Below are 57,671 nucleotides of genomic sequence, written 5' to 3'. Positions count from 1 at the left end.
GGTCTTAAAAAGAAGCCTAACAACGCAGGATTAGAACCTAAATGCGTCACAGAACTAAACACAGCTACATTACTAATGCCATCGTCGCTTTTTGTACCAATGAGATTCGCCGATTTATACCCAGAACAACTATTAATGAGATTAATTCGGTATAAATGGTCCATTTTTTCAAAGTCGTCACTGGTAAATTCTATCATCTATAGATTTTTGAAATTATTGATTTTAACGTTTTTAGATTTTAAATCGAACATTAAATTATACAAACCAAAGAAGGTTCTGTTGATGTAAATAAAGTGTTTAGAACCTCTATTACCATTCATGTTTCTAAGTTCAGTGCTTTTTGAATACCGTTGTCCCATTTCTGAAATTTGATTGAAAAAATCAGGATTTGAAAAATCGAATTCTTCAACATGAAATGGTTTTGTAAACAAGCTTAACAACTCATGAAACATTGCGCTAAAGAATTTTAGTTCTTCGGCTGAATCATCTGGTCTTAAAATTTCTAATTCGTACAGTTTTTCGGTAAACAACTTAGGATTGTCTATGCATTCCTTTTCGGCTAATTCAAAATACGGAATGTAAAAGTCTTCCGGAATGGTTTTCATACAGCCAAAATCGAGTGCAATTAAATCACCTTCTTTTGAAATTAAGAAGTTACCAGGATGTGGATCTGCGTGTACTTTCCTTAAATTATGAATTTGAAACATATAGAAATCCCAAAGGGCTTGACCTAACTGATTGGCTAAGACTTCATCTGTGTTGTGCATTACAAATTCCGAAAGGTGTTCGCCTTTCATATAATCCATTGTAATGATGCGTTCAGATGATAAATCTGAATAATATTTAGGAAATTTTAAGTTAGGAATATGTTGGCAAGCATCTACAACGGCTTTACTTTGTTCTATTTCTAAAATGTAATTGGTTTCTTCAGTAAGTTTATTTTCAACCTCTTTAAAATATTTATCAGAATCCTTTCCTTTAATGTTAAACATCTTAATAGCAATTGGTTTAACCAAAGCTAAGTCTGATGCAATACTCTCCGCAACTCCAGGATATTGGATTTTCACAGCAAATTTTTTCCCATTCTTCTCTGCAATATGGACTTGACCAATACTGGCAGCATTAACTGAAGTTGCGTTGAAAGTATCAAATAAATCTTCGGGATGTTTCCCAAAATATTTTTTAAACGTTTTTATAACTAAAGGTGGCGATAATGGGGGCACCGAAAATTGAGACAACGAAAATTTTTCTACATAAGCTTGTGGCAATATGCTTTTCTCCATGCTCAACATTTGTGCGACTTTTAAAGCACTTCCTTTTAGTGTTTTTAAGCTATCGTAAATATCTTCTGCGTTGTTCTGGTTAAGACGTTCTTTAGCTTCTGCTTCAGACTTCACCATTTTATCGCCATAATATTTTAAGTAATTAACACCCACTTTTGCACCAGTAGAAACTAATTTACTAGCTCTAGATATTTTTGAAATCGGTATGCTGTCTATAGTTTTCATAGGTCCATTTTAAATTTTTCCTTGTAAATAAATTTTCCGAAATCAAACAGGCTCTTAAATGGAGTCGTGTCAATTAAATCAAAACTAGTTTGCACTGATTTTTCAATAAATATATCTGTTTTTTCAAATGATGGAGACGTGTCGTCCATCCAAAACTTTAAGGTCATTAACAATTGAAACCAAGCAGATTCTGTAAGGCTTTTATTTTTAATCTTTTCAAGTTTTTCCTGCTTGAGATCAATGGTCTTAATGTCTAGTTCTGAGACGTAGGAAGTGAAGCTTTTTCTTAAAACGGATAATGTTTTTAAGGACTTAAGTTGATTTTTATCAGACTTAAGCGCATGAATTACATAACTTCTATTTGCCGTTAATATTTCGAAAAACGTAAAATAGAAACTTAATAACTTGTTTCGTGAATCAAAAGAATGATAATCTTCACTTTTATGAAGCACGTTTATAGTATTATCAAAAAATACTTTAAATATGGATTGTTCTAATAATTCAAAAGAATTAAAAAATTCATAGAATTTCTGTTCTTCAAAATTGTTATCTTTTGCAAAAGCATATACCGATTTTGGTTTTTTATCATGGGTTAACACGTAATCCATGTAGAATTTAATCAGATCTATTTGTTTGATTACTTTTTTCTTAGCCATCTTTTATTATTTTACTATAAAGGTACGTAATGTTTAACTAATAAATTTAAAAGTTAAACAAAATTAACAGTAATTTATTGCTTGTACTGATTTAAATTCTAGAAAAAGTTGTCATTTTCTATAAAAGAATTAAGTCGAGAAGAGCCTAGCGATAGTTTTCTTTTTAAGGAATTATTAACACACATAGCATGCCCTATGTTGTAAATTTACAGCAGTTTAAAAAAAAATAAAACATAGAATATTATGAAAAGACTAGTACTATTTACATTTGCATTAACCTTAATGTTTTCGGTAAATGCGCAAATTGAAACACCAGCACCAAGTCCTGCAGCGAAAATTGAGCAAGTTGTAGGTTTAACAGATGTCACAATTGACTATTCACGTCCATCAATGCGAGATAGAGCCATTTTTGGGAACCTTGTACCTTACGGAAAAGTTTGGAGAACTGGTGCAAACGCAAGAACTAAAGTAACATTTAGTAATGACGTTACTGTTGATGGTAAAGAATTAAAAGCAGGAACTTACGCTATTTTTACAATTCCTGAAGCTAAATCTTGGGATGTTATATTTTATACAGATTATCAAGGAGGTGGAGCTCCAGCCGAATTAGATGACTCCAAAATAGCGGCTCGTTTAAAGGCGGATGTATATCCTATTGAAATGGATATTCAAACGTTTACAATATCTATCGACGATATCACTAATAATTCTGCTGTAATAGGTATGATGTGGGAGAAAACTTATGTAGGTGTAGAATTTAAGGTGCCAACTGATAAAACCGTGTCTGCATCTATAGAAAGTGCAATGGCAGGACCATCGGCTAACGATTATTATGCTGCTGCTGTTTATCATTTTCAAGAAGGAAAAGATATAAATCAAGCAAAAGAGTGGATGGATAAAGCTATGTCTATGTCTAAAGAACCACGTTTTTGGCAACTACGTCAACAATCTTTAATTTATGCAAAAGCTGGAGATAAGAAAGAGGCTATTAAAATTGCAAAAAAATCTTTAGCAGCTGCAAAAGAAGCTAACAATGCAGACTATATTAAAATGAATGAAGACTCGTTAAAGGAATGGGGAGCGAAGTAATTATAAATTTCTAAGGCTATTTAGCTTATAGATAAAATAATCATTATGAAAAACGCAACTCATTTGAGTTGCGTTTTTTATTATTTTTGATACTGTAAACCAATCAAGTTTCTAATTGTGTCTAAGGTTTTAATTAATTGCCGACTTTTTTCAAAAGTCATAATATCACTTTCAGTTTTATTGATTCTAATGAGTTGATTGAAATGTTCAATTTCATAACTGTATCCTATAGTTTTATAATTAAAGGACTTTAGTTCGGAATTGCCATTCTTATCAATTAAGGTAACTGTTGAAGGTTCATGGAAACGTCCATTAATTTTTATGGTGCCCTCTTCACAGTAAAATATAGCTTCGGTGTTGGTTTCTTCTAAAAGGGTGCTTTTTAAATGCGCCTCTGCATTTTTATATTGAAACAGAATTTCACATTCTGAATCCGCACCAGTATCGAAAAATTTCGCTGTAGCAGAGATGTTTTCCGGATGACCTAAAGAGGAAAGTGCAGCGAAAACAGGATAGATTCCAATGTCTAATAAACTGCCACCACCTACAGATTTATCGAAAACTCTTGATGATTCATCATAGTTTGGGTGAAATCCGAAATCAGCTTCTAGTTTTACAATACTCCCAAAATACTTCTTTTCTAGCAATTCTAAAACATAACGGAAATGTGGCAGGAAAATCGTCCACATCGCTTCCATTAGTAGTGTATTATTTTCTTTTGAACGTTGAATCATATCATCAACTTCTAATAAATTTATGGCGAATGGCTTTTCACACAGTACCGGTTTTTTATGGTTAAGACATAAAATGGTATGTGATTTATGAAAACTATGAGGTGTAGCGATATATATGGCATCTATTTTAGGATCGGATGCTAAATCTTCATAATGTCCATAAGCTGAATCAGCGTTAAATTTTTGTGCAAAATTTTTAGCTTTATCTATACTTCGAGAAGCAATACCTTGAAGATTGCAATTAGGGACCGTAATTAAATCACTAGCAAATTTGGAGGCTATTTTACCTGCACCAATTATGCCCCAGTTAATATTTTTAGAATTCATTACACTAGTTTTTTAGGCAATATGGCTTGTAAAATATTAGCAATGCCAATAACTAAGATACAACCGAAAAGGTTTAACCATAGATAAGGCATCCACTCTAACCACCAGCCAATGACAACAATGGCTTGTGTAATTAATGCCCCTACAAATACCGCATTTCCTTTTATGTATTTAAAGAAGAAAGCGAGTAGAAATATGCCTAGAACATTACCATAAAATATAGATCCTATAATATTGACAAGCTGAATTAAGTTTTCTGCTAGGTCGGCGAAACAGGCTATTATAATCGCTATTATTCCCCAGCCTAAGGTGAACCATTTGGTCATAGTTACCATATGTTCTTCGCCTTTATCTTCCTTCAGGTTTCTTCCATATAAATCAATTGAAGTAATGGTGGCTAATGCATTAATTTCTGAGGCTGTAGAAGACATGGCTGCAGATAAAATTACTGCTAATAATAATCCGATTAATCCAGTTGGCAGATGATTTAAAATAAACCGAATAAACATATAATCCCTGTCATTGGTCTGTGTATCTTTTGCAGCATCATTATATAAGGCATCGAGCGCGGCAGATTTTTCTTTGTAAGTTGAACTTTCGGTGTTTACTTCTAAGTTTTTTACTTCCTCTTGAAGTCTATCATAGGCGACTCCATATTCTGGATCAACAGCCTTTTTAATTAAAAATTTTGAACGTAAACGATAGGATTTTTCTAATATGTTTAAATCAGCCAATTGTTTTCTCGAGTTGGCCTCATTACCATTAGATTGCGCTAATTGCAATGATAGCTTATTTTTCTTTTCAAAAAGTTCAGCTTGCTGATCTTGAAGTGTTCTATAATCATCACCATATTCTGAGGCTAAAACCGTCTCTGTCGATTTATCTATAAAATTTAAAGGTGAAGGATTAAATTGATAAAACACAAATACCATTACACCAACGAGTAAAATGAAAAATTGCATCGGTACTTTAAGCATACCGTTAAACATTAATCCCATTTGCATTTCTTTCATAGATTTTCCAGAGAGATAACGTTGTACCTGGCTTTGATCGGTTCCAAAATATGAGAGCATTAGGAAGGTACCTCCAATTAAACCGGTCCAAACCGTATATCTATTTTCTAAATCAAACGAAAAATCTAAAACTTGCATTTTCCCTGATGCACCTGCAATATCGATGGCATCTAAGAAAGTAACTTCGTCTGGAATTAAGTTGATGATGATAACCAATGCCGCTACCATTCCTGCGAAAATCACAAACATTTGTTGTTTTTGTGTAACGGTAACAGCTTTAGTTCCACCCGAAACGGTATAAATAATGACTAAAACGCCAATAATTATATTTAAGGTAACGATATTCCAACCTAAAACGACAGATAAAATTATGGCAGGAGCAAAAATGGTTATTCCAGCCGCCAAACCCCGTTGAATTAGAAAGAGAATAGCTGTTAGACTTCGGGTTTTGAGATCGAATCTGTTTTCGAGAAACTCGTAAGCCGTATAAACTTTAAGCCGATGGTATAGCGGGATAAATACTAAACATATTATAACCATCGCAATAGGAAGTCCGAAATAAAACTGAACAAATCCCATGCCATCAGAAAATGCTTGTCCGGTGGTAGATAAAAATGTAATGGCACTTGCCTGTGTAGCCATTACGGATAGACCAATTGTCCACCATTGTGTGGTATTGCCACCTTTAATATAATCCTGTGCGTTTTTTCGACCTCTGGTTTTCCATGTACCGTAACCCACAATTGTGGCTAAAGTAGCGATTAAAACGGTCCAATCAATCCAATCTAAAGTTTGTGGCATTGTAAATTTTTAAGCGAATGAGGCCGTTATAAAGTAAAATAGTATAATGTAAAGTGCATTGGCAATTAAAACAGCCGTATACATTTTATTCCATTTTTGTTTTGGTTGAATGTTGTTTTGGTTGTGCATTGTGATGGTTATTAGTTAGTTCTTTGTGGTTGGTTTATTAGTAGTTGTCGCAAAATTTTAATTTTTAAAAGACCGTTCATCGGCTTTTTCTGCGGATAGTAAGTTAGTGAAAATTCTGAAAGCTCCAGTCACTCCAGCAGGAAATTCTCTAAAAAAGCTCAATCCCGTATATATATAATTGCCTTTTCCGTATTTAGCGACCAATAAAGCTCCCTTTTTTAAACTTTCTCCTTTATCTTTTGAAGCTAGTAATGGCGTGAATTCTTTAGACCATTCATCTGGGAAATACAAACCACGTTCTTGCACCCAGCCTTCAAAATCTGCGCTAGTAATTTTATTAGGAAAATTTAACAACGGATGATTTGGTTCTAAAATCACTACATCGGCATTTTCATCAGTAACTCTATCTCTGGACAATTGTAAACCGTAAGGTGCTAAATTATCTACTTTTATACCTCTGTTGGTATTGTATTGAATGATTAAATTTCCACCGTCTTTTACGTAATCTAATAAAAATCTTTGTTTAAATTTTAAGTCATCCACAATATTATACGCTCTTATGCCAACAACAATGGCATCAAAATTAGATAAGTTATCTGGCGAAATTTGTTCAGGTGCAATAATGGTAACGTTATAACCGATTTGTCTTAAGCTTTCTGAAACCACATCTCCTGCACCTTCGACGTAGCCAATATTAGTGCCACGTTTTTCAATATTCAATCGTACGACTTTGCTTTTACTAGGCATTAAAACTGTCTGAAAAGGAATATGTGTATAATCGATTTCTATAAGTTCGTCAGAATAATTCTCACCATCAATATTTACAATGGGTGTTATTAATCCCTCACTTTGATTTTTTGGAGGAATAATTGTAAAAACTACCTTTTGAACATCTCCTTTATTAACAATTTGAACTTTTTGTTTTTCAGGATAAACTTCCCAATCTTTTGGATATGCCATTTTCACATAGCCTTCTATAATATCTTTACCCGCTTTTATAGTGACTTCAATTTCTTTTTGTTGTTCATTTTCAAAAATATAGACATCGCTGCTCAAACTCGCCGATACCATAGGAATGATTTCAAAGGGTCTATACAATTCGCCTTTTTCTGGTTTGGAATACCGATAGATGACCGGTTTACTGAAACTTATTGGTGTTCCTTCAATCCTTAAATTAAAATCTACAAAAACGGCTCGTGGAGTTTCTGGTAAGCCAATTAATTCTTGGTCTTTTACATCGTACATGCCTAAAGTACTTTGTGTGTTTAACCAATATGGAGTCGTGTAATTTTTAGTATTTGGAATTGTAATTCCTTCTTCAAAATTCAATCTTTGATTAGAAGGTAAGGTTATATTTTTAGAAATTCCGCTTTCAATTCCCGACAACTCATAAGATACCAAATCAATGTTAGCTGAACTTCTGTTTAGAACTTCCATATCTAAAGTCACCTCAGAATTAGGTGTAGCATTTGGACTTTTTGCAGAAACTTCGAGATATAAACCAGCACAGGCTTCAATGATTGTTTTTATTTCACGCGTTTTAACAGTCTTCCAATGGTTGTTTTTTAGATTTTGAATTAATTTATAAGCCTCTAAAAGTTGTGGTAAATGTGACGACGGATTTTTAAAATTGAAATTCGTTTCAACCGATTTCAGAATCGTTTCTATGGCTTTTCCGCCATCAACTCTGTTCCAAGATGTATCAATTCCTGAGAAAATATTATTACTTTCATTAAGCGGTTCGCCTTTTAAAAATTCAATATATTCTTGCTGAGATCCACGTTGCGATAAACGCCCAAATCCTTGACTTAAATGCTGGCTACTAGCCAAAGAGGCCACTTCGTTATTAGATAATCCCTTGTTTGAATAATACTGACCAATATCAAAATTGAGCATGTTGCTTTTATCTAATTTGTCGAATTCTTCTTGACTTCCATATCTCCACCAAGAGGTGTTATAGAACAAACGTTTAGGTTGCCAAGTTTCAGTGAAATTTAATTGTGAGGGATATTTTGATACATCATTGGCCAAATCAAAAGCTTCTATGCTCAACGTGGCAGAAGCGGTATGATGGCCATGGGTTTCTCCAGCTCTTCTGTGGTCAAAACGGTTGATGATCACGTCGGGCTTAAACTCACGAATCGCCCAAACCACATCTGATAACACGGCATCTTTATTCCAGATTTCTAAAGTTTCATCGGGATGTTTTGAATAGCCGAAATCATTGGCTCTTGTAAAACGTTGTTCGCCACCATCGATACGTCTTGCGGCTAATAATTCTTGTGTTCTAATCACACCTAAAAGCTCTCTAATTTCAGGACCGATAAGGTTCTGTCCGCCATCGCCTCGTGTTAAGGATAAATAGGCCGTGCGTGCCTTGACTTCGTTAGACATGTATGAAATAAGTCGTGTGTTTTCATCATCTGGATGCGCAGCGATATATAGAACGGATCCTAAAACATTAAGTTTTTGAACGGTTTCGTAAATTTCTGATGCGTTGTAAGTTTTTGGTTTTTGGGCTTGAAGTGAAAATATAGTGCCTAAGAGAAGCAAAAGACAGAGTCTAATTTTGTACATGTTATAGCAGAGTTAATTCCTCATCAAATATAGAAAAGTTGGTAGGTAATAGCGGTGCTTTTGGATTTTTTTAACATTGGATAAGACTTTATACGGATTCGAGAATTTTTTAAAGATTCCGAATAGCATCAAAGCATATCGGTGACTAAAATTAATTATGGCTACAACCACTTCTTACGCTTAAAATAATACAGCAAGCCCAAAAACATTAAAAACATCACTCCCAAAAGCACAAAATAACCGTAACGATATCTTAGCTCTGGGATGTACTCAAAATTCATTCCGTAGATACCTGCAAGAAAGGTTAGCGGAATAAAAATTGAAGACATTATGGTAAGGACTTTCATTACTTCATTCATCTTATTGCTAATGGTAGTCATGTACATGTCCATTAAACTCCAAATCATTTCACGGTAGATATCTATGTTTTCAGATACCTGAATTAAATGGTCGTAAACATCCCTGTAATAGGTGAGTGTGCGTTTGTAGATAAGTGGATGTTCGCCTTTTTCAACGCGGTTGATGATTTCACGAAGCGGAAATATAGCACGACGGACTTTTAAGATTTCACGCTTTAATTGTTGGACTTCAATATTAATATCCTCTTTGGCTGTGCCAGAAAATAAATCGGTTTCTAAATCTTCAATTTTGTTGCCTAAGGTTTCAATGATGCTAAAATAATTATCTACAACGGCATCAATTAAAGCGTATAATAAATAATCTGATTTTAACCCTCTAATACGACCATTCCCTGAGCGGATGCGTTCTCGAACGTTATCAAACACATCACCTTCAGATTCTTGAAAAGACAATACATAATTCTTACCTAAAACAAAACTTACTTGTTCAATAACTATATTTTCGTCACTATCGTAATACAACATTTTAAGAACCACAAAAAGATAATCATCATATTCGTCAATTTTAGGACGTTGTGTGGTATTTACAATATCTTCGAGAACAAGCGGATGCAAATCATATTGTTTACCAATATGTTCTATTTCTTTTATTGAGTTTAAGCCATCTATGTTTATCCAAGAAATTGAATCCGTATCTTTAAAAGAAATGGCATCTTCGATATTGGTTAATTCGCTTTCTTTTATACTATCCTTGTTATAATCGAAGGATTCTATACGCAGTTGCTTGTCGGTTTTAGTTCCCGTATAGACTAAGGTACCTGGGGCTTTACCAGTATGCTTTTTATGATTCTGTGTGCGTTTTTTAGCGGTTCTTTTCTTCATAGGTTATAAAATACTTGTATCGTCCAAAGCATCTTTTTGCATTAAAGTTACAGCTTTTTGAAGAATGAGATTATTAGGATAAGTTGTAATGTTGCCATTATCTTCTCTTAAAATAAGCTGAAACGCCCTAATATCTTCTATAATAGCTTCGATGGGGGCGTCTTTATCATGAATTTTAATTTTATCACCCACTTTATAGGGAAAGGAAAAGAACATAATAACGCCAGAGGTTATATTACTTAGAATGGACCAAATAGCAAATAAACCAATGCCAATCACCGCAAATACCGAAGAGAAAATTAATGAAATTTGTTGAGGCTCCACTCCTAAAATAATGGACTCAATTAATATTGCAATTAGTACAATTACCACGGTGACATTTCGACCTATCAATGTGGCACGCGCTTCTGTAGTCCCACTTTTATGTCCTATTTTTTTTACAGTTAAGACAATTATTTTTCGAGTTGTAAATAATATTACAAACAGTATGGTTGTATATATAATTTCGGTTTGATATAACTGAAAATAGTTTGGCATTCTTATTATTTTTATCACTATTAATTACCGAATTCTCGGAACTAAATTTAGTTCTTTTTACATGTAGTCTTGATACTTGCGAGTTATGTTTATAAAAAAACAGCGTGTCCGAAGTCGTGCAATGATTACATGAATTTACTAACAAATATAATCTAGATTCCTTTAATTTGATTATTGCAATTTTAAAGTTTTTCTAAGGTTTAGGTCGGAATTATTATTCTTAGTCCAATAGTCCGATTTTAAAGTTTCTAATTTTGAAGCCTTAGTTGTTAATACCGAAGCCGTATCTCCATAACCACTTAAAAACCGTTCTTCCCACCCCATTATATCGAAAGGAAAATTAGGATTAAAATTAATTTTTAGTGTCCTGTTTAAATCACTATATGTCAACGTGTATGTATCTTTGTCGAGACGTGCTGTGGCGTCGTAAGTTTTGAAGTTTTCGTGTTTTAATCTTAAATATTCAAGGGATGGTATCATTTTAATGTTTCCCGTGGGTAAGGACTTTGGATCTAGTCTCAATTTAGTCCAAATTTCATTTTCTGTCCACGTCTTTTCGAGTTGAAATTTTTCATCTGCTTCGCCTTGAAAATAAGAGTGTGATTGTATTTCAAATTTATCTCGATTATTCAGTTGTGTATAAACTTGTCCGCACCATTCTTGCACAGATGCCGAAATTTTTAGCGCGTGTTGATTATTGACTACAGGGTAGAATGTACTCTGCATTATGGAATAAGGATAAAGGCCTGTATTGAAATTTTTAGTAGCATTTAGCTTTAATATCGGAATATTGTTGTCGCTATAATTATCCGCTTTTACTTGCGCTTTGGGCAGGAAATCTTCAGTTACAAAAATTAAAACAGCCGTTCCTTTTCGTATTTCGCCATATCGCGCTTGCTCTAATTTATACGATGTGATTTCTGCTTCACCATTATACCAATAATCTTTAAATTCTGAAGTTAATTTGGTAACTGGTCTTAAAGAGTCGGATTTAGGTTGCGATATTGAGCGTTTCGGGTTCTCGGAGGCTTCATTAGGGGGTTCTTTGCAAGAAGTGACGATTATTAATGGTCCTATTAATAAAAGGAGTATTGTATTAGGGTTTATTAGCTTTATCATGATTATTTGAATGTAGTAATGTTAACAAAGCACTTCGATTTACGTCTTAATCTACTATGAAAAAAATGGTATTCATTTGAGTAATGCTCAGTGTACTAAATCCTAATAAAGATAAGGCTCTAAAAATCGTCTGCAATGGTATTTAACGTTTCGTAAAGTAAATGCGTAGGCAAGCCAACAACATTATTGTATGAGCCTTTTATACTTGTGATTGCAATGGCACCAATCCATTCTTGAATGCCGTACGCACCAGCTTTGTCCATAGGTTTAAAATTGTGAATGTAGTAGCGAATTTCGTCATCAGTCAACGCTTTAAATGTTACTTCGGTTACCGTGTTTACGATACGCTGTTCAGATTTTAAAGTGAAACAAACTGAGGTTACTACTTCATGAACTTTGTTGCTCAAGGATTTTATCATGTGGAACGCGTCGTCTTCATCTTTTGGTTTACCAATGGCATTGCCGCCTAACCAAACTATGGTATCGCTTGTAATAAGAATATCTTTACTTCTTAATGATTCAGTAAAAGGTTCAGCTTTTAATTTTGCTAAAAAATCGGTTATTTCTTCACGCTTTAGATGTTCCGGATAAATTTCATCAACTGGTTTTAATTGTATGTCAAAATCGAGATGCATGGCTTTTAGAAATGCATGACGACGAGGTGATGCCGAGGCTAGAATAATGTTGAAATCTTTTAGTTTATCCTTTAACATATTATTTCAAGATGAAGTTATAAAGCAATAAAGATAGCATTCCGGTAAGCATTACCAATTTTAAGATAAGACTTATGTGTTGGTATTGTGTTTTTCGTTCGGCATTAAAAAGTTTAATGCAAATGTAAATAAGCGGAGCTATAACAAAAATTAAAAAATAACCGACAACAACTTGCTGCTTAAATAAATAAGTAATAACGTAATAGATTATTGAAAATATGGAAATTAATGCGACAACGAATGTTATTTTAGTCGCGCGATCTCTTCCTATTAATACAGGTAACGTTTGGATGCCAACATTATGATCGCCATCAATATCTTCTATATCTTTCACCATTTCTCTGACCAAATTTATCATAAATGCGAAGATGGCATAATCTTTAATAATATTAATAAAGGTGGTTTGAACTGTTTTATTGTCTGCGTTCATAGCAGGGATGAGTTCAAAAATACCCACCAATAAAATACTTAGTGCCACCACTACTGAAACTACAACATTGCCGACAATTGCAATTTGTTTTAACGAAGAGGAATAGATGTAGAGTAGAGCTGAGGCGACAAAAAATATGGCAAAAAATCCAGATTTTCCAATGCCGTTTGCTAAATAAAAACCGATACCAACACCAACAATATTCAGTAGCATAAAAAGTGTTGTAGCCGTTTTTTCAGAAATGTAAGTATTGATGAGTAATTTATTAGGCTTGTTGATTTTATCGGTGTGAACATCATAAATATCATTAATGATATAACCACCTGCTGCTATACAGAGCGTAGACAAAACTAATAAGAAAAAGTTGAAATCGCTCAGCGTTATTAAAACACCATGACTTTCTCTAAACGGTAATAATAGCGCATACTTTATTAAATATTGCATGAGCGCAATCATCAATAAATTTTTCCAACGAATTAAATTAAGAAAGTGAATCATTTGAGGGTTAATGGGATAATATTTGTTTGATTAAGTAGTAGGCGCCAAACGCAACGATAAGAAAAACAATTACACTAATAATAGAGGTTTGCTTTAAAAGTTTGCGTTCTTGTCGCCTTATGTTGTCTTTTATTTTTTGTTTATCGTCTTTTGTTAAGTCTTTGTGTAAAAAATGTATTTTATAATGCAAATGTGCTTCAAGGTCTAATTTTTCCTTATAAATTGAAAAGGGTTTAGTTGCTTTTAGATTATATGATTGTTGACTGTTACCAAAACCGATATATCCAAACCCTGTGCTATGTCGTCGTCTATTGGACATGTATTTGTTTACTTATTTTATAGATAGTTTCACCTATTATTTTATGCAGTGACGCAACAGTTGTGAACGGAGCTGAATTCTCTTGTTCTAATCATACTTAGCATTAAAATTACCAGTCCATTTATTTTGAACTTTCAACACCTGTTCTATAACATCTCTTACGGCTCCTTTTCCACCACTTCTATGAGAAACATATTTTGAAATCGCTTTTATCTCAGGGACCGCATCCTGAGGACAACAAGGTAAACCGACCAGTTTCATAACAGGATAATCTGGGATATCATCTCCCATATACAACACTTGCGATTTAGAAAGATTGTGCTTATTTAAATAGTCAGTAAGTTGTTCGATCTTATTATGCGCACCTAAAAAAATGTCTTTTATACCCAAACCAGCTAAACGCTTTCGAACACCTTCATTAGAACCACCTGAAATAATACAGAGATTAAATCCGGCATCGATAGCTGTTTTTAGTGCGAAACCGTCCTTAATATTCATGGTTCTTAGCATTTCGCCGTCCGTAGTAACGGATATTGTGCCATCGGTAAGAACACCATCTACATCAAAAATAAATGTGGTTATGTCTGCTAGATATTCTTTGTAGCTTTTATCGTCGTTCATTGGTTGTTTTATTTTTAATTGGCTTTTCCTTTTCTTGGTCGGTAGTTTTTAACACCATGCGTTTTTTTAATAGAGGATGTTAGCATTTTATAAATGGCTTCATGCTCTTCTTTCTCAATTAACTTTAATTGTCGCTTTATGGTTTTTTTGTCATTACGCTTAGCAGGACCTGTCTGTGCCATAAAAGGGGACATATTTTGAATTTTTTTTGCGGTTTCTTCAATTAAAGGATGCAAGATTTCAAATTCTATATTTTTTGTTTCACAAATTTCGTGACCAATTCTATACAATTGATTCGTGAAATTATTAACAAAAACAGCGGCTAAATGTAGTGTTTGACGTTGTTCGGTTGTGATTTTATGAGGTTTACAACCCGTAGCTTTTGCTAAATCTTTTAAAATTTTTAAATTCTCTTTTTCATAAACTTCAATACAAATTGGAACTTCTGTAAAATCGATTTCTGCATCTTTAGAAAATGTCTGCAAAGGATAAAAAACACCAATCTTGTTTTTCTTATCTATATCGTGCATCGCAACACTTCCGGAAGTATGAACAACAAGACGATTTGTAAATGGTAAATCAGAAGAAAATTGGGCAATATCGTCATCACTAATCGCCATAATATAAACGTCAGCGTTCTTTATTTCTGTCAACGAATCTGTTATTTCCACTTCATTGGCATAAGAAGAAATTGAAGTTCGATTACGATTATACCATTGCGTAACGGTCACGGCATCCGAACTTGAAAATGCTTTATATAAATGTGTGCCAACATTACCGGCACCGAGTAATATAACTGAAATCATGCTGTAAAAGTACTAAGATTTCTTATCTTAGAATGATAAGAATGGGATTAAAAGAATAACTTTGAAATAATGAATAAAAAAGACATTAAAACAAGAGAAGATATATTTCAATTGGTATCCAAATTTTATGAAAAGGTCAGAAAAGATGAAAAATTAGGGCCATTTTTCGACGAAACAATAAAGGATTGGGAAGCTCACTTAGAACATTTAACGACATTTTGGGAATCGAGCTTATTTCTAAAAACTAAATTTTATGGTAATCCATTAGAGGCGCATACTAACGTAGATAAAGCATTTAACCATAGTATTACCGAATTACATTTTGGCTTATGGTTAAATTTATGGTTTCAAACTATCGATGAATTATTTGAGGGTGATTATGCCGAAAATGCAAAACGACGTGCACGGAAGATGGGTACATTTATGTATATGAATATTTTTGCTGCAAGAAATTCCTAATTTTCTATAAGCTTCTACTTAAATTTGCGATCTAAATTTTAATATGTATATATGGGTTTGCTAAAAGAGTTCAAAGAGTTCGCTGTTAAAGGTAATATGATGGATATGGCTGTAGGAATTATTATTGGTGCAGCATTTAATAAAGTTATCGATGTTTTGGCTAAGCAAGTTATATTGCCTCCAATATCCTTATTAACTGATGGAGTTACATTTGGGGATAAAAAATGGGTTTTAAGAGAGGCTAGTGTAGATGCATCTGGCACCACCATTACAGAAGAAGTTGCGGTAGCCTATGGACAATTATCCGAAGTCTTTTTAGATTTTATTATTATTGGTTTTACAGTGTTTATCATCGTAAAATTTATGAATAGGTTACGAGCAAGATCACAAGATACCAAGGATAAAACCGTAGTGACGCCGAAAGATATTCAATTGCTATCCGATTTGAAAGAGTTAATGCAAGAGCAAAACAATATGCTAAAGACGAAACCTAGAAATTAATAGAATTTTAACAACTTTTGAAGCGATAAACGGCCTATCTAAATCGTTAAAATACCATATCTTTGCGCGAGCTTATAAAAGCCATAGTTATGCAAAAAAAAATCGCTAATTTCCTATTTTCTACAAAACTTACCGCGTTCTTATTTATTGCTTTTGCCGTCGCCATGGCAGTTGGTACTATTTTAGATAGGAACATGGACACTTCACCGACTCCATACACGAGAACATTAATTTATAATGCTTGGTGGTTTGAAGCGATAATGGTTTTCTTCATTATTAACTTTATGGGTAATCTCTTTAGATACCGCTTATATAAAAAAGAAAAGTGGGCTACATTAATTTTACATGTCTCTTTTATTTTTATTCTCTTCGGTGCGTTTATTACGCGTTATGTTGGTTTTGAAGGGATGATGCCAATTAGAGAAGGTGAAACAGAAAGCGAATTCTTCTCAAGAAAAACGTACATAAGCGGACGAATTATTGGTGATTTTGAAATTAACGGTCAATTACAGCAAAGAAAAATAGAAGAAGAAGTTGATTTTTCGCCTAGATTAGATAATACTTTTAATAAGACTTTTGATTATGGTAAAACGGAAGTTACTGTTAAGCTTAAAGAATTAATTCAAGGAGCAGAAAAAGATATTATTTCGAGTGAATCTGGCAAACGTTATTTAAAAATAGTAGAAGCAGGGCAAGGTGCTCCTCACAATCATTTTTTAGAAGAAGGCAAAGTTGCGAATTTGCATAATGTTTTAATATCATTAAACAAGTATCAAGATGGTGCTATAAATATTTCTGAAACTGATAAAGGCCTCTTTATTCAGTCTCCTTATGATGGCGAATATATGACCATGGCAACTGGTGCTACAGGTAAATTGGTTAAGGATAGTTTACAACCTTTAATACTTAGGTCGCGCTATATTATAGGTAATATGCAATTTGTATTGCCTAAACCTATTGTGAAAGGTGATTTTGGTATTGTTAAGAAATCACAACTATTAAAAGGCGATGAAGATGGCCTAATTTTCGAAGTTTCTGCAAATGGCGAGACCAAAGAAATCGGTGTTTTAGGTGGTCCGAGCATAAATAGTAGTTATGAAGAGTTTGAAATAGGTGGCTTAGAGATGGCATTGAAATACGGGCCTAAAATGCTGCAATTGCCTTATGAAATAAAATTGAATGATTTTATTGCTGAAAAATACCCAGGAACGGAAAAAGCGTATTCATCTTACGAAAGTAAGGTGACAGTTTTGGATAAAGAAGCTGGTGATTTTGATTATCATATATATATGAATCATGTTTTAGATCACAAAGGCTATCGCTTCTTTCAAGCTAGTTTTGATCCCGATGAAAAAGGGACTGTACTTTCTGTAAATCATGACTTTTGGGGAACGTATATTACTTACGCAGGTTATATGCTTTTGTACTTTGGATTAATGGCTATTCTATTTGCTAAAAATACACGTTTTGATGAAATCCGTAAAAGGTTGAATAAACTGAAAGAAAAGAAAGCAAAAATGATGACTATGATTTTGCTTTTTCTAAGTTTTTCTGGTTTTGCTCAGATGCACTCAGAAGACGAAGGTCACAATACTGCTAAGAAACCCGTCAAAGAACAAATAGATTCTATTCTAAGAGTTCATATTACTCCTAAAGAGCACGCTCAGAAATTTTCTGAAATGGTGATCCAAGACTATAGTGGGCGTATGATGCCAATGCATACTTATGCTTCAGAAATGTTACGTAAAATTAGTAAAAGTGATGTTTATGAAGAGTTTAATGCCGATCAAATTTTTCTGTCTATACAAGAAAGTCCAATGCTTTGGTACAACGTTCCGATTATATACTTAACCCCTAGGAAGGCAGATTCTATAAGAAATATTATTGGTGTCGATTCAGATCAGAAACATGTAAGTTTACTTGATTTTTTCACAGCAAATGGTCGCAATAAATTAGGGCCATATATAGAAGATGCATTTAATGCACAAATACCAAGTGGACATCAAAAGGAAATTAAAGAAACCTATAACCGTTTAAGTATTTTATCAGATGCTATTGAAGGACGCAGTATAAAAATATTCCCTGTTCCTAATGATGAAAACAATAAGTGGATTTCATCAAAAGAGTTTAGAGATGAAGGGTATAGAGATAAAATTGAAGATACGCTGTATGGTAATTTTATAAATAACGGTTTTGTGGCTTATTTAGTGACCTTAAATAATGCAAAGGAAACTGGAGATTATTCTAAAGCCGAAGAACTATTAACAGGTATTAAAAAGACTCAGCACAAATTTGGTAGTGAGGTAATGTTATCAGATGAAAAGATAAAGTATGAAATTTTGTACAATGACTACGATATTTTTAAACGTCTTTTTAGTTGGTATATGTATGCAGGGACATTATTATTTGTGCTTATCATCGCTCAGATTTTTAAATACAAAAATCGTGCTTTAAAAATAGCAATCAATCTCATGTTAGGCGTAGTAGCGCTGCTTTTTGTATTACATACCTTAGGATTAATCTGGAGATGGTATTTGTCTGGACATGCACCATGGAGTGATGCTTATGAATCTATGATTTATGTCGCTTGGTCCACTATGCTGTTTGGTTTTATTGTAGGAGTTACCAAAAGAAAAGATAGGAGCCCAGAACTGAATAAAGTTAAAGATAAGAAGCAATCATTTACGAGTAAAATTACTACGTCGAGTATAACAGTGGCAGCAGGTGCCTTTGTAACCTCAATGATTCTTATGATAGCACATTGGAATTGGATGGATCCTGCAATTGGGAATTTAGAGCCTGTATTGCAAGGTTATTGGTTAATGATTCATGTTTCGGTTATCGTGGCGAGTTATGGACCATTCACATTAGGTATGATTTTAGGAGTAGTATCATTATTGTTAATGATTTTTACGACTAAAGAGAACAAAGAACGCATGCTCATTAATATTAAAGAGCTCACCATAATTAATGAAATGGCGTTAACGGTTGGTCTTGTAATGTTAACTATTGGTAACTTCCTTGGTGGCATGTGGGCAAATGAAAGTTGGGGGCGATATTGGGGATGGGATCCAAAAGAAACTTGGGCTCTAATAAGTATTATGATATATGCTTTTGTAATCCATATGCGCTTAGTACCGGGCTTAAGAAGTCGATGGTTATACAACTTAATGTCTATCCTCGCTTTTGCTAGTATTTTAATGACCTATTTTGGGGTTAATTTTTATCTCGCAGGACTACATTCGTACGCGAGTGGAGATCAAATATTGAGCGTGAAATTTATTGCAATTACATTGGGAATTGTCGCGGTTCTTGGTTTTTTCTCATACAGACAATTTAGGAAGCATTATAAAAAATAATGAAATTTAGTACAGGATTTATATTAATTGGTTGATAGATGTAATTTTTATCAATCAATTTTTGTTTAGAGTCTGAAGTATTACCATCATTTTTTTTAAATTTAGGGTTTATAAGAATTAAATTATGTCAAAGAAAACACCAGGGTTAAATACGATTTGTACACATATAGGAGAAATTAAAGACGAGCAATACAAAGGGGCAGTATCTCCTATGTATTTAAGCACATCTTACGAATTTATGGATGTAGACGTTAAACGCTATCCGAGATATTTCAACACCCCGAACCAAGTACACTTAGCAAAGAAAATAGCTGCTTTAGAACACGCGGAATCGGCCATGATTTTTGGCTCGGGAATGGCTGCAATAAGTACGATGTTTTTAGCCTTTTTAAGACAGGGAGATCATTTAGTGGTTCAGAATACTTTATATGGAGGAACATTGAATTTTATTAAAGAAGAGTTTCCAAAATATGGCATAGAATATACTTTCACTAATGGTTATAAAGTTGACGATTTTGAGGCTGCAATTCAACCTAATACTAAATTGATTCATATTGAGACTCCTTCAAATCCATTGATGACCATTACAGATATCAGAGCTATTGCTGAACTCGGAAAGTCTAAAGATATTTTTACCTCAATTGATAATACCTTTGCATCGCCTGTAAATCAAAACCCAATGGATTTAGGTATAGATATGGTGATGCATTCTGCTACAAAGTATTTTGGAGGTCATAGTGATATTTTGGCAGGAGCTGTAGCGAGTTCTGACGAAAATATTGAACGTATTTGGAATGTGGGAAAAAATTTAGGAGGAAGCTTAAGTGATATGACCGTTTGGATGTTAGAACGAAGTATGAAAACCTTAGGATTGCGAGTAAAAGCACAAACAAAAAACGCTATGAAATTGGCTAAGTGGCTAGAGAAGCATCCTAACGTTTCTAAAGTTAATTATCCAGGATTAAAATCGCATCCAGAATATAAATTAGCAAAGTCGCAAATGAGCGGATTCGGTGCCATGCTATCTTTTGAGTTGATAGGGGAATTGGATGCACTTCAATTTCAAAAAGAATTGAAATTGATTAAATCGTCTATGAGTTTAGCAGGAATTGAGAGTACTATGCTGTCGCCACATCTTACTTCTCATTCATTACTATCTCAAGAAGAGCGAGATGCTATTGGACTTAGTAACCAATTGATTCGTTTTTCTGTGGGTATTGAAAATGTAAAAGATTTAAAACAAGATATTAATCAAGCTATGGATGCTTTAAGGTAGGTTTTGATCTTCTAGAATCTGTTTTTATACTAATTCCTATTTGAATTCTGTTAAGGTTATTTTTTTTAATGTGATGTTTCAAATAATCAATTTCAAATTGGGTGTTCTGAAACAGGTTAATACCTAAGCCTATAAAGAATCGGTTTTCATGAAACGATTGATCCTGGAAATTTATGAAGGGTTCCTCCTTTAGCGAAACAAAAATGCTTTTGTTAATAGCGTATTTGAAACTTAAACGATAGCGAAATCTATGTTGAATATCATTTTTATCTACGGCATTTAAAAAACGTTGTTCTAATCTAAAACGGTGCTGTACACTAAACATTTTAAGTTTGTGGGTATAAGTGTATTGCTCAAATATTCTGTTTTCTTTTGTATTTGGACGCTTGTCATAACCTAAAACAGTATCAATATCTAAATAAGCATAAGCGAGACTAAAAGTGTGATTCTGATTTAAATGGTAATTAGTAGATAGACTTACAAAGACCAAATTAAAATTGGCCGTAGGTTCATAGAATCGTAATTCACCGTAAGGACTCATACTAAATTGGTCTGTAAATCGATGGTTAAGTCCAAGTGCGTACCAAGAACCAAGGTAATCTTCAGAAGTTTTTTGAGCGTACAATGCCTTCTGAAATAGAATGGAAATGAGGAATATATGTAATAAGAATTTCATTTGTATAATAAAATAAAAAAGAGCCTATTTCTAGGCTCTTTTCAGTCATGGAAATATTAAATGTGATCGTGTAATTGATGGTGTTCATCAATTAATGGACCGCCTTCAATAATTTGTTCTGAAGCTTCGCTAGCAAATTTTTCAAAATTTAAATGGAAAGAATGTGCTAGTTGAATAGATTTACTGATATACTGACCTTTATTGTCCCAAGTATTCATAGGATCTAATATATCCTCAGGTACATTCGGACATGTTTTAGGCATAAATAATCCGAAAATAGGATGTTGTTCAAAATCCACATTCTCTAATTTTCCGTCAAGAATAGCCGTAATCATTGCTCTGGTATATTTTAATTTTATACGAGAACCCACTCCGTAAGGTCCTGCACTCCAGCCTGTATTTATTAACCATACATTTACGCCTGCATCTTGCATTTTTTTACTCAACATCTCTGCATAAACCGTTGGGTGTAATGGCATAAATGGTTCTCCAAAACATGCTGAGAATGACGGTACTGGTTCTGTGATTCCTGCTTCTGTTCCTGCTACTTTAGCCGTGTAACCAGAAATAAAATGGTAAGCCGCTTGCCCCGGTGTCAACTTAGAAACTGGAGGTAATACACCAAACGCATCAGCAGTTAAGAAAAATATGTTGGTTGGATTGCCAGCAAAAGACGGCTGTTGAATATTATCGATATGATAAATAGGGTAACTTACACGTGTGTTTTGTGTAATGCTGCTATCCATATAATCAACCTCATTATTGTCTTTAAAAATGACGTTTTCAAGAATTGCACCAGGTCTAATAGCTCTAAAAATGTCTGGCTCTTTTTCTTCAGTTAAATCAATAACTTTAGCATAGCAACCTCCTTCAAAATTAAAGATGCTATTTTCAGCAGTCCAGCCATGTTCGTCATCACCAATTAATTTACGATTAGGATCAGCAGATAATGTCGTTTTTCCAGTTCCAGATAATCCAAAGAAAATTGCCGTATCACCATCCTCGCCCACGTTTGCAGAGCAATGCATTGGTAAAACGTTTTTTTCTACAGGGAGAATAAAATTTAATGATGAAAAAATACCTTTTTTAATTTCACCTGTATAAGCAGAACCTCCAACTAAAGCAATTTTTTTAGTAAAATTAAGAATTGAAAAATTCCCTTGGCGTAGACCTACTGCTTTAGGGTCTGGTGCTTCATAACCCGGAGCACAAAGAACTAACCATTCTTCTTCAAAATTTTCTAATTCAGATTCGTCAGATCTTAAGAACATGTTATAAGTAAACATGTTTGACCATGGGTATTCAGTAACTGTTCTTACATTGGTTTTGTATTCTGGATCAGCACACACATAAGCATCTCTAACATAAATTTCTTTTCCGCTTAGATATTTTGTGATTTCAGATTGTAATTTATCAAAATTTTCAGGTGAAATTGCTTTGTTGGTTTTTCCCCACCAAACCTTGTCTTGTGTATAATTATCTTTTACAATAAAACGGTCTTGAGGTGAACGCCCAGTAAATTTGCCTGTATTTATGGCTAAAGTGCCATTCTCCGTTTCTTTCCCCATTCCTTTTTCAATCGTAATGGCTTGTAATTTTTCTGGAGAAAGATTCCAATGTGCATTCGTATCTTTCAGTCCATACTTTGTAAGGTCTTTCGTTTTCATAGTTGAAGTGTTTAATAGCGTTTCCATGATTTAATAATTTTTAATTCGACTTTCGATTTTAAAATGGCCATATCAATGGCACTAATATTAATGATGTTATCAAGAAGAGTAGAAGCAATGGTGCACCTACTTTTAAATAATCTATAAATTTGTACCCGCCAGCGGTCATTACCATCGCGTTTGTTGTGGTGCCTACCGGGGTTAGGAAGGCTGTAGAGGCACTTATGGCCACAACAATCATAAATGGTGCTGCCGAAATATTTAATGTATTTGCAGCAATAATTACAATTGGCGCCATTAATACCGCGGTGGCAGAGTTATTAATTACTTGACTGAATGTTGTAGTAAGTAAAAACACACCTCCTAACAATGCAACAGGGTGTAAACTTCCTAAAGTTTCAACCAATCCATTTGCGATTAAAGTGGCCGTACCTGTTTTCTGTAATGCGATCCCCATTGGTATCATAGCAGCAATCATTACAACGCTTATCCAGCTAATGCCTTTATATGCTTTTACCATTGGTACACAACCCGTAATCATAATAATGCCGGCAGAAATTAACGCAGCAACTGCTCCAGGTACTATTTTAAAGACCAAAAGAACAATCATTAATACTAGAGAAAATAAGGCAATAAACGATTTTGTGGTAAGCGTAGTCACTGTTTTAGCCATACCTTCAGGACTACCACAAATTACCAAATGTTCGTATTGTTCTTTTAGTTCGTCAATGGCACTCCATTGGCCTCTAATTAAAAAGGCATCTCCTGCTTTAACTGTAATTTCTGATCCGATTAATGGTTTTGCATTTCGTGAAGCGGCCATTAGCTGTACATTAAATCTTTCAAATAAATGACTGGATTTAATGTTTTTTCCCACCAATGCAGATTGTGGTGTAACTAACACTTCTGTCATACCAACTTCCTGATTAATGAGGTTATCTCTTAATTCATTTTCTATAGGTTCTAATGGTAAAAGCCCTAATCGAAATGTAATCATTAAAGCATTAATGGCTTCTGTATTGCCTTTAACAGTTATAATATCATGATATAAGAACTCTGTATCGTCGGTTGGGAGTTCAATAAATGAATCAATTTGCTTTAATCGATTCGGATGTCGTCTTTTTATGCGTAGTATAGATATATTATGCTCATTTTCAAAATTCCAATCTCCCAGTTTTGTATGCATTAAGGGAGATACAGATCTTACTCGTAGTCTATAATATTCACCATCAACTTTGTAAGCCGCAATCCATTGGTGAAGGGTAGTGCTAATATTTACAGGTTTATTATTTGTTTTATTACTTGGTAAAAGTCTATAGCCAATAAATTTGAAATAAATGAGTGCTAATATTAATAATGGTAAACCTATAAGACCGAATTCAAAGAAAGAAAAACCTTCTAGACCACTTTCTATCATCGTGTTATTTACAATAATGTTGGGAGGTGTGCCTGTTAGGGTGAGTAGTCCACCCGTATTAGAACCAAAAGCGACTGGCATTAATAATTTAGAGGGTAAGGTGCCAATGCTCCAAGCAGAAGTCACCGTTACAGGCAACAACGTCGCGACCGTACCTGTATTACTGACCACTCCTGAAAGTAAACCAGAACCTAGAGTCGTAATTAACAAAAGTCTCACGGTACTTTTTCCAGCAAGTTTTATGAATTTTTCACCCGCTAATGCGGTCCAACCCGTTTGAGATAGACCTTCTCCTATAATAAATAGGGCTGCAATCATTATTACGGTCGGATTGCTAAAACCACTTAATGTTTCAGTTAAATCTAATATTCCAAAAATGAATAAACTTAACATTGAAATTAGTGCAATAATATCTGGTGTAAACTTTCCCCAAATAAATAGAGAAATGGTGATTATTAATATGGCAATCATTAAGCCCATTAGAATTTTATCTTTTTAATTATAGGGTAAAGGTAGAGTCAATAACAAGCAATTTATATGACGAAAGTCATGCTTTGAGCGTATTGTATATTTTTCAATTTTGCGTATTTATTCTTCATAAAATAATGGGTTTATTCAGTCGAAATCGTTTGCGTATTAAAAAGAATACGGTTATCTATCATCTTTTTAATATTTTTGAGATCTAGAAAAATATAAAATCATTAAAGACATCTATTAGTTAGTCTCATATTTATGCTAGTGACTAATAATAGACGTTATTTAATTTTAAAAAAATAAACATATACCGATGAAATTAGACATATTAGCATTTGGATCTCATCCTGATGATATTGAATTAAGTTGTGGAGCTACTTTAGCAAAGGAAGTCTCTAAGGGTAAAAAAGTAGGGATTATTGATTTAACTAGAGGCGAGCTAGGAACACGTGGAACTGCAGAAACTCGTGATGAAGAGGCTACTAATGCTGCAAATATCTTAGGAGTTAATTCTCGCATTAATATGCAATTTGCTGATGGTTTTTTTCAAAATGATAAGGCACATCAACTTGAACTCATCAAAATGATACGTTATTATCAACCAGAAATTATAATTTGTAATGCCGTTGACGATAGACATATTGATCATCCAAAAGGAAGTCAACTCGTTAGTGATGCCTGTTTTTTAAGTGGATTAAAAAAAATAGAAACGATATATAAGGACGAAAGTAATGGTCAAGAACCATGGAGGCCAAAAGCAGTGTACCATTATATACAATGGAAGGATTTAACACCTGATGTCGTTGTGGATGTTTCAGGTTACATGGATAAGAAAGTGGCCTCAGTATTGGCGTATAAAACTCAGTTTTTTGATCCTAATAGTAAAGAGCCTGAAACTCCGATATCTAGCAAAAATTTCACAGATAGCGTTGTGTACAGAGCACGAAATTTAGGGAGATTAATCGGTGTGGAACATGCTGAGGGTTATACTGTTGAAAGATACGTAGCGGTAGATTCATTATTTGATTTAAAATAAATTCAAAAACTGTTTGCAAGAGATAACAAATAAATTATCTTTGCAATCCAATTTAAAATGGTGGTTGTAGCTCAGCTGGTTAGAGCGTCGGTTTGTGGTACCGAAAGTCGCCGGTTCGAACCCGGTCTTCCACCCAGAATGCAAAGCTTCTCTTAACCGAGGAGCTTTTTTTGTTTATACTGATTTTATAAAAATTATTTGAAGTCAGTTAAATATTCGGGTATACTCATCATAAATAGATTTTATTATAATTATATCGCCAAATAAAACGAAACAAAACAAAATGGCAACTCAGTATCACAACTCTGCAAAGCGCTATATTTTTTGTACTTCTCAAATAATTTGATAACATCATTTTATAAATAAAATATAAGTTCTGAAAAAATTTTAAATCGTTGTAATGATAGAGATTAGAAGATTACGATCATATTCATAATAATTCTAAATAAAGGAAATTGTTAAATTAATATTTTACGTCGTATATTTTTGTTAATTGCTTGGGGTTTCGGCTAAAATACTGTTGATTTTTGATTTATATTCAACAAAATTCCAATTTTGTTACATATTTTCAAAACCCCTTTAAAATTCGTAAATTTGTGACACTTTAATAAATAATTATCAACCTTAAATATACTATATGGCTTTTGACATTGATATGATTAAAAAGGTTTACGCTAATATGACGGAGCGCGTTGATGCTGCTAGAGAAATAGTTGGTAAACCATTAACACTTTCAGAGAAAATATTATACTCACATCTGTGGGATGGAAAACCGAATACAGCGTTTACCAGAGGAAAGGATTATGTAGATTTTGCACCAGATCGTGTGGCTTGTCAAGATGCAACTGCTCAAATGGCGTTACTGCAATTTATGCAAGCTGGGAAGCCAAAAGTGGCTGTGCCAACTACCGTGCATTGTGATCACTTAATTCAAGCTAAAGAAGGCGCAGCAACCGATTTGAAACATGCTAATAGTACGAGTAGTGAGGTATTCGATTTTTTAGAATCGGTATCTAATAAGTATGGTATTGGATTTTGGAAACCTGGAGCTGGTATAATACATCAAGTCGTTTTAGAAAATTACGCTTTCCCAGGTGGAATGATGATTGGTACAGATTCGCATACCGTAAATGCGGGCGGATTAGGTATGGTTGCCATTGGAGTTGGTGGAGCTGATGCTGTAGATGTAATGGCAGGAATGGCATGGGAGCTTAAATTTCCTAAGTTAATTGGTGTTAAATTAACAGGAAAACTTTCAGGTTGGACTGCACCTAAAGACGTAATTTTAAAAGTAGCTGAAATCCTTACCGTAAAAGGGGGGACTGGCGCTATTGTAGAATATTTTGGCCCAGGCGCCACTTCAATGTCTTGTACCGGAAAAGGAACCATTTGTAATATGGGTGCTGAAATTGGAGCAACAACTTCTACTTTTGGTTATGACGATTCTATGGAGCGTTATTTAAAAGCTACGGATAGAGCTGATGTTGCTGAAGCTGCCAATGAGATAAGAACTTATTTAACTGCAGATGAAGAAGTTTATGCTAATCCTGAACAATATTTCGATCAGGTTATTGAAATCAACTTATCTGAATTAGGGCCTTTATTAAACGGTCCTTTTACTCCAGATTTATCGACAGAAGTTGGTGCTGCAATGACAGAGAAAGCAAAAGCAAACGATTGGCCTATTCAAGTAGAATGGGGTTTAATCGGTTCTTGTACCAATTCATCTTATGAAGATTTATCTAGAGCTTCCTCTATTGCACAACAAGCATTAGATAAAGGGTTAAAAATGAAATCTGAATTAGGTATCAATCCAGGTTCTGAGCAAGTACGTTATACCGCAGACCGTGATGGTATCTTAGGCATATTTGAAAAATTAGATGCTAAAATATTTACCAATGCTTGTGGACCATGTATTGGACAATGGGCAAGGTATAACGACCCTAAAAATGCACCTAAGAATAGTATTGTGCATTCGTTTAACAGAAACTTTGCAAAACGTGCAGATGGTAATCCTAATACACACGCATTTGTAGCGTCTCCAGAGTTAACAGCAGCTATTGCTATAGCCGGTCGATTAGATTTTAATCCATTAACAGATAAATTAATTAATGAGAATGGAGAAGAAGTCATGTTCGAAGAACCTACTGGATGGGAGTTGCCTCCTAAAGGTTTTGAAGTTAAGGATAATGGTTATTTAGCTCCTGTTGCAGATGGCAGCGATTTAGAAGTAACTGTTAGTGAAACTTCAGAGCGCTTAGAATTGTTAACACCATTCGAGCCTATCGGAAATGAAATTAAAGATGCTAAATTATTAATTAAAGCGTTTGGAAAATGTACCACCGACCATATTTCTATGGCAGGACCGTGGTTGCGTTTTAGAGGGCACTTAGATAATATTTCTAACAACTGTTTGATTGGGGCTGTAAATGCTTTTGGAAAGAAAACCAATTTTGTAAAAAATCAATTAACAGGTGAGTTTGGTGGAGTACCAGACACAGCAAGAGCTTATAAAGCGGAAGGTGTAAAATCTATTGTGGTTGGTGATCATAACTATGGTGAAGGTTCTTCAAGAGAGCATGCGGCCATGGAGCCAAGACATTTGGGAGTAGTAGCAGTAATTGTAAAGTCTTTTGCGCGTATTCACGAAACAAATCTTAAAAAGCAGGGAATGTTAGGTCTAACCTTTAACAATGAAGCAGATTACGATTTAATACAAGAAGATGATACATTCAACTTTACAGATTTAAATGAATTTGCTCCAGATAAGCCATTGCACGTTGAAGTGGTTCATGCAGATGGAAGTAAAGATACCATTACTTTAAATCATACTTATAATGATGCACAGATTAAGTGGTATAATGAAGGTTCTGCTTTAAATTTAATTAAAAAGCAAAACGCATAGAACGCAAAAAATTGTAAATATTAAAAACTCCTAGCTTGTTTAGTTAGGAGTTTTTTTATGAAATTTTTGAAAGGCTTTTTAATTGCTTCGACTATTACTAAAAACAAAATTATTGTGAGCCGTAAAAACGTTAAGAACATTCTATTCATTTTGGTAATTACTTTGTTTATTATTCCACAGACAAGAACGCCTATTCAAGTTTTTATTCACAAAGGCTTGAGTTATATTAATCAATCTTCAGTTATTGATGAGAAAGATAGAACTTCTATAACTTATTCTAATTGGCAATTAATATCCGATAATGATACCTCGATTAATTTAATGGATATGCAAGATAAAGTAGTTTTTATTAATTTTTGGGCCACTTGGTGTCCTCCTTGTATTGCCGAAATGCCAAATCTTCAAGAATTGTATGGCGATTATAAAGATAAAGTAGTTTTCCTTTTTGTAACGAGTGATGATTTTGAAACTGTCAATAAATTTAAAACCAAGAGAGGCTTCAATTTTGAAGTATTTCAACCTTTAAACGAAAGTCCAAAAGAATTAAATACACGATCAATACCAAGAACCGTCATAATTAATAAAAAAGGTGATATTGTTGTTGATGAAACAGGGGCAGTAGATTGGAATAGTGAAAAGGTTAGAAATCAACTGAATCTTTTACTTTTAGAATAATTTATTTAAAATATTTAAATGGTACAATCAACATGCCAAAATTCTCACCATCTTCTTTGCCTAAATGTTTATGATGCATTTTGTGGGCGCGTCTCAATCCCCTAGCATATTTATTGTCAATATTTCGTAACCATTTAAAACGTTGGTGGATAAATATATCATGAACCACAAAGTAGGCCATGCCATAGAATAAAATCCCTAAGCCAATAGGTAAAGTATACCAAATATTCTCATAGCTCCATAAATAAAAACATGTCATGCTTACAATAGCATAAAAAATGAAGAAAACATCATTTCTCTCAAACCAACTATTGTGATCTTTGTGATGATGGTCCTTGTGTAGTTTCCATAAAAAGCCATGCATGATATATTTGTGGGTAAACCACGCATTAAACTCCATAATAAAAAAAGTACTTAAAAAAATAATTATCCAAAAGATGGTCTGCATAGTAGTAATTTATTTTAAAGTAAATTTAATTGATATTTAACATAACTTCGAGTCAGTAGCTCTAATTTTCTGTAATTAGGAACTCTTATCCTTGTTTCCTTTATTTGTAAAGCAGGTGTCTTTTTTAATTTATCTAATAATTTACTATAGTAACGATAAGCCATAAATACCCCAAATTTAGCTTCAATAGGTAACAACTTTATACCTTGTAAACCATTTCTAAAATCGATTTCGATATCGTCTATTATACACTTTTTGGAATCCTCATCCAAATTATTTAAATCAGTGTTTGGAAAATAAGTGCGGCTAAGATCTTCGAAATCTGCTCTTAAATCTCGTAAGAAATTTACTTTTTGAAATGCCGAGCCTAAACTCATTGCAGATTCTCTTAATTCTTCATATTTTTCAGAGTCTCCTTTAACAAAAACTTTAAGGCACATTAAGCCTACCACATCTGCCGAGCCGTAAATGTAGGCTTTGTATTCCGTTTCAGTTAAATAAGTTGTTTTCTGCAGGTCTAAGCGCATACTATTCATAAATGAATCGACTAAATGCTTATCGATACCATAATTGTGATAGGTTTCTTGAAAAGCATTGAGAATAGGATTTAAACTAATCTTATCTTCTAAAGCGGCTTCTAAATCTTTTTCAAAATTATTGAAAAGTTTCTCTTTATTATAGTCATGAAACGTATCTACAATTTCATCAGCAAATCTCACAAAGCCGTAAATGTTGTAAATATCTTGCCTAATGCTATTAGATAGCATTTTAGTAGCTAAAGAGAACGATGTACTGTAGGCATTAGTTACTGCCTTACTACATTCGCGAGATACATTGTCAAAGATTGATTTCATGCTATTTTATGGGTGTTAGACTTCATATTTATTAATTAAATCGGCAACAAGCTTTCCGGAAATTAAAGCAGGTGGCACTCCAGGACCAGGCACTGTTAATTGGCCTGTGAAATAAAGTTGATTGACTTTTTTGCTTTTTAGTTTAGGCCTTAAAAATGCCGTTTGCATCAACGTATTTGCCATACCGTAAGCATTTCCTTTATACGAATTATAATCATCTACAAAATCTTTTATACAGTAAGATTCCTTAAATAAGATGCTTTCCTGAACACGTTGTTGCGTTCTTTTTTCGAACCTATTTATAATAATATCGAAATATTGTTGACGTAATTCGGGCGTGTCTTCTAATCCTGGTGCGATAGGAATAAGAAAAAAACCGGTTTCACAATTATCCGGCGCCATACTTTTATCCGTTACCGAGGGAAAATTAGCATAAAATAATGGATCATTTGGCCATTTTGGTTGGTCGTAAATATCTTCGGCATGAGCTTTAAAGTCGGTATCGAAAAATAAATTGTGATGTTCTACTTGTTGTAACTTTTTATTAAATCCTATATAAAAAAGAAGGGAAGAGGGTGCAAAGGTTCGACTTTCCCAATATTTTGCATTGTACTGCCTGTATGGTGTGTCTAATAAGGTTTCGGAATGCTGATAATCTGCTCCGCTTATAACGATATCAGAAGGGATAATATTACCATTAACCGTAATGCTTACGGCCGTTTTGTTTTTAACGTTAATTTTTTCGACATTACTATTAGTATGTATAGATACCCCTAAACTTTCAGCCAAACTTTTTAATGCTTTAACTATTTCGTACATACCGCCTTTAGGGTGCCATGTGCCAAGCCCAAAATCTGCAAAATTCATAAAACTATAAAACGATGGAGTGGCCTCTGGCTTGGCTCCCAAAAACAATACAGGAAATTCTAAAGTTGATATAAGTTTAGGGTTTTTGAAATTTTTTCGAACATCAGAGCTAATAGTTCTAAAAAAACGATCGACACGTGTAATCGTTTCTTTTGTTACCAATTCAAAAGGTGATAAACCAGGTTTTAATACAACTTCGTTTATGGCTATATTGTAATGGTCTTGAGCTTTAGCAATAAATTTACGTAGTGGTACTGAGCTTCCCGCTTCTATACGTTCAAACTCTTTGCAAATTTTATCCATGTGGTCACCAATGGTAATGACATCATCTGAGAAAAAGATTTTATAAGCCGGATCTAATTTATCAAGCTGATAATAATCACTACTGGTTTTTTTGAAATCATTAAAGAATTTTTCAAAGACATCTGGCATCCAATACCAACTTGGTCCCATATCAAACGTGAAACCGTCTTTAATAAGCTGTCTAGCTCGACCGCCAACTGTAGAATTTTTTTCGTAAATAGAAACCGCATGTCCGGCTTGTGCTAAATAACACGACGCCGATAGTGCAGAAAATCCCGAGCCAATTATGGAAATTGTTTTACCCATTAAGCTTTTATTTCTTTAATTAAATTCTGTATAGAGTCAAATCTGCGAATGCCTTTTGGTAATTCATCAATATTTAAGGCATTAATCATTTGTCCAAGTATCCATAAATTATTTTTCGAATTATTTAAAATGGTATTTTCAAAATCTTCTAAATAGGCTTCTAAATTTTCTCTTTCTGGCTTTACAGTAAAATAAGAGATAAAGGTTATTTCATCATAATAACTTTGTAATTCGGCTAAACTCTCAATAGGCACACTCTGTCCTAAAAAAATAGAATGATATCCATATTTTACAAGTTGATGGTTAATAAACATTAGGCCTAGTTCGTGTATTTCATTATCAGGCAAATAAAGTACAAAAATTTTGGTAGATTTATTTACTTGAGACGCTTGAATAAGTTCGGTATTTATTAAAATTTTGTGACGTACCAGTATTGAGATAAAATGCTCGTGAGCAGGGGTGATGGTGTTCGTTTGCCATAAAAGCCCTATTTCACTTAATAATGGAATAAAAACTTCGTAAAAGATTTCTTCAAAAGTTTTCTCTTTTTCAAGTGAATTATAAGTTTTATAGAATAAAGTTTGATCGAAATTAACCATGGCTAATTTGAAGGAATTTAAAGCATGATTTTCAGCATCTGCTTCATCAGCAATTTTTCGGACTAACTCTGGGATTTTATCGGCATCTAACTTGGCAATTTTAGAAATTTTATAACCATTATTATTAAGATAACTAACATTAAGTAATTTTTGAAAATTGTTTAAGTCGTAATAGCGAATGTTAGTTTCGGTACGGTTTGGCTCTAGCAGATTATATCTCTTTTCCCAAATTCGGATTGTATGGGCTTTAATTCCTGTAAGGTTTTCGAGATCTTTAATGCTGAAAGTATCCTGTATATTGTTCATCTTTTTGTAGAAATCTTTAAACAAAAATACAAATTATTACAACATGACGTTTAGATTTAACACTAAATGTGAAAATATATATAATTATATGCAGATGAAAGAAATTAGAGTATAAAAATCTGATATAACAAATAGCGATGAGTCGCTCGAAGTGCTGTTAAAATTTTAAGCGGTATAGTGATTGAGGATTTAGTATACCTAACTGAATCACCATGGATAAAGTGAACTTATTTGGATTATATTGTAATATTTGAAGTGGGCGTAAGAATTCAGAAATGTAGGAAGAAATAATATAGACTTTGATTTAAGCTTTAAAGTGCGTCGAGAATCCCTAAGCGTTGGCTAACTTATTTGGACTTTGATTTAAGATTTATAGTGCGCACGAGAAGACTCGAACTTCCACGGACTAATGTCCACCAACCCCTCAAGCTGGCGCGTCTACCAATTCCGCCACGTGCGCATAATAAAAAGAGATAAAAAAAAGTTAAGCATTATACTTAACTTTCTTCTAGTGACCAGTCTGGGGCTCGAACCCAGGACCCTCTCCTTAAAAGGGAGATGCTCTGCCAACTGAGCTAACTAGTCGTTATGTTTTTTTCTAACGAGGATGCAAATATAAAACCTTTATGTAAATACAAAGAATAGATTTTAAAAAATATTCTTTTTATTTGAGAAAGATTTTAAGGATGAAAAAATAGCATTTTTTAATAGGACTAATTATATGTTCTTGAAGTATGCTTTAGTGACATATTATAAGTTGCTGTAATATGTCAATAATTTAAAAAATCGATTAAGTTTCGTATAGCTAATGAATTCAAAGCAAAAAAAAAGTTAAGCGTATTGCTTAACTTTTTTTTAGTGACCAGTCTGGGGCTCGAACCCAGGACCCTCTCCTTAAAAGGGAGATGCTCTGCCAACTGAGCTAACTAGTCAAAATGCTTTTCTCTAACGAGGGTGCAAATATATAAGCTTTCTTTAATTTAACAATACTTTTTTTAATTTTTTTTCGTTTTTTTGTTGTGAATAATTCTATACGTTTAATAATCAATTAATAAGTGCTATGATAATAGTTTTAATAGGATATATGGGCTCGGGAAAATCTACTTTAGGTAAGGAATTAGCTACAGTATTGAATTATAGATTTTTAGATTTAGATGATTACATTTCCGAAAAAGAACAAGCATCCATACCTATAATATTTAAAAAGAAAGGTGAAATTTATTTTAGAAAAAAAGAAACTGAGTATTTAACCGAAGTCATTACGTCAGAAAATTTAGTTTTAGCCTTAGGAGGTGGCACTCCTTGTTATGGAAATAACATGAATTTGATAAGTGAAGCTAAGTTGGTAAAATCATTTTATTTGAAACTTTCTATTCCGCTATTGGCAAAACGTTTGTTTCCAGAACGGCAAAGCAGACCATTAATCAGCCATATAAGTACAGAACAAGAATTATTGGAATATATAGGTAAGCATTTGTTTGAACGAACTCCATATTACATTGAAGCCGACATTACGGTAAATACAGATCATAAATCAAAACAAGAAATTTTAGAAGCGCTTTTGGTACATTTAATCTAAAAACGCCTCGTAAGGTTGCTTAGACAAATTAACATGGACGTGCTCAAATAAAGAAGTAGACAAAGAGATACCTTTAAAATCGGCTTTTACAGGATATTTTTTATGGTTTCTATTCACTAAGACTGCTGTTTTAAATTGTTTAAGTGGCACATCTAAAAAGTGCTTAATACCATATATTAAGGTACTGCCAGAGTTAAGAACATCATCTATTAATACTATGGATTTATTTGCATAATCGATTGGACTAATGGAAGTTTCTATCGGTTTGGTTGGTTCGGATTTGTTAATAGTTACTTTACACAAGGTAGATTCAATGGTCGAAATTTTATCCATTGTAGCCTTGATTTTTTTTGCTAATAAAAAGCCATTGCTTTCAATACCAGCTATAATAATTTCTGTTTCATTAACATTACTCTCATAAATTTGATAAGCAATACGTTTTATTTTATGCTCTATTTCTTTATGATTTAATATGGTGTTCTTTGTTAATGCCATGGTATGTCTTTATAACAATTAAGAATTTTTATGAGCAACTATCTGACAGTCTAATTAATTAGTAAAGCTGTGCGGTAGTTTGCTATATGTCTCTTATAGACGTTCAAAGATAAAAAACAGTTCTTTACCTTGTCTTTCTTTTATAGAATTAATTGAAGGTTCTAAAACTTTAATTTTAAATTGAGGTTTAAAAAGGGCTTCATATGTAGAAAGAATGCCTCCAAAGGGTGGCCCATTTTCGGTTAATTCAAAATTAAAAAGTATACCAACAATTTTCCCTTTGGGTTTCAATAATTGATGCATTTTTTCAACATACATTTTTCGTAGTTTAGGATCAAGTGCACAGAAGAATGTTTGTTCAAAAATAAGATCATAGGTGTCATTTAATTCAAAAAAATCATCATTTAGAAGTTGGGACTCAGGAAAATTAGGAACACGGTTTCTAAAATTATCCAATGGTTGTTTTGCTATATCTAATACATAAACGTTTTTGTGACCATTATTCCATAAGTATTCAGCTTCATAACTATTACCGGCTCCAGGAATCAAAATCTTTAAAGACTGATCTTTAATTTGCTCGATATAGCTTTTTATTGGCGTAGAGACATAACCAATATTCCAGCCGGTTTCATTACGCTTATAACGATGTTCCCAATACTCTTTTTTCATGTGATTCATATGCGCGTTTAAAATTATTGAATTTATGATAATTAAAAAACAATCCAAGTATAAGTCTACAATCTAACAACCACGCAATCTTACTTCTAACTTAACAACTTATTCTTCGTCATCATAAAAATCATCAATATCTCTACGGTCCTTTTTTGTAGGTCTTCCTGAACCTTTTTTACGATAATAATCTTTACTGTACTTTAAAAGTTCTTTAGCTTCAAAGGCTGATTTTGGGGTAGTATCAACCCTGTATAAATCGACTAATTTGGCTCCAACACGATTTGGTGGTAAATCATTGACTGTAAGCTGATATATAACTTGGTCTTTTCTAAGCACTATCTTATCGGTCGGAAAAACTTCCCGAGATGGTTTTACGGCAGCACCATTTATTTTTACCTGACCTTTTTTACACGCTTTTGTAGCTATGCTTCGGGTTTTGTAATAGCGTACACACCATAAATATTTATCAATTCGCATATCTTTTTTACTAAAAACTACGTTAATACATTAGTACAAAAATATTATATTATTGTATCTTGCGCGCTAAAAATAAGCAATAATGAACTTCTGTAACGTAAGCGTGGAGGTTCAATTTTGAACAAATAAAATTGAAATGAAAATTAAAACCTTATTATTTACCCTTTCTTTAATGGTTTTCACCGCCTTATTTATTTCTTGTAATAAAGACGATGATGGAGATGATGGGCCCACTTTTGTCGAAGCTGATAGAACGGAACAGCAAGCTGAGGATAATGCAGAGATTTTGGCCTATTTGAATTCACACTATTACAATTCAAGCTTTTTTGCAACTGGTTCTAACCATAAATACACAGATATAATTATTAGTGAATTACCAATGGGAATTAATGGTGAATATGACGCTTTGCCAGACCCTACAAATAATACCTTATTGATTGATGCGGTAAATTGGTATACCACAACTTATCTAGATACTGAATATACATATTATGTTTTAAATATTAACCAAGGTGGTGGTGCAGCACCAAAATTTACAGATGAGGTTCGTGTAAGATATGAGGGCAGCACAATTAATGAGGAAGTAGGAGGCGAAGAGGATGTATTTGATTCCGCGGTTACACCTGCTGATTTTGCGCTACAAACAGATGGGACAAATAATGCCGTTATAAAGGCTTGGCAATTAGTTATGCCTTTGTTTAAAGCTTCAATAAACGAAAATATTGATGCCAATGGTAATGTTAGCTTTATAAATTCTGGTTTAGGAGTAATGTTTGTGCCTTCTGGTTTGGCTTATTTTTCTAGTGCGAATACGGGTGCTGCTTATGATAATTTAATTTTTAAATTTGAATTATTACAAGTATTAGTTGAAGATCATGATAATGATGGTGTACCTTCTTATATTGAAGATCTTAACGGAAATTCTGATGTTACTGACGATGATACAAATGAAGATGGTCTGCCAGATTTTATTGACGTTAATGATGATGGGGATAATGTGTTGACCATTGATGAGTTAATTCCTAATACATATACTGTTGATACCAATGTTGATGAAGAGGAACCAATACTCGCAACAAATGAGTTTGAAAGAAGTAGAACTGAATTGGCTGGAGTTATTACTATTAAAACAGTAACTATTGCAGACGCTAACGATAATGACATTCCAGATTATTTAGAAGATAGCATTGAAATTAATTATAACTTGAATGAATAATAATTAATTTGTCGTTAAGAGAGCTATAAAATAAAGAAAGCCGTTCAATATATTGAACGGCTTTTTCGTTTTTAATACGTTTAGGTTTATAATCCAATCGATAAACTCAAAACTAATTGATCTGGTCTGGTATCAATTCTACTAGCGACCGTAGAAAGATTGTTATCAATAAAGGTTGCTTCGTTTTCGTTAAAACCTCTTTCGTATCTCAGGTCAATTCCGACTTTATTAAAGTTGACTCCGACTCCAAAATTTAATCCAACGGAAAAATCATTCTTTACATCATCAATATCAACGCCATCAAAATCTGAATCCATTATATACTGAAATGATGGGCCAGCAAATACACTTAAAGGACCAAGAACCTTAAACCCTATTAACACAGGAACATCAATTTTCTTAACGGAAAAGTCATCACTATCATAATCACTTTTTGTGTCCGTATAGACCAATTCTGGTCTCAAATACAATTTATTTCCTATTTTTCCGAAAATACCGATATGATACCCAATATTACGATCCGGTTGTTTCAAGTTCATACTAATAGCGTCGAAATAATCACCGTTAGCGCCATAATTTAACCCGCCTTTAATACCAAAAGAACTGTTGTTCTGTGCCTGAACGCTAAAGCCTATAAAAGCCATAAACACAGTCAGTACAACAGAATTTTTTAAATGTTTCATAATGTTCGTTTTTAAGATTAAGTTTATTTAATATCAAAAACGCTGCCATGATGAAGTTATTTTCGTTTCAATACTTTTTTAACAGCTTTTATAATGGCTTCACTATTTAGACCATATTTATCCATAAGTTGAGCAGGTGTTCCTGATTCACCAAACGTATCATTGGTAGCAACAAATTCTTGTGGTGTAGGATTTTGTTCTGATAAAACTCTAGCAACACTTTCTCCTAAACCGCCTAAATGATTATGCTCTTCAGCAGTAACGATACAACCAGTTTTAGCAACCGATGCCAAAATAGCTTCATCATCAAGAGGTTTTATGGTGTGTATGTTAATCACTTCAGCAGAAATCCCAGCATCGTTTAAGCTTTTGGAGGCTTCTAAAGCTTCCCATACCAAATGACCAGTTGCTACAATGGTAACATCGGTACCTTCTGTAAGTTGAATTGCTTTTCCGATTTCAAATTTCTGATCGGCCGGAGTAAAAATAGGAACAGAAGGACGACCAAACCTTAAATAGACCGGGCCGTCATAATCTGCTATTGCAATAGTTGCAGCTTTAGTTTGGTTATAATCACATGGGTTTATAACCACCATACCTGGCAACATTTTCATTAAACCAATATCTTCTAATATTTGATGCGTAGCTCCATCTTCACCTAAGGTTAAACCAGCATGCGAAGCACAGATCTTCACATTCTTGTTAGAATACGCAATTGATTGACGAATTTGATCGTAAACTCTTCCTGTTGAAAAATTAGCAAACGTACCCGTAAACGGAATTTTTCCTCCAATGGTTAAGCCAGCAGCGATGCCCATCATGTTAGCCTCTGCAATGCCAATCTGAAAAAAACGATCTGGATTTTCATCTATAAACTCGTTCATTTTTAAAGATCCAATAAGATCCGCACATAATGCGACTACATTAGGATTTGTTCTACCCAATTCCGCTAAACCTGCACCAAAACCACTTCTTGTATCTTTCTTCTCTGTGTATGTATATGTTTTCATAATAATGCCCACGAAAGTGGGTATCTGTTTAATTAGACTTTTTTTAGTAATCTCCTAACGTTTCTGCATTTTGTTGCAATCCATTGGTAAGTTGCTCATCATTTGGTGCTTTTCCATGCCACGCATGTGTGTGCATCATAAAATCAACTCCATTACCCATTACAGTATGCAATAAAACGCAAACTGGTTTTCCTTTTCCAGTTAGTGATTTCGCTTTTTTCATACCTGCAAGTACTGCTTCGATATCATTTCCTTTTTCAATATCTAAAACTGTCCAATCAAAAGCTTCAAACTTTGCTTTTATACTTCCCATCGGTAAAACATCATCGGTACAACCATCAATTTGTTGTTGATTTAAATCAATTGTAGAAATCAAATTATCCACTTTTTTAGCAGATGCATACATTATGGCTTCCCAATTTTGTCCTTCCTGCAATTCTCCATCTCCGTGAAGACTGTAAATTAAATGCTCATCATTATTTAATTTCTTTGCTTGTGCAGCTCCTATAGCTACAGACATTCCCTGACCTAATGAACCCGAAGCTATTCTAATACCTGGTAAACCCTCGTGTGTGGTTGGGTGCCCTTGTAAACGGGAATCAATTAATCTAAATGTATTAAGTTCTTCAACCGGAAAGTATCCAGACCTTGCTAATACACTATAATATACTGGCGAAATGTGTCCGTTTGAAAGAAAGAACAAGTCTTCACCTATTCCGTCCATATCAAAACCGTCTTTACGTTCCATGAGTTCTTGGTATAGTGAAACAAAAAACTCGGCACAACCTAATGAACCTCCTGGGTGACCAGAATTCACCTTATGTACCATTCGTAAAATATCTCTACGAACTTGAGTAGTTAAATCTTCTAATTCTTTAATGTTTGGCATATTATGTTGCTTAAGTTATATGTTGCAAAAATAGGTTTTTACAAAGATTTTCCAAAAGTTGAATTGCCGCACTTATTAACGAAAAAGATGATTTGCTAACAATATGTTGTAATTGCTTAAAGGGAAATATTAAAATAAGAAGATTGTTTTTTAAATTTAATTTAAGACGGAATACTATAGAGTTATTTATATTTGCCGTCTGACTAAATATTTCATGAAATTTACAAGAGTAGCAACAGATAAAGAAACAAAGGCAAGAGCCGGAACTATAACTACCGATCATGGCAAAATAGAAACTCCTATTTTTATGCCCGTTGGTACTGTGGCTTCCGTAAAAGGGGTGCATCAAAGAGAATTGAAAAATGATATAAATCCAGATATTATTCTAGGTAATACCTATCATCTTTATTTAAGACCACAGACGCCAATTTTGGAGCAGGCTGGGGGATTGCATAAATTTATGAACTGGGATAGAAATATTCTTACCGATTCTGGTGGATATCAAGTATACTCTATGTCTTCTAATAGAAAAATTAAAGAAGAAGGAGTGAAATTTAAATCCCATATTGACGGTAGCTATCACGTTTTTACGCCAGAAAATGTTATGGAAGTGCAGCGCAGTATAGGTGCAGATATTATAATGGCTTTTGATGAGTGTACACCTTACCCTTGTGAATATAATTATGCCAAACGGTCTATGCATATGACGCATCGTTGGTTGGAACGTTGTTTAACACATCTCAAAAAAACACCGTTTAAATACGATTACGAACAAACATTTTTTCCTATAGTACAAGGTAGTTGTTATAAAGATTTAAGAGAGCAATCTGCTGAATATATAGCTAATGCCGGTGCAGAAGGGAATGCTATTGGTGGGCTCTCGGTAGGCGAACCTGCAGAAGAAATGTATGCAATGACGGATGTGGTTTGTAATATTTTACCAGAAGACAAGCCGCGTTATTTAATGGGAGTTGGTACGCCAATCAATATATTAGAGAACATTGCGTTAGGTGTTGACATGTTTGACTGCGTGATGCCCACACGTAACGCCAGAAACGGCATGTTATTTACAGCTCATGGTTCCATTAATATCAAGAATTTAAAATGGGCAAATGATTTTTCTCCTATAGATGATATGGGTATTACTTTTGTTGATACAGAATATAGTAAAGCCTATTTAAGACATTTATTTACAGTTAATGAATTATTAGGAAAACAAATAGCAACCATTCATAATCTCGGTTTTTATCTTTGGTTAACTAGAGAGGCCAGAAAACATATAATCGCGGGCGATTTTAGAGCTTGGAAAGAAAAGATGGTAAAACAAATGGATAATCGCTTATAACGTTTCAATTAATTATTGAAACGCTCAAAATGAGTTCAACTATTCATACATTATATATTAAACTATCTCAATTAACGATTAAACAATAATAAGAAGCTTGAAAATCCTAGATTGGTACATATTAAAAAGATATTTAATCACATTTTTAATGATGTTATTGCTGTTTGTTCCTATTGGAATTACAGTAGATTTAGCTGAGAAAGTAGGGCGAATGATTGAAAATGAAGCGTCGTTAGGTGAAGTCGCGTTTTATTATATAAATTTCACGGTATATTTTGCCAATCTCTTATTCCCCTTGTTTTTATTTCTATCAGTTATTTGGTTTACTTCGAAATTGGCTAATAATACCGAGATCGTTGCTTTTTTGAGCTCTGGAACTTCCTTTTCAAGATTTTTAAGACCCTATATGATAGGAGCGACTATTGTTGCTGGTTTCGCTATGTTTTTAGGAATGTACTTAGCACCAATTGCAAGTCAAGGATTTAACGAGTTTAAGTTTAAGTATTTAAAGAAAAATAAAAATGTTCAACAAACACGGGATGTTTATCAACAAATTAATGATAATGACTACATCTACGTGAGTAACTTTATTACTAGAAATAAAACCGGACATAAATTTACCTACGAACATTTTGAAGGTAACGAACTTAAATATAAAATTTTTGCTGATAATATTCGCTATATAGAGGAAGATAGTATGTATAGGCTTACAAGTTATCTAAAACGCTCATTTGAAAATGGTATAGAAACGGTTGAACAAGAAAATCGAAAGTTAATGGATTTACCATTTGAACTCGAAGATTTAACTCCCGTTCAATATGCCGCTGAAACTAAATCTTATGGTGAATTGCTTAAATTTATCGCAGCCGAAAAGCGACGTGGTTCACCTAATATAGGCCGTTATGAAGTTGTAAAATTAAAAAAGTGGAGCTTACCAGTATCCATCTTTATTCTTACGATAATTGCGGTGGCCGTGTCCTCTATAAAACGAAGAGGAGGTATGGGAGTTAATCTTGCTCTGGGGATTTCTATAGCCATGATTTATGTGTTCTTCGATAAGGTTTTTGGGGTAATGGCCGAACAGTCTAATTTTCCTGCCGTAATTGCAGTATGGTTTCCTAATGTATTATTTGGTATTTTAGCAGTATATCTATTACAAAAAGCCAAACGCTAAAAAGCATTGGACTTTCTTAAAATTTTAGCCAATTGAAAAAGTCTAAAAGCGTTCAATATCTTCATTTACATTTTCTAGTTTTAATCGCTGGCTTTACAGCTATTTTAGGAGAGCTAATCACTATAGGTGCTTTAGAGTTGGTATGGTATAGAATGGCCATCGCTGGAATTTTGATGTTTATCTATATCAAAATAATTCGGCTAGATATAAAAATTTCAAAAAAAACTTTTTGGCGATTTTCTGCTGCTGGTATTATTATCGCGTTACATTGGATAACGTTTTTTGAAGCCATCAATCAAGCCAACATTTCCATAGCGTTAGCCATGTTTTCTTCAGGTGCTTTTTTTGCATCTTTTATTGAACCGCTCTTTTTTAAACGTCGTATTTTAGGCTACGAAATTATCTTTGGTATAATAGTAATTGTAGGAGTCATTTTAATTACCAGTAGCGAAATGGCTTACATTTATGGTATTATCTTAGGCTTATTTTCAGCCTTGTTTTCAACATTATTTGCAGTAATTAATGGTCGTTTTATAGAAAAACATAATGCCACTGTAATTTCTTTTTATGAATTCATTAGTGGTGTACTGTTTTTAACCGTATTTATTCTAGCATCGGGCAAATCCTTTAATGCAGAATTTTTTACGCTTTCCAATTCAGATTGGCTGTATTTGTTCATTTTAGCTTCCGTTTGTACAGCGTATGCATTTATTGGTTCTGTCCATGTGATGCGTTATATAAGTCCTTTTACCGTGATTTTAAGTTATAATCTAGAACCACTTTATGGTATTGCAATTGCTTTGGCATTATTCCCAGAATCCGAAAAAATGTCGCCACAATTTTATTTGGGTGCTACTTTGGTATTGTTTACCGTATTGTTGGATGCTGTATTTAAGAATTATAAAAGACGAAAACATAAAATAAGTCAAATAACAGATTAAAGTTTTTATATTTGCCTATCTAACTAAAACAATAAACTAACTTCAAATTGTATGGAATACTTAGAGTTTGAATTACCCATAAAAGAGCTAGAAGACCAGCTCGATAAATGCCAGATTATAGGGAAAGAAAGTGATGTCGATGTTACCGAAACCTGTAAGCAGATTGAGAAAAAATTAGCAGCAACAAAAAAGGATATTTATAAAAACCTTACAGCGTGGCAACGCGTTCAGCTATCTCGTCATCCCAATAGACCATATACTTTAGACCATATCAAAGCACTTTGTGGCGATACGTTTCTAGAACTACATGGAGACAGAAATGTAAAAGATGATAAAGCTATGATTGGTGGTTTGGGTAAAATTGGAGACCAAACCTATATGTTTATCGGTCAACAAAAAGGCTATAATACCAAAACCAGACAATACCGTAATTTCGGTATGTCCAATCCGGAAGGCTATCGTAAAGCTTTACGATTAATGAAATCTGCTGAGAAATTCGGAATTCCTGTGGTCACATTAATTGATACACCAGGTGCATATCCTGGTTTGGAAGCCGAAGAACGTGGCCAAGGAGAAGCTATTGCCAGAAATATCCTGGAAATGGCACGGCTTAGAGTACCGATTATCACTGTGATTATTGGAGAAGGAGCTTCAGGTGGAGCTTTGGGTATTGGAGTAGGGGACAGAGTTATGATGTTAGAAAATACGTGGTATTCCGTAATTTCACCAGAATCCTGTTCTTCTATTTTATGGAGAAGCTGGGAGTATAAAGAGCAAGCTGCTGAAGCCTTGAAATTGACTGCCAAAGATATGAAAAAGATGAAGTTGGTAGATCAAATTATAAAGGAACCTCTTGGCGGTGCGCACACAGATCGCGACAAAGCTTTTACCGCAGTAAAAAATGCTATAGAAAAGGCTTTTGAAGAACTTAAAAACTTATCACCAAAAGATTTAGTGAGCCAACGTATGGAAAAATACGATGACATGGGTGTCTATAAAGATTAAATCCACTAAGCATACGGCACTATAAAAAACTGAAGTTTAAGCTTCGGTTTTTTTTGGCGCTATTAACAATAAATCAGACTTATTAACAGTTAGATTGTTAACTATCTGTTAAGATTGAAAATCAGTTATAATCAATTCGTTTATTCTATTTAACTACTTTTGTTACTTATGAAACAACCCAATCCAGTACAAGGCTACAAAGTTGATAAAAGCACAATTATCAACCTCGAAAAAGGAAAAATACCACCGCAAGCTATTGATTTAGAAGAAGTTGTGCTTGGCGCTATGATGATTGATAAAAAAGGGGTTGACGAAGTTATTGATATTTTAAGTGCCGATGCTTTTTATAAAGAAGCGCACAAACACATTTTCGAATCCATTTTCAAATTATTTGAAAATTCAGAACCTGTTGACTTATTAACCGTTTCTAGCCAATTAAAGAAGGAAGAAAAGCTAGATATGGTGGGTGGTGATTTTTACCTCATTTCTTTAACCCAACGGGTCTCTTCTTCAGCACATATTGAGTTTCATGCCCGAATTATCTTACAGAAATTTATTCAACGCAGTTTAATAAAAATTTCAAATGAAATAATAGAAGAGGCTTATGATGAAACCAGAGATGTTTTTGATCTTTTAGATACAGCTGAAGCCAAATTATATGAAGTTACTCAAGGTAACGTTAAAAAATCTACGGAATCTGCACAGAGTTTGGTCATTCAAGCTAAAAAGAAGATTGAGGAAATTTCGAATAAAGAGGGCATGAGTGGAATTCCGTCTGGTTTTGATAAACTCGATAAATTAACTTCCGGATGGCAGCCGTCAGATTTGGTAATTGTAGCAGCACGTCCTGGTATGGGAAAAACAGCATTTACCTTGACGATGGCTCGTAATGTTGCGGTAAATAGTAATATTCCTGTGGCATTTTTCTCTTTGGAAATGTCCTCAGTACAATTGATAACACGTTTAATTTCGAGTGAAACCGGGTTGTCCTCAGAAAAATTAAGAACAGGAAAATTAGAGAAACACGAATGGGAACAGCTTAACGTAAAAGTAAAAACTTTAGAAAAAGCACCGTTATTTATTGATGATACACCATCACTATCTATTTTCGATTTAAGAGCAAAAGCACGTCGATTGGCATCCCAATTTGGGATTAAAATGATCATGATAGATTATTTGCAGTTAATGACGGCAGGTGGCAGTCAGAAAGGTGGTAATCGTGAACAGGAAATTTCCATGATTTCCCGTAACCTTAAAGCCTTAGCAAAAGAGTTGAGTATTCCTGTGATTGCTTTATCCCAATTATCCCGTGCGGTTGAAACACGTGGAGGAAGTAAACGACCTTTATTATCAGATTTACGTGAATCGGGTGCCATTGAGCAAGATGCCGATATTGTATCCTTTATTTATAGACCAGAATACTATAAAATTGACGAATGGGATGATGAAGAACGCTCTCCGACTGCAGGGCAAGGAGAATTTATCGTGGCTAAACACAGAAATGGTGGTTTGGAAAATATTAGATTAAAGTTTATCGGACACTTAGGTAAGTTCGATAATTTAGATGATTTTGATACCCCATTCGGTGAATTTCATTCTAAAATGAACGAAGCCGCTAACGATAATACATTTCAACCAGATAATTTCCCATCGCCTTCCGATGCTTTTGATGGACCAGAGGATGACGGAGTTCCATTCTAACATTAACAGCATTTTAAGGAATTAAAAACTGTTTTTTACTTTATCTTTGCACGCTCAAATTAAAAAACAATTATCTAATGTTAGAACAAAGACGCACAACGAACATCTTGTTGTTAATCATAGTCGTTCCTTTAGTATTTTATTTACTAAAGATCTTGTCTTTTATATTTATTCCATTGATTTTTTCAATGTTTATAGCATTGTTGTTTTTACCATTAATGCGATGGTTAGGCCGTAGAAGAGTTCCAAAATTTGTAAGTATTATAATTGTATTATTGCTTGTGGCCTTAGGACTAAAATTGGGTATAGAATTAGTTCAGCTATCAAGCCGGCAGATATTAGCAAATAACACCGAGTTTTTAGATAAGGCTGAATTAAAATTAGCGGATTTGCAGCTTTATTTAATGGATAATTTTGGAATTGAACTAGAACAAAAACATGGGTTTTTAGGACAGTTCTTTCAAAATGACAAATTGAGTTCTACACTAGGATTCTTAAATTCGTTTGTCACGTCTTTATTGATGACAATTTTCTTTGTGGTATTGTGGCTTGCAGAATCGATTAATGTTCAGAAATTAATGAATCATACTTTATTAAAGCGCAAGCATACTTCGATTAAAACCTTTATGAAAATTGAAAAAGATTTAATAAAATTCATAAAAGTAAAAGTTTTGGTGAGTGCACTAACAGGAATATTTACAGGTTTAATGTGCGTATTCTTTGATGTGAGTTTTCCAATATTCTGGGGATTATTTGCCTTTGCTATTAATTTTGTACAAATGGTAGGTTCTTTTATTTCAGTAATTATGCTTTCTATTTTTGCCTTTGTAGAGCTAGATCCCACTAGTACATTATTCTTCTTTATTCTTGCGATATCACTAGTTCAAGTCACTTTTGGTGCTATCTTAGAACCTGTGTTCATGGGAAAATCGTTTTCTATTAATATTATTGCGGTTTTAGTAATGCTAATGTTTTGGGGCTTTTTGTGGGGAATTCCAGGTTTAATTATGGCCATTCCAATCACCGTTTTTATTAAAATAATTTTAGAACAGTTTGAAGGAACCCAAGTTATCGCTAGTTTACTTTCAGGGAATGAAACTGAATTAGACTAACTAAAAAATTTAAGCTATCAAATTATAATTTTGAGTATATTTCTACTATCAAAATTATAATTATGGTTCATGGTACACACAATGCTCTAGAAGATTCTAGAAATAACGATATTTTTATTTCAATTAACGATCAATTATTTCCAAGGAACGATGCTAAAATATCCGTTTTTGATAGTGGTTATTTAGTTGGTGATGGTATTTGGGAAGCCCTAAGACTGCATAACGGTGTGTTAGTATTTTTAGAAGATCACTTTAATCGTTTATGGAGTGCCGCTGCAACTATAGGAATGCACTTACCATTTACTAAAGAAGAATTGACAGCTAAAGTTTGGAATACTTTAAAGGCCAATGACATGACGGACGGCGTACATGTTAGAATTATGGTAACTCGTGGTATAAAAAAAACACCTTCACAAGATCCAAGATTGACAATATCAGGACCAAACGTAGTTATTATTCCTGAGTATAAGACAGCTTCAAAAGATTCAAAGGAAAAGGGAATTACGCTTTTTACAAGTACTATTAGAAGAGGTTCGCCAGATTATTTAGATCCCAGATTGAATTGTCATAGTAAACTTCACGAGGTTCAAGCATTAATTCAAGCTATTCAAGCTGGTGCTGATGAGGCTTTAATGTTAGATATAAATGGGTTTGTTTCAACATGTAATGCGACCAACTTTTTTATTGTAAGTAAAGGTGAAGTTTGGACGTCTACAAGTAAATATTGTATGAATGGTATAACCAGAGCAAAAGTTATAGAAGTTTGCAGAAAAAATAATATACCATGTTTTGAAAAAGACTTTTCTCTATTTGATGTCTATGGAGCAGATGAAGCCTTTGTAACAGGAACCTTTGGTGGTTTAACTCCAGTGACTAAAATCGATGGTAGGCAAATTGGTGATGGTAAATATGGACATATTACTAAAAAATTGAATGAATTTTACGAATCATTAATAGAAAACACTGTAAAAAATGGATAATATAAAACGTATATGTTTATGGTCTGGTCCGCGTAATATTTCTACAGCCTTAATGTATTCCTTTGCGCAACGCAATGACACCAGAGTTTTTGATGAACCATTATATGCTTATTACTTAAAGAATCATCCAGAAGCGCACAACTATCATCCTGGGTCTGAAAACATATTGAATACCATGGAAAATGATGGTGAAAAAGTGGTGACTATGATGATGAACACCAGTGAAAAGCCAGTCTTGTTTTTTAAACATATGACGCACCACTTATTAGGGTTAAAGCGTAACTTTATGAAAAACACCATAAATATTATTCTTACGAGGCATCCTCAAGAGATGTTGCCGTCTTTTGATAAGGTTATTAACAATCCCACCATACAAGATGTTGGCTACGGGCTTCATGTAGAATTAGTAAATTATTTTAAAACACATAAAATTCCCTTTGTAGTTTTGAATTCTAAACAAGTATTATTAGATCCAGAACAAACACTACTTAAATTATGTGAATTTATTAAAATTCCTTTTGATGAAAGTATGTTGTCTTGGCAACCACAGCAACGCCCAGAAGATGGTATTTGGGCAAAATATTGGTATCATAACGTTCACAAGTCTAGTGGTTTTCTGAAATATCAATCAAAAGATGAAATATTTCCTGAACATCTCAAGCCACTTTTAGCAGAAAGTCTTCCTTATTATAAGGAGTTATTAAAATTTTCAATTTAAATAATTCTCGGTTGCTACTGTTACGATACTATAATTTTAGGTCATACGACTCATTTTTTTAGAGTTCATTTCCGTATAGTTTTAATATTTACTTTTCATAATATGGGATCTATATATAAATTACAATTAACCGAGTTATATTCAACATAATTTGAAGCTAATTTACGGTCTTAAAAGAATTATAAATTCAGTTTTTAAAGACTAAATTTCCTTATATTTCGTTTTAATTTAATGGATTTGAAAAAAATTGCCTTCATATTATTAGTACTCTTTTTAAGTGTTGAAGCTCATGCATCCTATATTCTTATTCCTATGGATGCCGAAACACAGGAAAATCACCTCAAAGCATACGGCGTAACATATTGGACGTTAGAACGAGAACTGAAAGTTAAATGGTTACTTAATTATAGAGGAGGTTCCTTTTTGTTGCCAGATGCCGAAATTATTCAACGTGAATGTCAGATACGCGGTGTGTCTTTTGAAGTTATTTCAGACTCAAAAGCGGCTCAAATATTAGAGGAAATTGCCAGTCCTGCTGTAAATCAAGAAGCAGTTATCTTAGAAAAAGCTCCGAAAATTGCAGTTTATACACCTAACGGAAAGCAACCTTGGGATGATGCCGTAACTATGGTTTTGACCTATGCAGAAATTCCGTATGAAACCATTTATGATGAAGAGGTTTTAAAAGACGAATTATTACTCTACGATTGGTTGCATTTGCATCATGAAGATTTTACAGGACAATTCGGAAAATTTTATAGAGCCTATCGTTCTGCGGCTTGGTATATTGAAGAGAAAAAAAATGCAGAAGAGTTAGCTGCACGTTTAGGCTATGATAAAGTTTCTGAAGAAAAATTGGCTGTAGCTCTAAAAATACGAGATTACGTTGTGGGTGGAGGGTTTATGTTTGCCATGTGTTCGGCAACCGACAGTTTTGATATTGCTTTATCGGCAGAAGGAGTAGATATTTGTGAACCAATGTTTGATGGTGATGGTAGCGGTCCAGGCTATCAGAATAAAATAGATTATTCAAGCACCTTTGCTTTTAAGGATTACATTTTGGAACGTAGCCCTAATGTCTATGAGTTTTCATCAATAGATATGACTCAAAAGCGCAATATTTCCAAAACGACTGACTATTTTTCGTTGATGGAATATTCAGCAAAGTGGGATCCGATTCCCACTATGTTAACCCAAAATCATACGGCTTTAGTGAAAGGCTTTATGGGACAAACTACTTCGTTTACTAGAGATCAAATAAAATCTAATGTTCTAGTAATGGGTGAAAACCGAACTAATAGTGAAGCGAAATACGTTCATGGTATAAAAGGTAAAGGCTTTTTTACATTTTATGGCGGTCACGACCCTGAAGATTATACACATAGAGTAGGGGATCCAAAAACCGAACTCGATTTACATCCAACGTCTCCTGGATATCGATTGATTTTAAATAACGTCCTATTTCCAGCGGCAAAGAAGAAGAAGCAGAAAACTTAATTTAGGTTAAGCGCTCAATTTTTTCGTATTTTAAAATAATAAATTTATCGTATTATGCTCACAAAAGAAACTATACTCCATAAAATTCAAATATTAATTACTAAGCAATTTGAAACACCAGAAGATGCTTTTGCTTTTTTCGATAAAAATGGTGATGGAAAATTAAGTAAATCTGAAATTGTAAAACTTCTAAAACAAGCAGAGATTAGTGGGTTTGTACGAGGCTTAATTTCTAGAAGACTCATCGAAGGCTATGATAAAGATGGAGATAAACTGATTAATTGGGAGGAGTTTAAGTCCGCCATTAATGAAATTAATGAATAGAACATAAATAAAAAGAATTTTATATTATGATATTCGAGGTTAAACAATTTTTCCGACTGTTATTTTATTCCATTATTTTTTGGTCATTTGCGTTCTGCGCTTTTGTGCTTGTTCGTTATTTTGGAAGAAACCAAGAACAGGTTAAAACCGAAAATCTTACTGAGATCGTTACCGCTTCACAGTATTTAATTTTTGGTGTTGTACTTGGGGTTATGGTTGCCATCATATATACTGTTGTAGAATTTTTCTTCGATAAATATTTATCCAAAAAATTGCATTTAGGGTTAATATTACTGGTTAAGTCCGTTATATATTTAATGTTTTTAATATTTTCATTGACATTTATTGCCAGTTTAGCAGAGGCTTATATTAATGTAGATTTTCCAAACGAAAGTCTTTGGTGGAAATCTAATAAGATATTTTGGATGGTAACGGCATATTTTATTTTGTGCTCATTGCTTTTTTCATTTTTCAGAATTGCCAATAATAAATTTGGTAAAGGTGTGATATTAAATATGCTTTTAGGGCGTTACAGAAAACCAAGAGAAGTAGAGCGCATTCTTATGTTTTTAGATTTAAAATCTTCTACGACCATTGCTGAAAAAATGGGTCATTTAGAATATAGCCGTTTTATACAAGACTGTTTTTATTATCTTAACAGAATTGTAGGGAAATATGGTGCGGAGATTTATCAGTATGTTGGTGATGAAGCTGTACTTACATGGAAATTAAATAAGAATACCACTAAAAATATCGATTGTATTAATTTATTTTTTGAATATGATTACAAGCTAAAAAAACATTCTAAATATTACATGAAGAAATATGGAGTGGTTCCAGAATTTAAAGCTGGAATCCATTCTGGGAAAATTATTATAGCAGAAGTAGGTACTATAAAAAAAGAATTAGCCTATCATGGAGACGTTATTAACACAACCTCTCGAATAGAAGAGCAATGTAATGAGTATAATGAATCATTGTTAATATCAGAGAGTTTTTTAGCGAAAGTAGATTTAAAGAAAAAGTATAAAGCGGTCTCACTTGGTAACGAATTGTTGGAAGGCAAAAGAGAATCTTTAAAACTGTTTGCTATTCATAAAAGCAAGTATAAAAAAGTGTCTAAAAATGCAATATTTTCAAAAAGAAATAAGACTTAAAGCTTTTTCAAGAGGGTTTCATCTAATCACTTCAGAAGTGGTGAGTGCTCTACCTGAAATTAGCCAGATAAAATTTGGTCAGCTACAAGTATTTATTAAACATACATCGGCTAGTTTAACCATTAATGAGAATGCAGATCCGACCGTACGCCTAGATTTCGAAAGTCATATGAATAAGATGGTGCCAGAAAACCAACTTTACTATAAACATACGCTAGAAGGTGCAGATGATATGCCTGCACACATAAAGGCGGCATTAATGGGAGCTTCCGTTCTTATACCAATTACAGTTGGGAAATTAAATCTGGGTACTTGGCAAGGTATTTATCTATGTGAGCATCGTAATAGAGCAGAAGGTAGATATTTAGTTATTACCGCTTTCGGAAATTAAATGTTCTAATACTTTTTCTACACCAAAATCGTCATTCGTTTCGGTTTCATAGTTGGCTACAGCTTTGACATCTTGGTGAGCATTTGCCATAGCATAGCTGTAATCGGCACATTTCAACATTTCTAAATCATTATTATAATCACCGAAAACCATGGTCTCTGAAGATTTAATATTCAGATTGTTTTGTAAAAAAGAAAGCGCATGCCCTTTATTGGTAATCGCGTCAGAAATATCAACCCAATGATTTCCTGAAACCACTACGTTTAGTTCGGGCTTTAAATGTTTTACATGTGGAAAAATATAGGATTCCGAATTTGAAGCGTGATAGAGAGCTATTTTTATAACATCGTCTGTAATCTCTTCAAAAGAGTCAATGATAGTATAAATTGAATAATATTCTGAAAACGTCTTAATCTTTTCGTCAGAAGCTCTTAAAATAAATGCGCGATCTTTAGTACAGAAAATAGGGAAGGTATTAGCAATGTTAGTAACTAAATGGTATAATTCCGATAACCGGTTTGGATTGATAATGTTTGATAGTAGTACTTTATCATTTTTAATTACTAGACCCCCATTTTCAGCTACTATAATAATATGATTTTTAATAGAATCTAGTTTTTCGACAATACTATAATACGGTCTACCACTTGCAGCTACGAATTGAATTTGTTGTTGCTGCAGTTGTTTAAATAATTCAAAAAATCGAGAACTTACATTATGATTGGAGTTCAATAAAGTTCCGTCCATATCTGAAACTACCATTTTTACATTTTTCATAATTATCCTTAATTTATAAGTTCAGTATTGTTTAAATAAAAAAATCCGATTCAATCCCGAAAATTATCGGGTGAATCGGATTTTATAAGCGAAATGATGTTATTAATTTGGCTAAAAGCCTTATTTAACTTTGTTTACTATTGCTTCAAAAGCTTCAGGGTGATTCATTGCTAAATCAGCAAGTACCTTACGGTTCAAGTCAATATTGTTAGCTTTTAATCCTCCCATAAATTTTGAATAGCTCATTCCATGTTGTCTTGCACCAGCGTTAATACGCATAATCCATAACGAACGAAATGTTCTCTTTTTTACTCTACGGTCTCTGTACGAATATTGCATCGCTTTGTCAACCGCATTTTTTGCTACTGTCCAAACGTTTTTACGTCTTCCGAAGTAACCTTTTGCTTGCTTAAGAACCTTTTTTCTTCTGGCTCTCTTTGCTACTGAATTTACTGATCTTGGCATTTCTTTTAAATGTTTTTTGTAGTAGGCGGTCTTTTATCGACACTTCTTAAAAAATTTAAAACTAACATTCATTAATTTTAAATCATTTAGCCCAACTCCAGGGTTTATAAATGATTTTTAACCGTTTAAAACTAAATTACTTTAAACGTAACATAGTTTTAATATTGTCCTCATCAGCTTTATGTACTAAAGCGTCATGAGTCAATCTTAGCTTACGCTTTTTAGATTTTTTTGTCAAAATATGACTCTTAAAAGCGTGCTTTCTTTTAATCTTACCAGTGCCAGTTAGTTTAAAACGTTTCTTAGCACTCGATTTTGTTTTCATTTTAGGCATTTTGTCCTCTTTTAAATTTACGTTTCGCTTATTATTGTTTCACTGATAATTTCAGTGTTCTTTTAAAAATTAATCCCAACGACTACAATAGTGTTGAGTGTAGTCTACACTACTTTTTCTTAGGTGCGATGAACATAATCATTCGCTTTCCTTCAAGCTTAGGCATTTGTTCAACCTTTCCATATTCTTCAAGATCTTGAGCCAATTTTAATAATAAAATTTGACCTTGTTCTTTAAAAACAATGGATCGTCCTTTAAAGAAAACGAAGGCTTTTAACTTAGCTCCGTCTTTTAAGAACTTTTCCGCGTGTTTCTTTTTAAACTCGTAATCATGGTCATCGGTTTGAGGACCAAAACGAATTTCTTTCACAACAACTTTAGTCGCTTTAGATTTTAACGCTTTCTCTCTTTTTTTCTGCTCGTAAAGGAATTTTTTATAATCCATAACTTTACAAACAGGAGGTTTCGCATTTGGCGATATCTCTACAAGATCTAAACCTTGTTCATCGGCAATTGCTAATGCTTTTTTAATAGGATAAATATCCACTTCAACATTATCTCCGACAAGTCTTACTTCTTCAGATCTGATTTTGGAATTTATACGGTGTTTATCTTCTTGAGATACACGTCTTGTATAATTCTTTCTGTTTCTACGTATTGCTATGGCTTCTGTGTTTTAAATTAAACTTATTTTATCTTTATTTAAAAGTCTTTAAACTTTTATTTATTCTATCTTTTACAATTTTTGAAAAATCTTCTACATTAATTGTGCCAAGGTCTTCACCACCATGCTGGCGTACAGTAATTGTATTATCTTTTTCTTCTTGCTCACCGACAATAATCATAAACGGAAACTTTTGCATTTCAGCTTCACGAATTTTCTTACCTACGGTTTCATTTCTATTGTCTGTAAGGGCGCGAATTTCGTCATTTTCTAGCAAATTTAAAACTTTTTCGGCGTATTTTTCATATTTCTCACTTATTGAGAGAATAATTGCCTGCTCTGGCATCAACCAAAGAGGGAAATTACCGCCAGTATGTTCTAATAAAATAGCAATGAAACGTTCCATACTTCCGAACGGAGCTCTATGAATCATTACCGGTCTGTGCATCTCGTTATCACTGCCTTTATAAGATAAATCAAAACGCTCAGGTAAATTATAATCTACTTGAATAGTACCTAATTGCCATTGTCTGCCAAGGGCATCTTTGACCATAAAATCCAATTTTGGGCCATAAAATGCAGCCTCGCCAGTTTCAACCACAAAATTTAAACCTTTGTCTTTGGCGGCATTTAAAATCGCTTGCTCTGCTTTTTCCCAGTTTTTGTCATCACCTATATATTTTTCAAGATTATCTGGATCTCGCAACGACACCTGGGCTGTGAAGTTTTCAAAGCCTAAAGAACCAAACACATATAGTACTAAATCGATAACATCTTTAAACTCTTTGTCTAATTGGTCTGGTGTACAGAAAATATGAGCATCATCTTGAGTGAAACCTCTAACTCTAGTTAATCCATGTAATTCACCACTTTGCTCATATCTATAAACAGTGCCAAATTCGGCATAACGTTTCGGAAGCTCTTTATATGAAAATGGTTTCGCATTGTAAATTTCACAATGGTGAGGACAGTTCATAGGTTTTAAAAGAAATTCTTCACCCTCAGAAGGTGTGGAAATTGGCTGAAAACTATCTTCTCCATACTTTGCATAATGACCTGAAGTTACATAAAGTTCTTTCTGACCAATATGTGGGGTAACAACCATTTCATAGCCAGCTTTCTTTTGCGCCGCTTTTAGAAAGTTTTCTAATCGTTCACGTAAAGCAGCACCTTTCGGTAACCAAAGCGGTAAGCCTTGTCCTACTTTTTGTGAAAACGTAAAAAGTTCTAATTCCTTGCCAAGTTTTCTATGATCACGTTTTTTAGCTTCTTCTAATAAATGAAGGTACTCGGTTAACTCTTTTTGTTTAGGGAATGAAATTCCATAGACTCTAGTTAATTGCTTATTTCTTTCATCTCCTTTATAATAGGCCCCAGCAACACTTAGAATTTTAACTGCTTTTATAATTCCTGTATTAGGAATATGTCCACCACGGCACAAGTCGGTAAATGTTGAATGATCACAGAAGCTGATAGTACCATCATCAAGATTTTCAATTAAGTCAACTTTATAATTGTTCTTACCTTTATAATAGGAGAGTGCTTCAGTTTTAGAAACATCGCGCATTTTAAAATCGTGCTTGCCTCTTGCGATTTCTATCATTTTATTTTCAATGGTCTTAAAATCTTTTTCAGATATAGAACCTTCATCTAAATCGACATCATAATAAAACCCATTATCAATTGCAGGTCCAACCCAAAGTTTTACATTCGGATATAGTTCTTCTAAAGCCTGTGCTAAAACGTGTGCAGAAGAATGCCAAAATGCTTTCTTGCCATCATCATCTTTAAATGTATATAAGGTAAGCTTACCATCAGTGGTTAATGGAGTGGTAGTTTCGACAACTGTATCATTAAATTTTGCCGAAATAACATTGCGAGCAAATCCTTCGCTAATATCTACAGCCACTTCATATGGTGTTATTTCTTTTTTATCAAAAGATCGCACCGAACCATCAGGTAAAGTAATTTTTATCATTATATATAGTATAAATTTTAGCATACAAAGATATACCTATATATATAATAGACAAAATGAAGTTTATTAAAATGAGCAAGGCATTCCCTTCATTTCTTAAATTTGAGAAAAAGGCAGCGTAATTCACAACCTATCTTTACAAAGCAGAATTTATTAGGTTAGTATATTGTTTATATTCGTAGGGCAGCAGTGTAAAAATGGAGGTTAAGACGAAAAGCTATAAAGAGTAGATGACGCTGTAAAATTGTAATCTATGATTTTTAGTAATTAAATTACGATAACGAATAAGGCAGCACGCCGCTCTATTATATATAAGACTTAAATATTGAAGCACTGAGTAGACTTTTGAAGAGTTCGATAGTTAACCATGATAAAAAGACGAATAATTATATGTTTACAACATTGGTTTTAAACGGTTTAAAAATAGTTTAAAATAAAATAATCAAAAGATGTTGTGGGAATGAAAAAGGGTTCTATATTTGCACCCCGAAACAAAGACAATATGTCAAGTTTTATACGTTCATTACCATACAAAATAGCATTGAAAAAATATTTAAAAAATAATCAATAAAGATGTTGTAGAAATGAAAAAGGGTTCTATATTTGCACCCCGAAATAAAAACAATAAGTTGAGTTTCGAAAAACGTTCATTACTATACAAAACGACATCGAAAAATATTTTAAAAATTTTACAAAAAGATGTTGTGGGAATGAAAAAAGGGTTTTATATTTGCACCCGCTTAGCGCAACAACGTTAAGAGAAAGTAAAGAAATAAGTTCATTAACATATTGAATTGACAGCGTAAGAATCAACTGGAAACGGTTGATTTAAAACAAGAGA

General features: G+C 33.5%; 55 protein-coding genes and 4 tRNA genes (1 of these 59 running past the window's edge). 24 read left to right on the top strand and 35 right to left on the bottom strand.

The annotated features are described in order from the left end of the window. The 3 genes in view from QMA06_RS11560 to QMA06_RS11550 are tightly spaced (each overlapping or abutting the next) and all read right to left on the bottom strand, a layout consistent with a single transcriptional unit that may run on beyond the window. A protein-coding gene (locus QMA06_RS11560) for a flavin reductase family protein (RefSeq protein WP_290207017.1) crosses the window boundary here: on the bottom strand, positions 1-197 show its start. The gene continues 442 nt to the left of window position 1, outside the view; 197 of the gene's 639 nt are visible here — the first part of the coding sequence; it begins with the start codon at positions 195-197; the stop codon falls past the left edge of the window. Beyond that, positions 198-1,508 carry an ABC1 kinase family protein gene (locus tag QMA06_RS11555; RefSeq protein ID WP_290207016.1) on the bottom strand — a complete coding sequence of 437 codons (1,311 nt, stop codon included), beginning with the start codon at positions 1,506-1,508 and terminating at the stop codon, positions 198-200. Next, positions 1,505-2,164 carry a TetR family transcriptional regulator C-terminal domain-containing protein gene (locus QMA06_RS11550; protein ID WP_290207015.1) on the bottom strand — a complete coding sequence of 220 codons (660 nt, stop codon included), beginning with the start codon at positions 2,162-2,164 and terminating at the stop codon, positions 1,505-1,507. The genes QMA06_RS11555 and QMA06_RS11550 overlap by 4 nt, the downstream gene beginning before the upstream one ends. Positions 2,165-2,407: 243 nt before the next feature. On the opposite strand from QMA06_RS11550, the gene QMA06_RS11545 reads away from it, so the two are divergent. Continuing rightward, the gene (locus QMA06_RS11545; protein ID WP_290207014.1) at positions 2,408-3,253 is read left to right on the top strand and encodes a DUF2911 domain-containing protein; all 846 of its coding nucleotides are present in this window, start codon (positions 2,408-2,410) and stop codon (positions 3,251-3,253) included. An 80-nt stretch (positions 3,254-3,333) separates the two neighbouring features. Here the strand turns inward: QMA06_RS11545 and QMA06_RS11540 are convergent, their stop codons facing one another. The 11 genes from QMA06_RS11540 to QMA06_RS11490 all read right to left on the bottom strand — a co-directional run bounded on the left by QMA06_RS11540 (position 3,334) and on the right by QMA06_RS11490 (position 15,118). Next, positions 3,334-4,314, bottom strand: a complete 981-nt coding sequence (locus QMA06_RS11540) for a Gfo/Idh/MocA family protein (RefSeq protein ID WP_290207013.1) — start codon at positions 4,312-4,314, stop codon at positions 3,334-3,336. Next, positions 4,314-6,128, bottom strand: coding sequence for a sodium:solute symporter (locus QMA06_RS11535; RefSeq protein WP_290207012.1), 1,815 nt, complete (start codon positions 6,126-6,128; stop codon positions 4,314-4,316). Before QMA06_RS11535 ends, QMA06_RS11540 begins: the two co-directional genes overlap by 1 nt. A gap of 186 nt (positions 6,129-6,314) precedes the next feature. Next, on the bottom strand, positions 6,315-8,834 hold the full coding sequence (locus QMA06_RS11530; RefSeq protein ID WP_290207011.1) for a PIG-L family deacetylase: 2,520 nt from the start codon (positions 8,832-8,834) through the stop codon (positions 6,315-6,317). A gap of 161 nt (positions 8,835-8,995) precedes the next feature. Continuing rightward, positions 8,996-10,075, bottom strand: a complete 1,080-nt coding sequence (corA, locus tag QMA06_RS11525; protein ID WP_290207010.1) for a magnesium/cobalt transporter CorA — start codon at positions 10,073-10,075, stop codon at positions 8,996-8,998. Between the two features lie 3 nt (positions 10,076-10,078). Further along, a complete protein-coding gene (locus tag QMA06_RS11520; protein ID WP_290207009.1) occupies positions 10,079-10,612 on the bottom strand; it encodes a mechanosensitive ion channel domain-containing protein in 534 nt (177 codons plus the stop codon). A 171-nt stretch (positions 10,613-10,783) separates the two neighbouring features. Next, positions 10,784-11,731 carry a septum formation inhibitor Maf gene (locus tag QMA06_RS11515; RefSeq protein ID WP_290207008.1) on the bottom strand — a complete coding sequence of 316 codons (948 nt, stop codon included), beginning with the start codon at positions 11,729-11,731 and terminating at the stop codon, positions 10,784-10,786. Between the two features lie 119 nt (positions 11,732-11,850). Beyond that, positions 11,851-12,444 (bottom strand): Maf-like protein, encoded by a 594-nt coding sequence (locus QMA06_RS11510; protein WP_290207007.1) that lies wholly within the window; start codon positions 12,442-12,444, stop codon positions 11,851-11,853. A 1-nt stretch (position 12,445) separates the two neighbouring features. Beyond that, positions 12,446-13,372 carry a geranylgeranylglycerol-phosphate geranylgeranyltransferase gene (locus tag QMA06_RS11505; protein ID WP_290207006.1) on the bottom strand — a complete coding sequence of 309 codons (927 nt, stop codon included), beginning with the start codon at positions 13,370-13,372 and terminating at the stop codon, positions 12,446-12,448. Positions 13,373-13,379: 7 nt separating this feature from the next. Next, positions 13,380-13,691, bottom strand: a complete 312-nt coding sequence (locus QMA06_RS11500) for a hypothetical protein (protein ID WP_290207004.1) — start codon at positions 13,689-13,691, stop codon at positions 13,380-13,382. Positions 13,692-13,778: 87 nt separating this feature from the next. Further along, positions 13,779-14,312, bottom strand: a complete 534-nt coding sequence (locus tag QMA06_RS11495) for a KdsC family phosphatase (RefSeq protein WP_290207003.1) — start codon at positions 14,310-14,312, stop codon at positions 13,779-13,781. 14 nt (positions 14,313-14,326) lie between these two features. Beyond that, positions 14,327-15,118, bottom strand: coding sequence for a Rossmann-like and DUF2520 domain-containing protein (locus QMA06_RS11490; RefSeq protein WP_290207002.1), 792 nt, complete (start codon positions 15,116-15,118; stop codon positions 14,327-14,329). Between the two features lie 69 nt (positions 15,119-15,187). On the opposite strand from QMA06_RS11490, the gene QMA06_RS11485 reads away from it, so the two are divergent. The 4 genes from QMA06_RS11485 (at position 15,188) to QMA06_RS11470 (ending at position 20,713) form a co-directional block, all read left to right on the top strand. Beyond that, positions 15,188-15,577: a group III truncated hemoglobin gene (locus QMA06_RS11485; RefSeq protein WP_290207001.1), complete on the top strand. Its 390-nt coding sequence runs from the start codon at positions 15,188-15,190 to the stop codon at positions 15,575-15,577. Between the two features lie 51 nt (positions 15,578-15,628). Next, the gene (mscL, locus tag QMA06_RS11480; protein ID WP_290207000.1) at positions 15,629-16,078 is read left to right on the top strand and encodes a large conductance mechanosensitive channel protein MscL; all 450 of its coding nucleotides are present in this window, start codon (positions 15,629-15,631) and stop codon (positions 16,076-16,078) included. 89 nt (positions 16,079-16,167) lie between these two features. Then, positions 16,168-19,437 (top strand): cytochrome c biogenesis protein CcsA, encoded by a 3,270-nt coding sequence (gene ccsA / locus QMA06_RS11475; RefSeq protein WP_290206999.1) that lies wholly within the window; start codon positions 16,168-16,170, stop codon positions 19,435-19,437. Between the two features lie 124 nt (positions 19,438-19,561). Beyond that, complete coding sequence (locus tag QMA06_RS11470) at positions 19,562-20,713, top strand: trans-sulfuration enzyme family protein (RefSeq protein ID WP_290206998.1); 1,152 nt, start codon at positions 19,562-19,564, stop codon at positions 20,711-20,713. On the opposite strand, the gene QMA06_RS11465 is transcribed toward QMA06_RS11470, so the two are convergent. From QMA06_RS11465 to QMA06_RS11455, 3 genes are read right to left on the bottom strand one after another with little or no spacing between them, the layout of a single operon-like run. Next, entirely contained in the window at positions 20,694-21,389 is a 696-nt protein-coding gene (locus QMA06_RS11465; RefSeq protein WP_290206997.1) for a DUF2490 domain-containing protein, read from the bottom strand. The two genes, QMA06_RS11470 and QMA06_RS11465, sit on opposite strands and share 20 nt — an antisense overlap. 56 nt (positions 21,390-21,445) lie before the next feature. After that, the gene (pckA, locus tag QMA06_RS11460) at positions 21,446-23,056 is read right to left on the bottom strand and encodes a phosphoenolpyruvate carboxykinase (ATP) (RefSeq protein WP_290206996.1); all 1,611 of its coding nucleotides are present in this window, start codon (positions 23,054-23,056) and stop codon (positions 21,446-21,448) included. Between the two features lie 58 nt (positions 23,057-23,114). Next, positions 23,115-24,944, bottom strand: a complete 1,830-nt coding sequence (locus tag QMA06_RS11455; RefSeq protein WP_290206995.1) for an SLC13 family permease — start codon at positions 24,942-24,944, stop codon at positions 23,115-23,117. Between the two features lie 316 nt (positions 24,945-25,260). Between QMA06_RS11455 and bshB1 the strand changes: the two genes are divergently transcribed. The 4 genes from bshB1 to QMA06_RS11435 all read left to right on the top strand — a co-directional run bounded on the left by bshB1 (position 25,261) and on the right by QMA06_RS11435 (position 29,563). Beyond that, positions 25,261-25,983, top strand: coding sequence for a bacillithiol biosynthesis deacetylase BshB1 (gene bshB1 / locus QMA06_RS11450; RefSeq protein ID WP_290206994.1), 723 nt, complete (start codon positions 25,261-25,263; stop codon positions 25,981-25,983). Between the two features lie 59 nt (positions 25,984-26,042). Beyond that, positions 26,043-26,118: transfer RNA gene (locus tag QMA06_RS11445), tRNA-His, on the top strand. 502 nt (positions 26,119-26,620) lie between these two features. Further along, a complete protein-coding gene (locus tag QMA06_RS11440) occupies positions 26,621-28,888 on the top strand; it encodes an aconitate hydratase (protein ID WP_290206993.1) in 2,268 nt (755 codons plus the stop codon). Between the two features lie 57 nt (positions 28,889-28,945). Next, the gene (locus QMA06_RS11435; protein WP_290206992.1) at positions 28,946-29,563 is read left to right on the top strand and encodes a TlpA family protein disulfide reductase; all 618 of its coding nucleotides are present in this window, start codon (positions 28,946-28,948) and stop codon (positions 29,561-29,563) included. A 1-nt stretch (position 29,564) separates the two neighbouring features. Here QMA06_RS11435 and QMA06_RS11430 read toward each other — a convergent pair whose 3' ends face one another. The 7 genes from QMA06_RS11430 to QMA06_RS11400 all read right to left on the bottom strand — a co-directional run bounded on the left by QMA06_RS11430 (position 29,565) and on the right by QMA06_RS11400 (position 34,178). Then, positions 29,565-30,011 carry a sterol desaturase family protein gene (locus QMA06_RS11430; protein WP_290206991.1) on the bottom strand — a complete coding sequence of 149 codons (447 nt, stop codon included), beginning with the start codon at positions 30,009-30,011 and terminating at the stop codon, positions 29,565-29,567. A gap of 14 nt (positions 30,012-30,025) precedes the next feature. Further along, positions 30,026-30,865 carry a phytoene/squalene synthase family protein gene (locus QMA06_RS11425; protein WP_290206990.1) on the bottom strand — a complete coding sequence of 280 codons (840 nt, stop codon included), beginning with the start codon at positions 30,863-30,865 and terminating at the stop codon, positions 30,026-30,028. A gap of 15 nt (positions 30,866-30,880) precedes the next feature. Beyond that, the gene (locus tag QMA06_RS11420) at positions 30,881-32,341 is read right to left on the bottom strand and encodes a phytoene desaturase family protein (RefSeq protein WP_290206989.1); all 1,461 of its coding nucleotides are present in this window, start codon (positions 32,339-32,341) and stop codon (positions 30,881-30,883) included. After that, positions 32,341-33,246 (bottom strand): MerR family transcriptional regulator, encoded by a 906-nt coding sequence (locus QMA06_RS11415; RefSeq protein ID WP_290206988.1) that lies wholly within the window; start codon positions 33,244-33,246, stop codon positions 32,341-32,343. Before QMA06_RS11415 ends, QMA06_RS11420 begins: the two co-directional genes overlap by 1 nt. A gap of 376 nt (positions 33,247-33,622) precedes the next feature. After that, positions 33,623-33,706, bottom strand: a tRNA-Leu gene (locus QMA06_RS11410). 52 nt (positions 33,707-33,758) lie between these two features. After that, a tRNA-Lys gene (locus QMA06_RS11405) sits at positions 33,759-33,831 on the bottom strand. A gap of 274 nt (positions 33,832-34,105) precedes the next feature. After that, positions 34,106-34,178, bottom strand: a tRNA-Lys gene (locus tag QMA06_RS11400). Between the two features lie 128 nt (positions 34,179-34,306). Between QMA06_RS11400 and QMA06_RS11395 the strand changes: the two genes are divergently transcribed. Further along, the gene (locus QMA06_RS11395) at positions 34,307-34,825 is read left to right on the top strand and encodes a shikimate kinase (protein ID WP_290206987.1); all 519 of its coding nucleotides are present in this window, start codon (positions 34,307-34,309) and stop codon (positions 34,823-34,825) included. Here QMA06_RS11395 and QMA06_RS11390 read toward each other — a convergent pair. The 3 genes from QMA06_RS11390 to QMA06_RS11380 all read right to left on the bottom strand — a co-directional run bounded on the left by QMA06_RS11390 (position 34,817) and on the right by QMA06_RS11380 (position 36,469). After that, the gene (locus QMA06_RS11390; protein ID WP_290206985.1) at positions 34,817-35,320 is read right to left on the bottom strand and encodes a phosphoribosyltransferase family protein; all 504 of its coding nucleotides are present in this window, start codon (positions 35,318-35,320) and stop codon (positions 34,817-34,819) included. The two genes, QMA06_RS11395 and QMA06_RS11390, sit on opposite strands and share 9 nt — an antisense overlap. A 93-nt stretch (positions 35,321-35,413) precedes the next feature. Continuing rightward, on the bottom strand, positions 35,414-35,989 hold the full coding sequence (locus QMA06_RS11385) for a methyltransferase domain-containing protein (protein WP_290206984.1): 576 nt from the start codon (positions 35,987-35,989) through the stop codon (positions 35,414-35,416). Between the two features lie 108 nt (positions 35,990-36,097). After that, on the bottom strand, positions 36,098-36,469 hold the full coding sequence (locus QMA06_RS11380) for an RNA-binding S4 domain-containing protein (protein ID WP_290206982.1): 372 nt from the start codon (positions 36,467-36,469) through the stop codon (positions 36,098-36,100). Positions 36,470-36,605: 136 nt separating this feature from the next. Here QMA06_RS11380 and QMA06_RS11375 point away from each other — a divergent pair, with 136 nt between their 5' ends. Next, positions 36,606-37,685, top strand: a complete 1,080-nt coding sequence (locus QMA06_RS11375) for an FKBP-type peptidyl-prolyl cis-trans isomerase (RefSeq protein ID WP_290206981.1) — start codon at positions 36,606-36,608, stop codon at positions 37,683-37,685. Between the two features lie 86 nt (positions 37,686-37,771). Here QMA06_RS11375 and QMA06_RS11370 read toward each other — a convergent pair whose 3' ends face one another. From QMA06_RS11370 to QMA06_RS11360, 3 genes are read right to left on the bottom strand one after another with little or no spacing between them, the layout of a single operon-like run. Continuing rightward, positions 37,772-38,368: a porin family protein gene (locus QMA06_RS11370; RefSeq protein ID WP_290206979.1), complete on the bottom strand. Its 597-nt coding sequence runs from the start codon at positions 38,366-38,368 to the stop codon at positions 37,772-37,774. Positions 38,369-38,424: 56 nt separating this feature from the next. After that, positions 38,425-39,378, bottom strand: a complete 954-nt coding sequence (locus QMA06_RS11365; RefSeq protein ID WP_290206978.1) for a transketolase family protein — start codon at positions 39,376-39,378, stop codon at positions 38,425-38,427. A gap of 43 nt (positions 39,379-39,421) precedes the next feature. After that, the gene (locus tag QMA06_RS11360) at positions 39,422-40,267 is read right to left on the bottom strand and encodes a transketolase (protein WP_290206977.1); all 846 of its coding nucleotides are present in this window, start codon (positions 40,265-40,267) and stop codon (positions 39,422-39,424) included. Positions 40,268-40,481: 214 nt separating this feature from the next. Here QMA06_RS11360 and tgt point away from each other — a divergent pair, with 214 nt between their 5' ends. The 12 genes from tgt (at position 40,482) to QMA06_RS11300 (ending at position 52,612) form a co-directional block, all read left to right on the top strand. Further along, the gene (gene tgt / locus QMA06_RS11355) at positions 40,482-41,612 is read left to right on the top strand and encodes a tRNA guanosine(34) transglycosylase Tgt (protein WP_290206976.1); all 1,131 of its coding nucleotides are present in this window, start codon (positions 40,482-40,484) and stop codon (positions 41,610-41,612) included. A gap of 151 nt (positions 41,613-41,763) precedes the next feature. After that, positions 41,764-42,786 (top strand): LptF/LptG family permease, encoded by a 1,023-nt coding sequence (locus tag QMA06_RS11350; RefSeq protein ID WP_407704313.1) that lies wholly within the window; start codon positions 41,764-41,766, stop codon positions 42,784-42,786. Between the two features lie 32 nt (positions 42,787-42,818). Further along, entirely contained in the window at positions 42,819-43,727 is a 909-nt protein-coding gene (locus QMA06_RS11345) for a DMT family transporter (RefSeq protein ID WP_290206974.1), read from the top strand. A gap of 51 nt (positions 43,728-43,778) precedes the next feature. Then, positions 43,779-44,732, top strand: coding sequence for an acetyl-CoA carboxylase carboxyltransferase subunit alpha (locus QMA06_RS11340; RefSeq protein ID WP_290206973.1), 954 nt, complete (start codon positions 43,779-43,781; stop codon positions 44,730-44,732). A gap of 168 nt (positions 44,733-44,900) precedes the next feature. Beyond that, entirely contained in the window at positions 44,901-46,433 is a 1,533-nt protein-coding gene (dnaB, locus tag QMA06_RS11335) for a replicative DNA helicase (protein WP_290206972.1), read from the top strand. Between the two features lie 77 nt (positions 46,434-46,510). Then, positions 46,511-47,545: an AI-2E family transporter gene (locus QMA06_RS11330; RefSeq protein WP_290206971.1), complete on the top strand. Its 1,035-nt coding sequence runs from the start codon at positions 46,511-46,513 to the stop codon at positions 47,543-47,545. A gap of 62 nt (positions 47,546-47,607) precedes the next feature. Beyond that, positions 47,608-48,525 carry an aminotransferase class IV gene (locus QMA06_RS11325; protein WP_290206970.1) on the top strand — a complete coding sequence of 306 codons (918 nt, stop codon included), beginning with the start codon at positions 47,608-47,610 and terminating at the stop codon, positions 48,523-48,525. Then, positions 48,518-49,243 carry a sulfotransferase-like domain-containing protein gene (locus QMA06_RS11320; protein ID WP_290206969.1) on the top strand — a complete coding sequence of 242 codons (726 nt, stop codon included), beginning with the start codon at positions 48,518-48,520 and terminating at the stop codon, positions 49,241-49,243. Before QMA06_RS11325 ends, QMA06_RS11320 begins: the two co-directional genes overlap by 8 nt. Positions 49,244-49,474: 231 nt before the next feature. Continuing rightward, on the top strand, positions 49,475-50,740 hold the full coding sequence (locus QMA06_RS11315) for an asparagine synthetase B (protein ID WP_290206968.1): 1,266 nt from the start codon (positions 49,475-49,477) through the stop codon (positions 50,738-50,740). A gap of 54 nt (positions 50,741-50,794) precedes the next feature. Next, entirely contained in the window at positions 50,795-51,064 is a 270-nt protein-coding gene (locus tag QMA06_RS11310; RefSeq protein ID WP_290206967.1) for an EF-hand domain-containing protein, read from the top strand. Positions 51,065-51,090: 26 nt separating this feature from the next. Continuing rightward, complete coding sequence (locus QMA06_RS11305; protein WP_290206966.1) at positions 51,091-52,221, top strand: adenylate/guanylate cyclase domain-containing protein; 1,131 nt, start codon at positions 51,091-51,093, stop codon at positions 52,219-52,221. Further along, the gene (locus QMA06_RS11300) at positions 52,190-52,612 is read left to right on the top strand and encodes a secondary thiamine-phosphate synthase enzyme YjbQ (RefSeq protein WP_290206965.1); all 423 of its coding nucleotides are present in this window, start codon (positions 52,190-52,192) and stop codon (positions 52,610-52,612) included. The genes QMA06_RS11305 and QMA06_RS11300 overlap by 32 nt, the downstream gene beginning before the upstream one ends. Here the strand turns inward: QMA06_RS11300 and QMA06_RS11295 are convergent. The 5 genes from QMA06_RS11295 to thrS form a co-directional block, all read right to left on the bottom strand. Next, the gene (locus QMA06_RS11295; RefSeq protein ID WP_318036602.1) at positions 52,586-53,389 is read right to left on the bottom strand and encodes an HAD family hydrolase; all 804 of its coding nucleotides are present in this window, start codon (positions 53,387-53,389) and stop codon (positions 52,586-52,588) included. The genes QMA06_RS11300 and QMA06_RS11295 overlap by 27 nt on opposite strands. 120 nt (positions 53,390-53,509) lie before the next feature. Beyond that, entirely contained in the window at positions 53,510-53,854 is a 345-nt protein-coding gene (rplT, locus tag QMA06_RS11290; RefSeq protein WP_290206964.1) for a 50S ribosomal protein L20, read from the bottom strand. A 136-nt stretch (positions 53,855-53,990) separates the two neighbouring features. Next, a complete protein-coding gene (rpmI, locus tag QMA06_RS11285) occupies positions 53,991-54,188 on the bottom strand; it encodes a 50S ribosomal protein L35 (RefSeq protein ID WP_047546999.1) in 198 nt (65 codons plus the stop codon). Between the two features lie 109 nt (positions 54,189-54,297). Further along, on the bottom strand, positions 54,298-54,846 hold the full coding sequence (infC, locus tag QMA06_RS11280; protein WP_290207234.1) for a translation initiation factor IF-3: 549 nt from the start codon (positions 54,844-54,846) through the stop codon (positions 54,298-54,300). A 40-nt stretch (positions 54,847-54,886) separates the two neighbouring features. Continuing rightward, the gene (gene thrS / locus QMA06_RS11275; RefSeq protein ID WP_290206963.1) at positions 54,887-56,830 is read right to left on the bottom strand and encodes a threonine--tRNA ligase; all 1,944 of its coding nucleotides are present in this window, start codon (positions 56,828-56,830) and stop codon (positions 54,887-54,889) included. 584 nt (positions 56,831-57,414) lie between these two features. Between thrS and QMA06_RS11270 the strand changes: the two genes are divergently transcribed. Beyond that, positions 57,415-57,588, top strand: coding sequence for a hypothetical protein (locus QMA06_RS11270; RefSeq protein WP_290206962.1), 174 nt, complete (start codon positions 57,415-57,417; stop codon positions 57,586-57,588). Positions 57,589-57,671 lie beyond the last annotated feature (83 nt).

It is taken from the genome of Winogradskyella bathintestinalis, from assembly GCF_030407435.1.
Taxonomy (GTDB): Bacteria; Bacteroidota; Bacteroidia; order Flavobacteriales; family Flavobacteriaceae; genus Winogradskyella; species Winogradskyella bathintestinalis.
Note: the sequence above shows the minus strand (reverse complement) of the source record. Positions and strands in the feature narration are given on the sequence as shown.

What these genes read in the sequence shown, in the direction of transcription:
- QMA06_RS11555 (WP_290207016.1), bottom strand. Translation starts at nt 1,508, where the DNA reads ATGAAAACTATAGACAGCATACCGATTTCAAAAATATCTAGAGCTAGT.
- QMA06_RS11550 (WP_290207015.1), bottom strand. Translation starts at nt 2,164, where the DNA reads ATGGCTAAGAAAAAAGTAATCAAACAAATAGATCTGATTAAATTCTAC.
- QMA06_RS11545 (WP_290207014.1), top strand. Translation starts at nt 2,408, where the DNA reads ATGAAAAGACTAGTACTATTTACATTTGCATTAACCTTAATGTTTTCG.
- QMA06_RS11540 (WP_290207013.1), bottom strand. Translation starts at nt 4,314, where the DNA reads ATGAATTCTAAAAATATTAACTGGGGCATAATTGGTGCAGGTAAAATA.
- QMA06_RS11535 (WP_290207012.1), bottom strand. Translation starts at nt 6,128, where the DNA reads ATGCCACAAACTTTAGATTGGATTGATTGGACCGTTTTAATCGCTACT.
- QMA06_RS11530 (WP_290207011.1), bottom strand. Translation starts at nt 8,834, where the DNA reads ATGTACAAAATTAGACTCTGTCTTTTGCTTCTCTTAGGCACTATATTT.
- corA (WP_290207010.1), bottom strand. Translation starts at nt 10,075, where the DNA reads ATGAAGAAAAGAACCGCTAAAAAACGCACACAGAATCATAAAAAGCAT.
- QMA06_RS11520 (WP_290207009.1), bottom strand. Translation starts at nt 10,612, where the DNA reads ATGCCAAACTATTTTCAGTTATATCAAACCGAAATTATATATACAACC.
- QMA06_RS11515 (WP_290207008.1), bottom strand. Translation starts at nt 11,731, where the DNA reads ATGATAAAGCTAATAAACCCTAATACAATACTCCTTTTATTAATAGGA.
- QMA06_RS11510 (WP_290207007.1), bottom strand. Translation starts at nt 12,444, where the DNA reads ATGTTAAAGGATAAACTAAAAGATTTCAACATTATTCTAGCCTCGGCA.
- QMA06_RS11505 (WP_290207006.1), bottom strand. Translation starts at nt 13,372, where the DNA reads ATGATTCACTTTCTTAATTTAATTCGTTGGAAAAATTTATTGATGATT.
- QMA06_RS11500 (WP_290207004.1), bottom strand. Translation starts at nt 13,691, where the DNA reads ATGTCCAATAGACGACGACATAGCACAGGGTTTGGATATATCGGTTTT.
- QMA06_RS11495 (WP_290207003.1), bottom strand. Translation starts at nt 14,312, where the DNA reads ATGAACGACGATAAAAGCTACAAAGAATATCTAGCAGACATAACCACA.
- QMA06_RS11490 (WP_290207002.1), bottom strand. Translation starts at nt 15,118, where the DNA reads ATGATTTCAGTTATATTACTCGGTGCCGGTAATGTTGGCACACATTTA.
- QMA06_RS11485 (WP_290207001.1), top strand. Translation starts at nt 15,188, where the DNA reads ATGAATAAAAAAGACATTAAAACAAGAGAAGATATATTTCAATTGGTA.
- mscL (WP_290207000.1), top strand. Translation starts at nt 15,629, where the DNA reads ATGGGTTTGCTAAAAGAGTTCAAAGAGTTCGCTGTTAAAGGTAATATG.
- ccsA (WP_290206999.1), top strand. Translation starts at nt 16,168, where the DNA reads ATGCAAAAAAAAATCGCTAATTTCCTATTTTCTACAAAACTTACCGCG.
- QMA06_RS11470 (WP_290206998.1), top strand. Translation starts at nt 19,562, where the DNA reads ATGTCAAAGAAAACACCAGGGTTAAATACGATTTGTACACATATAGGA.
- QMA06_RS11465 (WP_290206997.1), bottom strand. Translation starts at nt 21,389, where the DNA reads ATGAAATTCTTATTACATATATTCCTCATTTCCATTCTATTTCAGAAG.
- pckA (WP_290206996.1), bottom strand. Translation starts at nt 23,056, where the DNA reads ATGAAAACGAAAGACCTTACAAAGTATGGACTGAAAGATACGAATGCA.
- QMA06_RS11455 (WP_290206995.1), bottom strand. Translation starts at nt 24,944, where the DNA reads ATGATTGCCATATTAATAATCACCATTTCTCTATTTATTTGGGGAAAG.
- bshB1 (WP_290206994.1), top strand. Translation starts at nt 25,261, where the DNA reads ATGAAATTAGACATATTAGCATTTGGATCTCATCCTGATGATATTGAA.
- QMA06_RS11440 (WP_290206993.1), top strand. Translation starts at nt 26,621, where the DNA reads ATGGCTTTTGACATTGATATGATTAAAAAGGTTTACGCTAATATGACG.
- QMA06_RS11435 (WP_290206992.1), top strand. Translation starts at nt 28,946, where the DNA reads ATGAAATTTTTGAAAGGCTTTTTAATTGCTTCGACTATTACTAAAAAC.
- QMA06_RS11430 (WP_290206991.1), bottom strand. Translation starts at nt 30,011, where the DNA reads ATGCAGACCATCTTTTGGATAATTATTTTTTTAAGTACTTTTTTTATT.
- QMA06_RS11425 (WP_290206990.1), bottom strand. Translation starts at nt 30,865, where the DNA reads ATGAAATCAATCTTTGACAATGTATCTCGCGAATGTAGTAAGGCAGTA.
- QMA06_RS11420 (WP_290206989.1), bottom strand. Translation starts at nt 32,341, where the DNA reads ATGGGTAAAACAATTTCCATAATTGGCTCGGGATTTTCTGCACTATCG.
- QMA06_RS11415 (WP_290206988.1), bottom strand. Translation starts at nt 33,246, where the DNA reads ATGAACAATATACAGGATACTTTCAGCATTAAAGATCTCGAAAACCTT.
- QMA06_RS11395 (WP_290206987.1), top strand. Translation starts at nt 34,307, where the DNA reads ATGATAATAGTTTTAATAGGATATATGGGCTCGGGAAAATCTACTTTA.
- QMA06_RS11390 (WP_290206985.1), bottom strand. Translation starts at nt 35,320, where the DNA reads ATGGCATTAACAAAGAACACCATATTAAATCATAAAGAAATAGAGCAT.
- QMA06_RS11385 (WP_290206984.1), bottom strand. Translation starts at nt 35,989, where the DNA reads ATGAAAAAAGAGTATTGGGAACATCGTTATAAGCGTAATGAAACCGGC.
- QMA06_RS11380 (WP_290206982.1), bottom strand. Translation starts at nt 36,469, where the DNA reads ATGCGAATTGATAAATATTTATGGTGTGTACGCTATTACAAAACCCGA.
- QMA06_RS11375 (WP_290206981.1), top strand. Translation starts at nt 36,606, where the DNA reads ATGAAAATTAAAACCTTATTATTTACCCTTTCTTTAATGGTTTTCACC.
- QMA06_RS11370 (WP_290206979.1), bottom strand. Translation starts at nt 38,368, where the DNA reads ATGAAACATTTAAAAAATTCTGTTGTACTGACTGTGTTTATGGCTTTT.
- QMA06_RS11365 (WP_290206978.1), bottom strand. Translation starts at nt 39,378, where the DNA reads ATGAAAACATATACATACACAGAGAAGAAAGATACAAGAAGTGGTTTT.
- QMA06_RS11360 (WP_290206977.1), bottom strand. Translation starts at nt 40,267, where the DNA reads ATGCCAAACATTAAAGAATTAGAAGATTTAACTACTCAAGTTCGTAGA.
- tgt (WP_290206976.1), top strand. Translation starts at nt 40,482, where the DNA reads ATGAAATTTACAAGAGTAGCAACAGATAAAGAAACAAAGGCAAGAGCC.
- QMA06_RS11350 (WP_407704313.1), top strand. Translation starts at nt 41,764, where the DNA reads ATGTTATTGCTGTTTGTTCCTATTGGAATTACAGTAGATTTAGCTGAG.
- QMA06_RS11340 (WP_290206973.1), top strand. Translation starts at nt 43,779, where the DNA reads ATGGAATACTTAGAGTTTGAATTACCCATAAAAGAGCTAGAAGACCAG.
- dnaB (WP_290206972.1), top strand. Translation starts at nt 44,901, where the DNA reads ATGAAACAACCCAATCCAGTACAAGGCTACAAAGTTGATAAAAGCACA.
- QMA06_RS11330 (WP_290206971.1), top strand. Translation starts at nt 46,511, where the DNA reads ATGTTAGAACAAAGACGCACAACGAACATCTTGTTGTTAATCATAGTC.
- QMA06_RS11325 (WP_290206970.1), top strand. Translation starts at nt 47,608, where the DNA reads ATGGTTCATGGTACACACAATGCTCTAGAAGATTCTAGAAATAACGAT.
- QMA06_RS11320 (WP_290206969.1), top strand. Translation starts at nt 48,518, where the DNA reads ATGGATAATATAAAACGTATATGTTTATGGTCTGGTCCGCGTAATATT.
- QMA06_RS11315 (WP_290206968.1), top strand. Translation starts at nt 49,475, where the DNA reads ATGGATTTGAAAAAAATTGCCTTCATATTATTAGTACTCTTTTTAAGT.
- QMA06_RS11310 (WP_290206967.1), top strand. Translation starts at nt 50,795, where the DNA reads ATGCTCACAAAAGAAACTATACTCCATAAAATTCAAATATTAATTACT.
- QMA06_RS11305 (WP_290206966.1), top strand. Translation starts at nt 51,091, where the DNA reads ATGATATTCGAGGTTAAACAATTTTTCCGACTGTTATTTTATTCCATT.
- QMA06_RS11300 (WP_290206965.1), top strand. Translation starts at nt 52,190, where the DNA reads ATGCAATATTTTCAAAAAGAAATAAGACTTAAAGCTTTTTCAAGAGGG.
- QMA06_RS11295 (WP_318036602.1), bottom strand. Translation starts at nt 53,389, where the DNA reads ATGAAAAATGTAAAAATGGTAGTTTCAGATATGGACGGAACTTTATTG.
- rplT (WP_290206964.1), bottom strand. Translation starts at nt 53,854, where the DNA reads ATGCCAAGATCAGTAAATTCAGTAGCAAAGAGAGCCAGAAGAAAAAAG.
- rpmI (WP_047546999.1), bottom strand. Translation starts at nt 54,188, where the DNA reads ATGCCTAAAATGAAAACAAAATCGAGTGCTAAGAAACGTTTTAAACTA.
- thrS (WP_290206963.1), bottom strand. Translation starts at nt 56,830, where the DNA reads ATGATAAAAATTACTTTACCTGATGGTTCGGTGCGATCTTTTGATAAA.
- QMA06_RS11270 (WP_290206962.1), top strand. Translation starts at nt 57,415, where the DNA reads ATGAAAAAGGGTTCTATATTTGCACCCCGAAATAAAAACAATAAGTTG.